The organism is Pseudomonas sp. NFX98, assembly GCF_047784845.1.
GTDB lineage: Bacteria > Pseudomonadota > Gammaproteobacteria > Pseudomonadales > Pseudomonadaceae > Aquipseudomonas.
Map to the genome: position 1 here is coordinate 57672 of NZ_JBLNNF010000001.1, position 57671 is coordinate 115342.

The 57671-nt window shown below is 53.6% G+C and carries 43 protein-coding genes and 4 pseudogenes (2 of these 47 cut by a window edge); 28 read left to right on the plus strand and 19 right to left on the minus strand.

All coding sequences use genetic code 11. The features are described 5' to 3' along the window. From ACM110_RS00260 to ACM110_RS00270, 3 genes are all read right to left on the minus strand, one after another. Positions 1–2063: the 5' portion of an acetate--CoA ligase family protein gene (locus tag ACM110_RS00260; RefSeq protein WP_416126087.1), read on the minus strand. The gene continues 88 nt to the left of window position 1, outside the view; only the first 2063 of its 2151 coding nucleotides appear in the window; its start codon is at positions 2061–2063; the stop codon falls past the left edge of the window. An 88-nt stretch (positions 2064–2151) separates the two neighbouring features. Continuing rightward, positions 2152–3528, minus strand: a complete 1377-nt coding sequence (locus ACM110_RS00265) for a DUF1329 domain-containing protein (protein WP_416126088.1) — start codon at positions 3526–3528, stop codon at positions 2152–2154. Between the two features lie 22 nt (positions 3529–3550). Further along, complete coding sequence (locus ACM110_RS00270; RefSeq protein ID WP_416126089.1) at positions 3551–5182, minus strand: DUF1302 domain-containing protein; 1632 nt, start codon at positions 5180–5182, stop codon at positions 3551–3553. Between the two features lie 428 nt (positions 5183–5610). Here ACM110_RS00270 and ACM110_RS00275 point away from each other — a divergent pair, with 428 nt between their 5' ends. The 10 genes and pseudogenes from ACM110_RS00275 to tnpC (ACM110_RS00320) form a co-directional block, all read left to right on the plus strand. Continuing rightward, on the plus strand, positions 5611–6495 hold the full coding sequence (locus tag ACM110_RS00275; RefSeq protein WP_416126090.1) for a TauD/TfdA dioxygenase family protein: 885 nt from the start codon (positions 5611–5613) through the stop codon (positions 6493–6495). Between the two features lie 128 nt (positions 6496–6623). Further along, on the plus strand, positions 6624–8093 hold the full coding sequence (locus ACM110_RS00280; RefSeq protein ID WP_416126091.1) for an aldehyde dehydrogenase family protein: 1470 nt from the start codon (positions 6624–6626) through the stop codon (positions 8091–8093). Positions 8094–8123: 30 nt separating this feature from the next. Then, complete coding sequence (locus ACM110_RS00285) at positions 8124–9230, plus strand: Zn-dependent alcohol dehydrogenase (protein ID WP_416126092.1); 1107 nt, start codon at positions 8124–8126, stop codon at positions 9228–9230. Then, on the plus strand, positions 9227–10186 hold the full coding sequence (locus tag ACM110_RS00290) for an alpha/beta hydrolase (RefSeq protein ID WP_416126093.1): 960 nt from the start codon (positions 9227–9229) through the stop codon (positions 10184–10186). The genes ACM110_RS00285 and ACM110_RS00290 overlap by 4 nt, the downstream gene beginning before the upstream one ends. 20 nt (positions 10187–10206) lie before the next feature. Then, entirely contained in the window at positions 10207–11916 is a 1710-nt protein-coding gene (locus ACM110_RS00295; RefSeq protein WP_416126094.1) for a flavin-containing monooxygenase, read from the plus strand. After that, complete coding sequence (locus tag ACM110_RS00300; protein WP_416126095.1) at positions 11917–12858, plus strand: NAD(P)-dependent oxidoreductase; 942 nt, start codon at positions 11917–11919, stop codon at positions 12856–12858. Beyond that, on the plus strand, positions 12855–13247 hold the full coding sequence (locus ACM110_RS00305; RefSeq protein WP_416126096.1) for a carboxymuconolactone decarboxylase family protein: 393 nt from the start codon (positions 12855–12857) through the stop codon (positions 13245–13247). The genes ACM110_RS00300 and ACM110_RS00305 overlap by 4 nt, the downstream gene beginning before the upstream one ends. 206 nt (positions 13248–13453) lie before the next feature. Beyond that, a complete protein-coding gene (gene tnpA, locus ACM110_RS00310; RefSeq protein WP_416126097.1) occupies positions 13454–13786 on the plus strand; it encodes an IS66-like element accessory protein TnpA in 333 nt (110 codons plus the stop codon). After that, on the plus strand, positions 13783–13950 hold the full coding sequence (gene tnpB, locus ACM110_RS00315) for an IS66 family insertion sequence element accessory protein TnpB (protein WP_416126098.1): 168 nt from the start codon (positions 13783–13785) through the stop codon (positions 13948–13950). The genes tnpA and tnpB (ACM110_RS00315) overlap by 4 nt, the downstream gene beginning before the upstream one ends. 28 nt (positions 13951–13978) lie before the next feature. Next, a pseudogene (gene tnpC, locus ACM110_RS00320) lies at positions 13979–15165 on the plus strand (IS66 family transposase); the annotation flags it as partial. Between the two features lie 87 nt (positions 15166–15252). Here tnpC (ACM110_RS00320) and ACM110_RS00325 read toward each other — a convergent pair. The 3 genes from ACM110_RS00325 to ACM110_RS00335 all read right to left on the minus strand — a co-directional run bounded on the left by ACM110_RS00325 (position 15253) and on the right by ACM110_RS00335 (position 20045). Then, positions 15253–16881 (minus strand): GMC family oxidoreductase, encoded by a 1629-nt coding sequence (locus ACM110_RS00325; RefSeq protein WP_416126099.1) that lies wholly within the window; start codon positions 16879–16881, stop codon positions 15253–15255. Further along, positions 16878–18365 carry an aldehyde dehydrogenase gene (locus tag ACM110_RS00330; RefSeq protein WP_416126100.1) on the minus strand — a complete coding sequence of 496 codons (1488 nt, stop codon included), beginning with the start codon at positions 18363–18365 and terminating at the stop codon, positions 16878–16880. The genes ACM110_RS00325 and ACM110_RS00330 overlap by 4 nt, the downstream gene beginning before the upstream one ends. 570 nt (positions 18366–18935) lie before the next feature. Next, positions 18936–20045 carry an ABC transporter substrate-binding protein gene (locus ACM110_RS00335; RefSeq protein ID WP_416126101.1) on the minus strand — a complete coding sequence of 370 codons (1110 nt, stop codon included), beginning with the start codon at positions 20043–20045 and terminating at the stop codon, positions 18936–18938. A gap of 405 nt (positions 20046–20450) precedes the next feature. Here ACM110_RS00335 and ACM110_RS00340 point away from each other — a divergent pair, with 405 nt between their 5' ends. Further along, positions 20451–21539: an ABC transporter substrate-binding protein gene (locus tag ACM110_RS00340; protein ID WP_416126102.1), complete on the plus strand. Its 1089-nt coding sequence runs from the start codon at positions 20451–20453 to the stop codon at positions 21537–21539. Between the two features lie 688 nt (positions 21540–22227). Continuing rightward, the gene (locus ACM110_RS00345) at positions 22228–23220 is read left to right on the plus strand and encodes a dihydrolipoamide acetyltransferase family protein (protein WP_416126103.1); all 993 of its coding nucleotides are present in this window, start codon (positions 22228–22230) and stop codon (positions 23218–23220) included. A gap of 396 nt (positions 23221–23616) precedes the next feature. Here the strand turns inward: ACM110_RS00345 and ACM110_RS00350 are convergent, their stop codons facing one another. Continuing rightward, positions 23617–24453, minus strand: a complete 837-nt coding sequence (locus tag ACM110_RS00350; protein ID WP_416126104.1) for a FadR/GntR family transcriptional regulator — start codon at positions 24451–24453, stop codon at positions 23617–23619. A 452-nt stretch (positions 24454–24905) separates the two neighbouring features. On the opposite strand from ACM110_RS00350, the gene ACM110_RS00355 reads away from it, so the two are divergent. Further along, the gene (locus ACM110_RS00355; RefSeq protein WP_416126105.1) at positions 24906–25643 is read left to right on the plus strand and encodes an enoyl-CoA hydratase/isomerase family protein; all 738 of its coding nucleotides are present in this window, start codon (positions 24906–24908) and stop codon (positions 25641–25643) included. Positions 25644–25696: 53 nt separating this feature from the next. Here ACM110_RS00355 and tnpC (ACM110_RS00360) read toward each other — a convergent pair. The 11 genes and pseudogenes from tnpC (ACM110_RS00360) to ACM110_RS00410 all read right to left on the minus strand — a co-directional run. After that, positions 25697–26932, minus strand: a pseudogene (tnpC, locus tag ACM110_RS00360) (IS66 family transposase); the annotation flags it as partial. Next, a pseudogene (gene tnpC / locus ACM110_RS00365) lies at positions 26928–28085 on the minus strand (IS66 family transposase); the annotation flags it as partial. The pseudogenes tnpC (ACM110_RS00360) and tnpC (ACM110_RS00365), both read right to left, overlap by 5 nt. 92 nt (positions 28086–28177) lie before the next feature. Then, positions 28178–28537 carry an IS66 family insertion sequence element accessory protein TnpB gene (tnpB, locus tag ACM110_RS00370; protein ID WP_416126106.1) on the minus strand — a complete coding sequence of 120 codons (360 nt, stop codon included), beginning with the start codon at positions 28535–28537 and terminating at the stop codon, positions 28178–28180. A 106-nt stretch (positions 28538–28643) separates the two neighbouring features. Continuing rightward, on the minus strand, positions 28644–28826 hold the full coding sequence (locus ACM110_RS00375) for a transposase (RefSeq protein ID WP_416126107.1): 183 nt from the start codon (positions 28824–28826) through the stop codon (positions 28644–28646). Positions 28827–29360: 534 nt separating this feature from the next. Further along, entirely contained in the window at positions 29361–30899 is a 1539-nt protein-coding gene (locus ACM110_RS00380; RefSeq protein WP_416126108.1) for a class I adenylate-forming enzyme family protein, read from the minus strand. Continuing rightward, entirely contained in the window at positions 30900–31679 is a 780-nt protein-coding gene (locus ACM110_RS00385) for an enoyl-CoA hydratase/isomerase family protein (RefSeq protein WP_416126109.1), read from the minus strand. A 10-nt stretch (positions 31680–31689) separates the two neighbouring features. Further along, positions 31690–32472, minus strand: a complete 783-nt coding sequence (locus ACM110_RS00390) for an SDR family oxidoreductase (RefSeq protein ID WP_416126110.1) — start codon at positions 32470–32472, stop codon at positions 31690–31692. An 8-nt stretch (positions 32473–32480) separates the two neighbouring features. Next, entirely contained in the window at positions 32481–33548 is a 1068-nt protein-coding gene (locus ACM110_RS00395) for an acyl-CoA dehydrogenase family protein (RefSeq protein WP_416126111.1), read from the minus strand. Continuing rightward, positions 33545–34702, minus strand: coding sequence for an acyl-CoA dehydrogenase family protein (locus tag ACM110_RS00400; RefSeq protein WP_416126112.1), 1158 nt, complete (start codon positions 34700–34702; stop codon positions 33545–33547). The genes ACM110_RS00395 and ACM110_RS00400 overlap by 4 nt, the downstream gene beginning before the upstream one ends. A gap of 14 nt (positions 34703–34716) precedes the next feature. Then, on the minus strand, positions 34717–35613 hold the full coding sequence (locus ACM110_RS00405; RefSeq protein ID WP_416126113.1) for an enoyl-CoA hydratase/isomerase family protein: 897 nt from the start codon (positions 35611–35613) through the stop codon (positions 34717–34719). A 5-nt stretch (positions 35614–35618) separates the two neighbouring features. Next, the gene (locus tag ACM110_RS00410) at positions 35619–36971 is read right to left on the minus strand and encodes an aromatic ring-hydroxylating oxygenase subunit alpha (RefSeq protein WP_416126114.1); all 1353 of its coding nucleotides are present in this window, start codon (positions 36969–36971) and stop codon (positions 35619–35621) included. A 467-nt stretch (positions 36972–37438) separates the two neighbouring features. On the opposite strand from ACM110_RS00410, the gene ACM110_RS00415 reads away from it, so the two are divergent. From ACM110_RS00415 to ACM110_RS00430, 4 genes are all read left to right on the plus strand, one after another. Further along, positions 37439–39460 (plus strand): thiamine pyrophosphate-dependent enzyme, encoded by a 2022-nt coding sequence (locus tag ACM110_RS00415; protein ID WP_416126115.1) that lies wholly within the window; start codon positions 37439–37441, stop codon positions 39458–39460. Continuing rightward, positions 39457–39684 (plus strand): biotin/lipoyl-containing protein, encoded by a 228-nt coding sequence (locus ACM110_RS00420; RefSeq protein WP_416126116.1) that lies wholly within the window; start codon positions 39457–39459, stop codon positions 39682–39684. The genes ACM110_RS00415 and ACM110_RS00420 overlap by 4 nt, the downstream gene beginning before the upstream one ends. 658 nt (positions 39685–40342) lie before the next feature. Beyond that, positions 40343–41050 (plus strand): TetR family transcriptional regulator, encoded by a 708-nt coding sequence (locus tag ACM110_RS00425; protein WP_416126117.1) that lies wholly within the window; start codon positions 40343–40345, stop codon positions 41048–41050. 64 nt (positions 41051–41114) lie between these two features. Beyond that, positions 41115–41900 carry an enoyl-CoA hydratase/isomerase family protein gene (locus ACM110_RS00430; protein WP_416126118.1) on the plus strand — a complete coding sequence of 262 codons (786 nt, stop codon included), beginning with the start codon at positions 41115–41117 and terminating at the stop codon, positions 41898–41900. A gap of 109 nt (positions 41901–42009) precedes the next feature. Here ACM110_RS00430 and ACM110_RS00435 read toward each other — a convergent pair. Beyond that, positions 42010–43116: pseudogene (locus tag ACM110_RS00435) on the minus strand (IS256 family transposase); the annotation flags it as partial. A 438-nt stretch (positions 43117–43554) separates the two neighbouring features. Between ACM110_RS00435 and ACM110_RS00440 the strand changes: the two are divergent. The 11 genes from ACM110_RS00440 to ACM110_RS00490 all read left to right on the plus strand — a co-directional run. Next, complete coding sequence (locus ACM110_RS00440) at positions 43555–44586, plus strand: WD40/YVTN/BNR-like repeat-containing protein (RefSeq protein WP_416126119.1); 1032 nt, start codon at positions 43555–43557, stop codon at positions 44584–44586. 45 nt (positions 44587–44631) lie between these two features. Then, positions 44632–47163 (plus strand): efflux RND transporter permease subunit, encoded by a 2532-nt coding sequence (locus tag ACM110_RS00445; RefSeq protein ID WP_416126120.1) that lies wholly within the window; start codon positions 44632–44634, stop codon positions 47161–47163. Between the two features lie 407 nt (positions 47164–47570). After that, positions 47571–48752 carry an acetyl-CoA C-acyltransferase family protein gene (locus ACM110_RS00450; RefSeq protein WP_416126121.1) on the plus strand — a complete coding sequence of 394 codons (1182 nt, stop codon included), beginning with the start codon at positions 47571–47573 and terminating at the stop codon, positions 48750–48752. Between the two features lie 9 nt (positions 48753–48761). Continuing rightward, positions 48762–49616 carry a 3-hydroxybutyryl-CoA dehydrogenase gene (locus tag ACM110_RS00455; protein ID WP_416126122.1) on the plus strand — a complete coding sequence of 285 codons (855 nt, stop codon included), beginning with the start codon at positions 48762–48764 and terminating at the stop codon, positions 49614–49616. Between the two features lie 839 nt (positions 49617–50455). Continuing rightward, positions 50456–50656, plus strand: a complete 201-nt coding sequence (locus tag ACM110_RS00460) for a helix-turn-helix domain-containing protein (RefSeq protein WP_416126398.1) — start codon at positions 50456–50458, stop codon at positions 50654–50656. Between the two features lie 387 nt (positions 50657–51043). Continuing rightward, on the plus strand, positions 51044–51511 hold the full coding sequence (locus tag ACM110_RS00465; RefSeq protein ID WP_416126123.1) for a MarR family winged helix-turn-helix transcriptional regulator: 468 nt from the start codon (positions 51044–51046) through the stop codon (positions 51509–51511). Next, complete coding sequence (locus tag ACM110_RS00470) at positions 51501–52667, plus strand: HlyD family secretion protein (protein ID WP_416126124.1); 1167 nt, start codon at positions 51501–51503, stop codon at positions 52665–52667. Before ACM110_RS00465 ends, ACM110_RS00470 begins: the two co-directional genes overlap by 11 nt. Continuing rightward, positions 52664–54205, plus strand: coding sequence for an MDR family MFS transporter (locus tag ACM110_RS00475; protein ID WP_416126125.1), 1542 nt, complete (start codon positions 52664–52666; stop codon positions 54203–54205). The genes ACM110_RS00470 and ACM110_RS00475 overlap by 4 nt, the downstream gene beginning before the upstream one ends. 149 nt (positions 54206–54354) lie before the next feature. Next, entirely contained in the window at positions 54355–55260 is a 906-nt protein-coding gene (locus tag ACM110_RS00480; RefSeq protein ID WP_416126126.1) for a LysR substrate-binding domain-containing protein, read from the plus strand. Between the two features lie 113 nt (positions 55261–55373). Then, entirely contained in the window at positions 55374–56555 is a 1182-nt protein-coding gene (locus ACM110_RS00485) for a M20 aminoacylase family protein (RefSeq protein ID WP_416126127.1), read from the plus strand. Positions 56556–56605: 50 nt separating this feature from the next. Continuing rightward, positions 56606–57671, plus strand: the 5' portion of a protein-coding gene (locus ACM110_RS00490; protein WP_416126128.1) for an MFS transporter. It continues 239 nt past the right edge of the window; the window shows 1066 of its 1305 coding nt (coding positions 1–1066); its start codon is at positions 56606–56608; its stop codon lies off the right edge, out of view.

Below are 57671 nucleotides of genomic sequence, written 5' to 3' on the forward strand. Positions count from 1 at the left end.
AGGTCATCGCCCAACGCCATCGCAGCGTCACCAATTTTGGAGATGGCATGAGATAACTTATCCAAGTCAACCGGCTTGGAGCCGCGGTAACCAGTGAGCAACTTGTGGGCTTTCAAACCTGCAAGCATATTTTTGACCTCGGTCGCAGACACCGGCAGTAGTCGTAGCTGGGTGTCCCCCAGCAATTCTACCCAAACCCCCCCCAAGGCCACCGCTAGTACCAAACCCCACACTGGATCTCGTGCCACTCCGACCAACAACTCTGTGCCGCCTTGGCGCATAGGAGACATGATGACGCCCTCGAATCGAGCGTCAGGTTTCGCTGCATGAACATTAGAGATTACGCGATCAAAGCCATCGCCAATAGCCTGCGATCCCTCCAGATTCAGTAGCACACCGCCAACTTCGGTTTTGTGTTGGATGTCTGGGGACAAAATCTTCAAGACAACAGGTCCCTCGAACTTCGCGGCAGCCGCCACAGCTTCCGCCCGAGTGGTAACAATCTGCTGCGGGATCACTGAAACACCTGCCGTCGAAAGGTAGGCCAATGTGTCCCGCTCTGTGGTCGGCTTTGCATTGGTAGCCACCGAAACGCCACGCTCCTTAGTGGCCTCGCGCTTGAGATTTCGCGACCAGTTATATAAATGACTGATAGCCCGGACCGCATGATCCATCCCCCCTGTCACTGCAGGTAGAGCATTAGCTTGAATGACTTCCCGACCATATTCCGTCACGGGCCTTAAAACTTGCTGGATTACAAGACCGCGGACGCTGGAAGTACGTAGGCCAATTGAAATTTGGTCTAAACCACGAGCCGAAATTGAGGACGCGGCATCCTTGGAGACTGGTATGTCCCAAATGACGCCGATCAACCCGATATTAGGATCCTGCGCAATAGCTTCGATCGCTTTGGGGTAGATCTCGGGATTTCTGATAGCGGCGCCGGTAACGTCTAGCGGATTGTGGGCTGCTCCGAAATCAGACAGAACGGAAGACAGGGCTTTAAGGGTAGTGGGTGCAAATTGTGGAAACGGAATGCCATGTTCCTCTCCTCGATCTGCAACGATTTCGCAGGCTCCCCCTGAAATTGAGACAAGCGCGAAGCCCTGCTCAGAATCAATGGGCCCCATAGCCGCGAGCAAGTCAGCAGTGATTACAAGATCCTCCAAAGAAGAAACTCGAACGATGTTGTAGGCATTACAAACGGCTTGAAAAACCCGATCGTCACCCACCAAAGCTCCGGTGTGCGCTTGCGCCACAGCGGCGGTCAGCTCACCCGTGCCAATCTTGAACATGACAATCGGTTTTCGTGCCCTAACCGCAGCACGCGCAGCCGCTTCAAAGCGCAGTGGATCACGGATGGATTCAGCGAAAACCGCGATAGCTTGAGTGGCCTGGTCATCGACCAAGAATTGGATCACGTCAGCCAAATCCACCATGGCTTCGTTACCCATGGCGACAGAATAGCTTAGGCTAATGCCTTGCTGATGAGCAAACGAACAGATCGTCGCCGCGGTCGCCCCGCTCTGACTGACGAGTCCCACGCGAGGCTGCTTTAATACGGGCAGGCGCATTGGAATGGCAGAAAGTGAGACATTATCAACAAAATTAGAGAAGCCCAAACTATTGGGCCCAAGTAACGTCACCCCCAATTCCTTGGCTCTTGCAAAGATCGCCGCCTGTTCGGCTGCGCCCGCCTCACCAGTTTCGGCAAAACCGGAGGTGACCACTGCACCATAGAGAATGCCCCCAGCCGCCATATCCTCAATCGCATCACGCAGGGCGACCGCGGGCACAGCAATGAAAGCCGCATCGACGCCATCAAGCTCAGCACAAGATTGGACCGTCTTGCGACCCAACGCATCGGTGCCTCGACGATTGACCAGATGCACAGGTCCTTGGAAACCTACCGCTTCAAGGCTCTTGATCACCAATGCAGACCATGGATTTTTGTCTGAAGCGCCAATGATCGCAACCGAGCGCGGACGGAAAAGGTTTAATAGATCCATTAACGACGCCTTTTTATTAGCTTTCTGCGTATTGAAGATTTTGGAATCGACCAAGAGCCAATATGCGGATGATCGAGGATATGGAACGAGCCTACATGGCCCATCCTGGTTCTGGTCTGGCAGCTAACATTCTAAGGAATGGTTAACGCACACCCTGCCCAGCGATAGCTTGCGCTGAAAACGTCGATTCTTTGATTTCGTTGACTGGCTTATAGGATGCATTGTCGGCCCCCATTTGTGAGACAAAAGTGTACCCCCCTCTTGCCAAGTCATATGCGATCAGACTAGAAGTGAAGTCAATTGTCCCGGCACCTTGGATATAGTTAGGAATGGCATTGGCCTGAAGGGTGCGAAAAATCTTTCCTGCCTGATCGTAACCATCGTAAAGATGAATTCTCCAAGTATCTTCATCCAAGTAGTATCGGCGTTTAGACGCAGTGTGTCGCAGGCCATTCTTCACCGTAGCCTCGACTACCCAGACTCGGTGTAGTTCCCAGCGCATGGCGTCAGGATTTACATGTTGTTTACCGTTAACCCCAGCTGCAGGAAAGGTGGCCAGCTTAAAAGTATTGTACGGAATATAAATCTCTTGCTTTCCGATCAACTTGTAGTCGAACCGGTCCATGCGCCCCGAAAACATATTGGATTCGTCGTAATAAATCCCTCCACCCAGCGCTGAAATTGGCGTGTCATATGCAAATTCTGGTGCAAGACGGACTCGTCGCTGCCCGGTTGAGTAGCTCCAGGTACGCTGGTCCTGGGTGTCATAACGCATCGGATACCAAATTAAGGTAATGCTACCCGAATCCTTAGCGGGCGACAGCGTCGTACTGATGGCGCGGGTATAAAAATCAGAATCGGATTTGTCCTGCCAGTAGGGATACTCGGCCTGAAGATTTAAAACCTTGGTTGCTGAAGCGTTGCCTGCCGAATCGACAATATAGGTTGAGGTATTCCCAAAGAACGCGCCATTCGTCCCCATCTCACGGGTCAGATGATTCCACATCGCTTCGTTGCCGGTTTTCGGGATTGGAAAGGGAATTCCACCGCGACATTCTTTGGCCAAACCCACCCCGTCAGATTCAGTCCGGCAGTTTGCATCAGTGGCATTGGCGACTGTTTTGGCTGACCGCTGAGCAGACATCGCTGGATAACTTCGGTGAGAGGGATACACGTCGACACGGTAGTCTGGCCAACGCTTAAGTAGCTCCATCGTGCCAGGCGTCAACTTATCTTTATATTGACCAATGTTAGCTGCAGTGATGCTGACGATTGGTTTTTCGTCAGCGAACGGATCCACGAACTTGTTGGAGCCGTCGACATAATTTTTTGGAGGCTTAGTCATTCCGCCTTTGTATTCAGGAATGCTGCCATCTGCATTGCCTTGCTTTTCGGCGCCCCAAGGGGTCAAAGAAGAGCCCAGTTTGGCAGCCTCCGTGGCGGTTACAGCGGCATGACTTGAACTAAACGACAGAACAGACAGCATCGTGACGCACAATGTAGTTTTCTTAATCTTCATAAAATAATGCCTCTGATTATTGTTAGAAGCTGGTCTTAACCGTAAGGCCTATGCGCCCGCGGTCAGTGGTTTGCCAAGGGCCGTTGCCAACATAAGTGGCCCCACTACGCATGATTTTGGCAGTTGAATCTGCATAGACCAGCGAGACCACCCAATTACCGCGGATGTTTAACTCGCCACCTAAAGAGTAAGTTGCAGCCCCTTGATTGGTGCCGCCGAAATCCGCTGTATTGCCTTTGAGCCCAGTTTGGAGGGTTACCGGGATAGTCAAATCCACTCCTGGTAGTACCTGCGTCCATTGGGGAGCAAAGCGAAGTCCCAGACCGAAAGCATTGTCCGTAGCACAGCCGGAGTATTTACCAAGCGGGCAATTGACAGTGTTTTCGCCGTTGTACAGGCTCTCATTTTTAGTCACATCGATGAGATGGTCATAGGTAAGCTCTGCCGAGAGGGTACCTGAGTCCCAAATGGCCGTCTGAGGCAACCCGTAGATCGTGTTCAGGACGACATGGTAGGTATCGCCACGCGCACCTTCATCCGAGAGCGAGAAACCAACGGTGTTCAGCCCCGCGTTCTTGCGATATGCAAACTCGGCACCCACAGCGAACGCCCCGATGGTTGTGTCCACACTGAGCCCATACAATTTGGTTTTTTCGGGAAAGACTGCACGGTATTGCAGAGGATTTTCGGGATTGCGCAAAAGCCAAAGACCGTTCTTCTCGTCGAATTCCCGATAATAGAGGCTCAGCGTAGTTGCATTCCAATTGGCAAAGTTATAGTCCGCTTTAACCCCCCAGTTACCGCTTTTGCTATCCGGCTCCTTCGCGTCGCCTCGAACAAACGGCAACCCCCCTCCGGTGCGGTCCGGGCCGTCAAGAGTGAAGTCCGTCCCCCCCAAGTACGTGCCACCCTCCGGTGAGCGCACATGGTCCCAATCCAAAAAATATTGTGCTGCGAAGGAAAGACTCTCATTAGCCTGCAAAGTGGCGGAGATTTGGTTAAGCGGGAGAAAAAGCTCCCGGACTTCAGTACCTGGGTTTGCCGCGCCTTTTCGGCCATCTACGGGGGACTGGCTATAGGCGATACCCGACTGCGTGAAAATCGAGTTACCCCAGTAAACCACGTGCTGGCCAGCCTTCATGGAAAGGGGCATTGTGCCGATTTCGAAATTGCCATACACAAACGCGTCAAGGATTTCGCCGGAAGGACCTCGATAAAACCGCTTCGTGGTGCCTGAATAAGAGTTGTTGTTGTATGACGAAGGCAGATTGGCCAGGCTCGGATTTCGCTCCACGTCGGTATCGCTATATGCCTGATCAACCCAGCCAGCAGCGGAAACACGAAATCCATGCGTTCTACGCCAACCTACTTCTAGCTCACTCAGGATGTCCAGGCGATTTGAGGTAATGTCTCCCTTATCAAACTTATAGTCACCTTCGTCGTAATTCGGATTGCCGGAAATACGATGGTCCCGACCTTCAACCCGAGTCTGCAAATTATAACGAATCGTGTTGTCGAAGCGAGCTACCCAGTCTGGATCGCCTAGATCTATCTCCACAGCCAACACCGGGCTGGATGCCACAGCGGACACAAACAAGCTAACACCAAGCGAATTAATGTTGTATTTCAACAACTTACGAAGTTTGGTTTTCATAAAGCCCCTATTGTTTTTGTTTTTGTTGTTCATACCGGAGAGCTGAACGAGCTATCTGTTTACGTAGGTAACTAGGCTCACATAGTTATCTATTAAAGAATCGAGCTTGTAAAGCTCTTTTTGGCGATCAGTGCGCGGTCCAGCTATGGACGTACCCACTCGGAGACACGAGTCCAGTTGTACTGCCAACCTGCCTCTTTTTAGTCGCAACAGCCGCTCCGGCCGAGTGTCCTGGGTGGTGCCGCGCGCGAGCCTTTGGTTCCGTCTTCAGACAAAGCCTCGAGTTCGCTCGCATCCCGAGCCGGGTATGGATGCACCTTTGCTGACAGCCGCTGACTGCCGCTTGATTCATTTGACACCTCCAGACAACCATGCCAAATTAGATAACCAAGTTATATAACTATAATTCGTAGCTCGGAGATGATGCAATGAATCAGAAATCGGCCAATGCCTACCCCGGTTCACGCCTTGAGGTTCGTCATACGGCAGGGTTCCTCGGAGCAGAAGTGCGGGGAATTAAGCTTCGCGATGCTTTGAGGCCTGAGGAAATCATCCACCTCCGCAGCTTGTTGTCGGAACGGCTGGTCCTTTTCTTTCCCGAGCAACACCTTTCAATCCCGGAGCTAAAGGCATTTGGTCAGGTATGGGGCGAGCTGGAGCTGGGCGAAGCGGCGGCGCACGTTCGCAGCGCTGAGGATCCCGAAGTGGTCGAGCTCAAGGCATCGGTTGGATACGTGGCTGACATGTGGCACACCGATCTTACCCCGTTGGCCAGCCCACCCTTTGGCTCGATTTTGAGCATGAAAGTGCTGCCAGAGGTCGGCGGTGACACCATGTGGTCAAGCCAGTACGCGGCTTACGAAACGCTGTCGGCCCCTATTCGTGACCTCATCGATAACCTGACCGCGATCCATGAGCATCCCCGGATTGAGGAGCGCACAGAGCATCCGATGGTCCTGGTACACCCTGATACAGGCCGCAGAGCCCTGTTCGTCAACTCCCAGTACACCAAGCGTATTACTCAGCTATCCAGCGCCGAGAGCGACGCGCTACTGCGCGTCCTTTTCGAGCATTCGGTACAACCACCGTTTACCACCCGTCGCCGCTGGTCAGTCGGCGACGTCGCGATCTGGGACAACTTAGCTACGCAGCATTACGTGGTAAGTGATTTTACCGGCGAACGTACGATTCAGCGTGTCACCGTGAAGGGCACTCGAGTACCGTCTTTAAAAAGTCGTTACCCCCACTACAAGCCGCAGTGGAGCACGCTTTCATCGCGTAAGGATGCTGAGAGCATTGGCAAGGCGGAGTGAATCGATGCTCTGTTAGAGCCTTCCCCATGAAAGCAAATTTGATCGAAAGCTTTCCATTTCGGTAAAAAATTCGGGCCGCCGCACTGCACTTTATTTCCGGAGCGGCTTCCGGCAACTGGAGACCAATCATGACCGAGACGAACCCTACATCTGATGTGTTTACCAATGCCGCCCTATTCATCGGCGGAGAATGGATCGACAACAGCGCTCTCGACCGATACACACATCTCGATCCCTCGACTGGGCAACCTTGCGGCTCCTTTCCAAAGGGCGGGATTACCGAAGCGAACGCAGCCGTCGCTGCCGCACACAAGGCGTTTGCTACCTGGCGAGAGGTTAGTCCGGAGCAAAGGCGTGACATTTTACTTAAAGCGGCTGACTTGATTGCCGCCTCGGCGGAAGAATTCGCTGCTATTGCAGCACGTGAAAGCGGACATCCCTTCAATCCTAATCCGGCGAGCGTGCGTAAACTCGTTGAATATTTCCGCTACTACGCCGGCTGGACGGACAAACTCGAGGGTACAACGATCCCGGTGGCGGGTGCCGTGCTCAATTATTCCCAGCATGAGCCTTATGGCGTGGTGCTTGCTATCAGCTCGTGGAATGGGCCGGCCACCAGCGCGGTCATGAAAATTGCAGCTGCACTTGCTGCAGGCAACTGTGTAGTGCTAAAGCCGCCGGAGCTCGGCTCTTTTGGTCCACTTCGCTTGGGCGAAATTCTAACGGAAGCCGGCCTGCCGCCCGGAGTACTCAACATTGTAACCGGGGGTGCCGATCTGGGAGAGGCGCTCGTCAAACACCCTGGTATCGGAAAAATTTCATTTACCGGAGGCATTCAAACGGCGCGCAGCATTTGTCGATCAGCTGCGGAAAACATGACGCCGGTAGTAATGGAACTCGGGGGGAAATCGGCCAACATCATTTTTGATGATGCGGATCTGACTCGGGCTACGACCATGGCCGCCCATATGGGCTGCGTTCAAAATGCGGGCCAAGGATGTTTATTTCCAACGCGCCTGCTGGTCCAGGCGAATGTGTACGACGAAGTCGTTGAAAAAGTCATTGCCTACGTATCGAAGGTCAAAATTGGCCTGCCTTTTACACCCGGTGTGACCATGGGACCGGTAATCAATGAACAAGCCTGCAACCGTATTTTGTCCGTCATCGAAACCGCTCAACGCGAAGGCCACGGTACGTTGTTATATGGTGGAGAGCGCCTCGGCGGGGAATTGGCCGGAGGCTATTATATAAGTCCGGCAGTCTTCGGCAACGTCGACAACAAAAGTGCACTGGCCCAGCATGAGGTTTTTGGACCGGTACTCTCAATTATCCGGTTCGATACAGAAGAGGAAGCCGTAGCCCTCGCCAATGATACGGTTTATGGGTTAGCTGGATATGTGCATACCCAGAACTTGTCCAGGGCACACCGCGTCGCGGCGAAGCTTGAGGCGGGCTATATCGGTGTCAACGGATTTCCACCTATGCCTGTGAACGCGCCATTTGGTGGGTTCAAGCAGAGCGGTTACGGTCGAGAGGGTGGCAAAGTTGGCATTGAGGAGTTCCTACGAACCAAGAACGTCTACGTAGCGCTTAGCTGACCCCTCCCCCATAACTATAAGGAACAATTCATGAAGGCTGCAGTTCTTTACGAGGCTAACAAGCCGCTAGTTATTGAAGAGCTTACTCTGGACAACGTTCGTGATAACGAGGTGCGAGTAAGGGTAGCGGCCAGCGGCCTATGCCATAGTGACTACCACTTCATGGTCGGCGACATGCCGCATCCAACTCCGCTGGTACTCGGACATGAAGCGTCAGGGATTGTCGAGGCGGTCGGTTCGAATGTTACTACCCTCAAGCCCGGCGATCACGTCGTAACATGCATCAGCAGCTTTTGCGGAGGTTGTCCTGAATGCCTAGGCGGCTATAGCTATCGTTGTGATACCAAACCCACCCGCGGCCCTCAACCCGCCAGCTCACCACTGATTCTCAACGGCAAGCCGATCTACCAATTTGGCCAACTGGGAGGATTTGCAGAGGAGATGGTGGTTAACATCAACGCGGTCACTAAAATACCGCGTGAAATGCCGTTGGATTGCGCGGCAACCTTGGGTTGCGCGGTAATTACCGGATTCGGCGCAGCTGTTTATGGTGCAAAAGTCCGCCCCGGCGATACCGTTGCGATAATCGGTTGCGGCGGCGTGGGATTGAACGTGATTCAAGGTGCTCGGGCTGCTGGCGCCTCCCGCATCATCGCTGTTGATATAGCTGATGCAAAGCTTGAATTGGCGCGCAAGTTCGGCGCTACTGATTTCGTAAAAGGGGGCGATGATGCTGTTGGCCAGATCAACGAACTTACCCGCGGGGGCGTCAATCACGCATTCGAAGTTATTGGCATCCCCGCTACCATTCGCCAGGGTTTATTGATGTTAAAAAAAGGCGGTCAGCTTACGATGATTGGTGTGCCTCGATTCGATGCCAAGCTCGATCTCCCTGCGCTTCCCTTCCTTCAGAAGGAGGTCCGTATAGTAGGCTCGACGATGGGTTCGGTGTCTTTCATGCTGGCTATTCCCAAACTTGCCGAAGAATATCTCGCGGGACGGCTCAAACTCGATGAGCTCATTTCTCAGCGGATTGCATTAGAGCAAATCAACCAGGGGTATGAAGCGCTCATGGGTGGCGGTGTAGCACGGAGCATGATTGTATTTAACGACGTGCTAAAGGCGGCATCCCAATGACCCGCTTTATCGATCCTGCTGTTCAGCAATTGCTAAACATCTGGGAGACATCGGGCCGAAAGCCACTAGAGTTGCTGCCGCTTGAACAAGCACGAGCAGAGTCATCTGCGGGAGCAATCCTAATGGGCGCAACTCCGCCTGACGTCGATGCGAAAGACTTTGATATTGATACACCACAAGGCCAGCTCTCCGTGCGTGTATACCGGCCCCGCGGCCACGAGCAAACGGCGGCGTTACCTGCGCTGCTGTTTTTGCACGGAGGGGGCTTCGTAGTAGGTTCCATCGAGACCCACGATGGATATTGCAGGCATCTAACAGCGGCCCTCGACGCCTGTGTTCTCTCTTTGAATTATCGACTAGCACCGGAGCACAAATTTCCGGCAGCTGCCGTGGACGCCAAAGAGGCCGCTAAATGGATGCTTCGGGAAGCCAATGCGCTACGCGTCGATCCTCAGCGCTTCGCCGTTGGCGGCGACAGTGCAGGCGGTTGCTTGGCGGCAGGCCTCGCGCTGCAACAGGGCCAAGACGGGATACCTAATTGGCAATTGCAAGTATTAATTTATCCGTTAGTTGATTGGTCGCAGCAGCGAGACTCCCATATCCGTAACGGCCAAGGCCTGCTTCTGACGGAGACCGCCATTCAATATTTTCGCGATCTGTATCTCCGCTCCTCGGCTGACGAGAAAGACTGGTTAGCCTCACCACTGCTAGCACCTGACCACGCCAACGCGCCGCCGGCCTTTGTATTGATCGCTGAGCTCGATCCGCTTCACGATGAAGGGTTTGCCTATTCGCAATGCCTTCGCAGCGCCGGAGTAACGGTACAACTTCGCGAGGTACCAGGAATGGTGCATGGGTTTATTACCATGACCAAACTCATCCCAGCTGCCCTTGAATGCACGATGGAAATCGCAGCCGCGCTGCGCAAGGCGTGGAATTCGCCACTCGCTTCTTAAGTCATTGCTGAGACCCCGATATGAGCGATTCGACTTCAACTCGTTTTGATGATTCTTTAGACGCCATTGTTATCGGCGCAGGTTTCGCCGGTATGTACATGCTTTATCGGCTTCGAGCTCTGGGCTTTAAGGCTCAAGGTTTTGAAGCTGGCAGCGATGTCGGTGGCGCTTGGTATTGGAACCGATACCCAGGTGCCCGCTGTGACGTACAAAGCCTCGTTTATTCCTATTCCTTCTCTCCCGAGCTGGAAGAAGAATGGCGGTGGTCTGAGCGCTACGCCGCTCAGCCAGAAATCCAGGCTTATCTAAGCTACGCCGCCGATCGTCTAGAGCTGCGTCCATTGATTCAATTCGAAACGCGAGTGATTGGCGCAACATTCGATGAATCCAATGATCGCTGGTTGGTGAAGACGGACAAAGGGCAACAAGTGGCGGCCCGTTACTTGCTTATGGCGACCGGCCCTATCTCACTACCGGTATTGCCGAATATTCCAGGCATCAAAGATTTCCGGGGCACGCTCTTACACACTGCAAGGTGGCCTCAGCAACAACCTGACTTTAGGGGTAAAAAGGTTGGGGTGATCGGTACCGGTTCGTCAGGCACACAGATTATTCCTATTCTGGCTGAGCAGGCCGCGCAGCTCTTGGTTTTTTTACGCACGCCTAACTTCACCGTTCCGGCGCGGAACAATCCAACAGGCGATGACGAGTTTGCGCAGTGGGTTGCTCGCCGCGTGGACATCCGCGCAGCCATGTGGCGTGGTGAGATTGCAGGCGTAGGCGATGTGCTCATGCGTGAAGAACTCATCAAGACCCGTTCGAGCCCAGCGGCTAGCTTCACCCCAGAACAGCGACGTGAAATTTTGGAAGAACGGTGGGCCGTTGGGGGAGCCGCACTTCAGGGCAGTTTCAAGGACGTCATGACGGACGAATCGGTTAATGAAGAAGTTGCCAACTTTGTCCGAGAAAAGATTCGCGAGACAGTGAAGGATCCAAAAAAGGCAGAATTACTCATTCCGAAGGGCTTCGCGCTCGGGACCAAGCGAATCTGCGTAGGCTCCAATTACTATGAGGCCTACAACCGCGAGAACGTCGAGATTGTTGATATCAAGAAGAATGCCATCGAGCGTGTCACTGCCAGCGGTGTCGTGGTGGGTGGAGAAGAGATCCAACTCGACGTGTTGATCGCTGCCACCGGATTCGATGCGGTGACCGGGGCGATCTCTTCCATCGATATTCGGGGGAAAAATGGACAAACGATCCACGATGCATGGCAGCACGGACCCTACACATTCCTGGGCATAGGCATTTGCGGCTTTCCGAATTTGCTCATGATCGGCGGCCCGGGCAGCCCGTCGGTACTAAGCAATGTGGTAATGACCAATGAATACCAAGTTGACTTTGTCGGCAGGATCCTGGAACACATGAAGGCGACGGGCAAAACTCGCCTCGATGTCGTCGCAGAGGCTCAGGAACAATGGACCCAGCACGTCAACGACGTTGTGAAGTTATCGCTGCTGGCCAAGTCTGACAGCTGGTATGTCGGCGCCAACATTCCTGGCAAGGCACGTGCAATCTTAGCCTACACCGGCGGTGTTAGAGCTTATCGCGCAGCCTGCGAAAAAGTCGAAAGCGAAGATTATGCTGGATTCAGGTTCACATCCCAGCGCACGTTCCTCGAAAAAGGGACACGAAATGACCGCGAGCCGGGTACTAGCAAAGAGGTTTGAATGACTAAGCCAACTATAGGATATATAGGTCTGGGTCGTATGGGCGGTCCTATGGCTGATAACCTTATTAAAAAAGGTTTTCGGACAGCTATTTTTGATATCGCGGAAGATGCCGTAACGCCGCGGGTCAGTGAGGGCGCGGCACGATATGACAGCCCCAAGGCTTTGGCGCAAGCGTGCGATATTATCTTCACCTGCTTACCGGGCCCCAAACAAGCCCTCCAGGTGATGACTGCAGACAACGGCATTTTGGCCGGCCTGCGCCAAGGTTCAATTTGCATTGAGTGCACAACTGGTTCGCCTGACTATGTGCAAGAGATCGGTCGGCAAATAGCAGCACGTGGCGCCAGCTTGATAGAAGCTTGTGTGAGCGGCGGTCCACAAAACTCAGCAGCCGGAACCCTTGTCCTGATGCTGGGGGGAGAAGCAAGCGTAATCGAGATAGCTAGACCAGCGCTCGAAGCAATTGGCACTCAACTATTTCATGTTGGGCCATTGGGTCTTGGAACGACGGCCAAACTGATCCACAACATGGTTTATAACGTCTCGGTTCAGGTAGGGATCGAAGGCATGGCGCTTGCGAAAAAAAGTGGCATCGCCACTGAGACCATGCTCCAGATTCTGTCCAATGGCGCCTATGGACAGGGTGCGATCCAACGCTGGGTGCTTCCGCGAATGGTGGACGGAGCAGCTCTAGGTCAGCAACATTTCCCCATTGAGCTTTCTTACAAAGATCTCTCGCTCGCCACTCAACATGCCAGGACCATCGGCGCTGCGACACCTTTTGCTGCACTTGCTGAGCAGAATTTTATTGAGGCCGTGGCTCGCGGCCTTGGCCAAAGCGATAATAGAGAACTTGCGGCGATGATGGCAGCGCGTTCAGGTGTCACCAACGGGATACGTGGAAAAGATAATGCAAAGTCGCCCCAGGAGGAGAAATGAACAGCTATCTCTCGAATGAAGAGACGCTCAAGCGCAGAAAGGAAACACGTGACGCGGTGCTTGGACCTAGCAAGTACTCAGTTGGAACCGACGTCATCTCTGCCCCCCTGCTGGAATGGTCCGATTCAGCAGTATGGGATGTCTGGTCACATGAGGATCTGTCAGTCAAGAATCGCTGCCTTGTGACCATCACAGTACTGGCTATTCAAGGACGTCTCGAGCAGCTTGAGCTTCACATTCGTGGCGCCTTAAATAATGGCTGGACGGTGACTGAGCTCGCGCAGTGGGTAAACCACGTAGCTGTCTATGGGGGCGTCGCAGCGGGAGCTGGCGCGATGGGAATCGCTCAAAAAGTAGCTAAGGAGTTGGAAACCAAATCGCTTTCCTGATCAAAGCAGGCTCCGCGATCAAATACCTCCGACATCCATCCGATAAGAAAAAGCCCGATGCTAAACCCCTTCGTGAGCGCCTGCTCTGAAGGTGAGGGCCAATCGTAACCGTCCGGGCAACACACCTTCCTGATACCATCGCTGAAGGCGATGGTGTCCACCTAATTTAAGTGGACACCATTTTTAGCCTTTTTAAGCGGACGCCCATGCCACAAAAACGTCGTTCCTATTTCAAATCCTTCAAGTCCCAAGTCATTACCGAATGTGCGCAGCCTGACACCTCGATTGCCAATGTCGCCTTGACCCACAACCTCAATGCCAACCTCGTCCACAAATGGATTCGGGTGCATGCTCAGAAGAACCTGGCACTGCAAACTGCCTTTATTTCGGTCAAGACCGCGCCGTCGATAGCGACGCATCAAGCTCTTCCCGCTACGATCCGAATCGAAGTGCCTCATTCAAAAGGCGTAGTTGTGTTGAGTCGGCCGACGGAAAATGCAGCGTCGTGCTCCGCTTTCCTACGAGACCTGCTGCGATGATCCGTGTTGATTCCATCTGGCTCGCCACCGAGCCCATGGACATGCGCGCCGGCACTGAAACCGCGCTGGCGCGAGTTGTCGCGGTGTTTGGTGCGGGGAAGCCGCACTGTGCCTGTCTGTTCGCCAACCGCCGCGCCAATCGCGTGAAAATTCTCGGTGCATAACGGCGTGGGGATTTGGCTTGCCGCCCGGGATGCCAGCGGAAAGCTCGACTACACGGCCGGCGTATTCACCGTCGAGCGCCATATCCATGAAAAATGGGCCTGCGAGTAGTGCGAAACACTAATCCAAGCGCCGGTACCGGTGCACGTTATCGACAAAGGCATCCAGACGGCGGGTCTGCTGGACCACGTCATGGGGCCAAGTTTGCCGACCATCTGCCGCTGTATCGGCAGGAGAAAATCTTCGGCCGCACCGGACTGCCGATTGCTCGCTCGACCTTAGCGCAGTGGGTAGGCAACTGCGGCGTGCAATTACAGCCGCTGATTGATGCGCTGCGCGAAGCCGTGCTGGCGCACGGCGTCGTCCACGCCGACGAGACCCCAGTACAAATGCTGAGGCCTGGCGCGAAGAAAATTCATCGCGCTTATGTCTGGGCCTATGCCACCAGCCAGTTCTCCGATCTGTCCGCGGTCGTTTATGACTTCGCCGAGCCGTGCTGGCGAACATGCCCGAGCCTTCCTTGGCCACTGGAACGGCAAGCTAGTCTGCGACGACTTCGCTGGCTACAAGGCAGGTTTTGAACTGGGCGTCACGGAGATCGGCTGCATGGCTCATGCACACAGCAAATTCTTCGACTTGCACGCGACCAACAAAAGCCAGATCGCCGAAAAAGCGCTGCTACATCGCGGCCTTATACGAAGTTGAATGAGAAGTCCGCGAGCTGGAACCGGGTGTCCGAAAGCGAATACGACAGGAAAAAGCAGCGCCAATCGCCGACGCACTTCATACCTGGATGAACGCCCAAAGACAGCTTGTGTCTGAGGGTTCGACCATTGCCAAGGCCTTGGATCACAGTCTCAAACGCTGGATAGCACTAACGCGCTATCTCGATGACGGTGCTGTGCCCATCGATAATAACTGGTGCGATAATCAAATCCGGCCCTGGGCTCTTGGGCGCTCGAACTGGCTGTTCGAAGGTTCGTTACGCAGCGGTAAACGTGCGGCGGCGATAATGAGTTTGATCCAGTCGGCGCGGCTCAACGCGCATGATCCGTATGCTTACTTGAAGGATGTTCTTACACGCCTGCCAACGCAGCGTGCGAGTGAGATTGCCGAGCTTGCCGCACAGGTGGGTGCCCGTTTTATCACGCAAGGTATATTGGGCGGACGCTCACGGTCAAACTCCAGGATTGGAGGTTTTTCTTAAGTACAGTTGAGTGCGTTCCAGGCAATTACCGACGGCTTGGGTTTAGGCGGTGTAATCCGCAAAAACCTGTCCGCCGTCGGCATCGCTAATCAGAAATTCATACGGACCTTGTTTCGCGTCGAGTTTTGAGCAAAAGCTCCGCGCCCTTCTCGGCAATCATCATGGTTGCCGCGTGGGTATTCGCAGAAACGATTGTCGGCATGATCGAAGAATCGATTACCCTAAGTCGATCGAGGCCATGCACGCGTAATTCATGGTCTACAACCGCATCCACGCTATGGCCCATCCGGCAAGTGCCTGCTAAGTGGTAAGACGAACGACCATTCTTACGTGCATAATCTAACAGCGCATCATCATGAGCAAAGGCCTCATCTGGCCCTGCAGTACCGGCGCGGATTCCATCGAATGCGGGCTGCTCGAGAATTTTTCTGATCAGGCGTAGACCACGTACAGCGACTCGTTGATCGAGTTGCTCGGAAAGGTAATTGTTGACGATCTCCGGTTTTGCCTGCGGATCAGAAGTTTTGATATGCACATGACCGCGGCTAGCTGGCCGATTTTGTGTAAAGCTCAACGAAACACCCGGGGTCGAATCCATCACCAACTTGTTTTCGCCCTTGCCGCCTCGAACAACCCGAACCGATCCAGGCATACCCCATAACTGAATATCCGCAGAATCGGCATCTTCCATGACTCTGCTGTACCCAGTGACTTGAGCCGGCGAGTTTCCGAGGATGCCTCCACCTGTGAACAGATAACGGATACCGTTGAAGATCAGCCGAAAACCACGCATTTGTTCGTTGATACTTCCCACATTTTTTAAGGGTAGCTGAATTCCGATGTTGTAGTGATCCTGAAGGTTTTCCCCGACACCGGGTAGTGCATGCACTACCGGCACCCCCGCCGCTGCAAGCCGGTCGGGCGCCCCAATCCCGGAGAGTTGTAGCAGCTTAGGACTATTGATTGCGCCCGCAGCGAGAATAACTTCCTCGCGAGCCCGAGCTGTTGCCTTGAGTCCCTGATGTAGGTATTCGACACCTACCGCCACGCGGCCTTCCAATACTACTCGGCTGACCTCCGCGCCGGATATCAGCGTGAGATTCGGGCGTTCCATTGCAGGCTTTAGATAGGCGGCTTCACTACTAAAACGTTTGCCGTGCCACTTATTCATTTGCATAAGACCGAGGCCGTTTGGATCCCCGCAGTTGTAGTCTCCGCCGGCAGGCAGCCCTGCTTGCTCAGCGGCCTCGATAATCCGAGCGCTCAGCGGATGCGGATCAATTACGCTGACGTGCATTCGACCTGTTGTAGAGCGATTGTTAGTGAACTCGCCGTGATAGTTTTCTATTTTGCCAAACAGAGGCAATACCTGATCCCATGACCACCCTGTGTTACCCGATCGGTGCCACTGGTCAAAATCGTTCCTGTGACCCCTGACATAGGCCATACCGTTAATGGATGAAGAGCCACCAATGACCTTGCCACGCGGGGTAAACAGTTCCCGCTTATGAATATGCGGTTCAGGGCCCGAGTTATAGCACCAGTCGTAACGGGGATCACCAATAATTTTCCCGTAGCCACTTGGCATTTTGATGAAGAAGGCGTCGGAGCTACCGCCTGCCTCTAATAATAAAACCTTAACCGATGGGTCCTCGGTAAGTCGAAAAGCCAGCACGCAGCCCGCCGAGCCGCTACCAACGATTACATAGTCATAAGTATTGTTCATCGGCTAACACCGACGGGTGCCTCGCGCATATAAACGGTTTTGAGTTCTGCATAGAGATCCATCCCAAACCTGCCACCCTCCCGACCGGTCCCGGAAAGCTTGTATCCACCAAAAGCAAACTTACTATCGTGCTCAAGTCCGTTGTGCGCGAAATTACCTGCCCGAATACGACAGCCGATCGCGTAAGCTTTCTCGATATCACTTGTATAGACAGCACCATTAAGCCCGAATGCACTATCGTTGGCGATAGCGATCGCTTCCTCTTCGTCATCAAAGGCAATCATGCTGATGACTGGGCCGAAAATTTCCTCTTGGGCAATTGCCATATCATTGGTGACGTCGACGAATAGTGTCGGCTCAATAAAATAGCCGCGATCGAGGCCCTGTGGACGTCCCCCGCCAGTCACAATTCGCGCTCCCTCGGAACGTCCCTTCTCTATATACCCCGTGATCCGCTCAAGCTGACGCTTCATTGCGATCGGGCCCATCTGTGTCTGCGGATCGAATGCGTCTCCGATCTTTACTGAACGCAAAGCCGCCGCATAAGCCTCAGCCAGTTCGTCACGACGCTTACGCGAAACCAGTACGCGGGTAAGAAATGCACACCCCTGCCCTGCCATGTGAACGCCGCTGGCCGGGACCAGTGTCTTGATCACATCCTCGATAGAGATGTCGTCAAGCACGATAGCCGCTGACTTGCCTCCCAACTCCATGCTGCTGCGTACCATTCGCGCCGCACACAGTGATGCGATGTGCGCGCCCGTAACCGAGGAGCCCGTGAATGAGACTTTGTCGATACCAGGATGACGAACGAGATGGTCACTCGCTTCACGGTCAGCCGGTACTATGTTGAAAACACCGGGTGGGATTCCTGCCGCTTCAGCACATTCAGCAAAAATAAAGACATCGAGCGGTGATTCTGGTGCCGCCTTGGCAACGACGGTGCACCCCATCGCCAAGGCTGGAGCGACTTTGAGAGACATTAAGTGTGCGGGATGATTCCAGGGCGCAATAGCCGCTACAACACCCACTGGCTCGCGCCTCGTTATTGCAACACCACCATTGTCGCGTCGCGCCGTGTTAGTAAATCCTTCTTCACGACCCAGACCAGCGTAATAGTCGTAAAGCATCCCTGGATCGGCAAGCATATGGGATGCCATGGTGATGGGTACACCTGTCTGCAAACTCCAGCATGCGGCAAGATGCGGGGCTCGCTGTCTGAGTAACGTTGCCATTTTTTCGAGATAGACCGCGCGCTCAGTAAAGGTCATTCGTGGCCAAGACCCGAAGTCAAAAGCGTGTCTGGCGGCTGCGACCGCCCGATTGACATCTTCGATACTTGCACCGGCAACGACGGAATGCTGCTGCTCATCCGACGGCGAGATCAATTTCAAATCACTGCTTGCCGGAACCCACTGTCCGTCGATGTAGAGACATCCAGGGTGAGAAAGCTGTACCCGCGAATCACTATAAAAATCTCTCATTTCGCTTCCTTTTTGTTTTGATTGTGAAGGATTTTGCAGCGGAGCTAACTCTAATGCGGCAGCACAGGCGCATTGCAGACATCAAACCTAGACAACTAGGTTAGCTAAAAGAATATTCCGTCGTTTCTGTCGGGTCAAGCCAGCGCGAGGCAAGAGGCCCGCGCTTGAAAATAATCGCAATGTTTAGAGGCCTTAGAACTGAGGCGCACACGAGCAACCGGAAGGGTGCTAAGTAGCAAACCCATCGCCGCCCGGCACCGAAGTCAGCCGGCGGGGCAAACATTCGTATTCGATGAACCGGTCGCTATTCAACGAGATGCAGATGAAGGGTTACGTGGGATGGAGTGAGCAGCCAAAGCGCGGATCTGTTAAGTCACCTCAAGACGTGGCGCCATCACATATCCGGACAGGTGCTGGCCAATTCATTGATGGAAGAACCGAACCGGCTTGCATTTATGACTCATTCCAAGACATCGAATCAACGACTGTTCATTTCAAACGTCAGGACCGAACAGACGTTGATTCCCGAGCTTCAAGCCTGTGGAAGCTCGGTTTATCTCCATAAGATCGTCAGTCAACCATTAAAGAAGCATGAGGAATGTCATCGACACGCTCCCACTTTCCACCAGGAATGATTTTACGCAGCACAATCGCATCCTTCCCTTTCAATGCACGGTGATCGTGGGTCCCGAAACCCAAGTAGGTGCCATTTCCGCCCATCCCACTTGGAAGCATTCGGACCTTTTCAAGGCCTTCGCAGAGACCGCGACGCGTCATAATTGGCGCCAAGGCCAATCCCTCAAACAGCACTCGGAACGCGTCATGGCAAGAAAGCTGGAAGTCCGTGTGATAGACAGCACCATGCCGTTTTTCATACTCAGCCAAGAAGCGCTGGCCGATGGCATTTCGCTCGTCGTAAACAGTTGTTCCGACCCAGCCATCCATGGATCCTTGGGCTTTAGGGCCACGACCAATACCCAGACTGCTGTTACACACAACCGATGGACGCCAATCTGTTTCGTTGAGAGCTCGACCAATCGCGCACGTCCCCAGCGTTGTTGCAACAGCGAGCGCCTCAGGGCCTGTCGACCTAATATTTGCAACCGCTTCCCTGGCCTGCCGCATCTGCAACTCACCTGGCGTCCCCATTTCCCGGATGCGCATTGAAATACGTTCTTCGGAAGTCACGCGTATGCCGGCGCGTTTGCCAGCGATGCGAAGGAACTCAACAAATTCGCCCGAATGCCACATGGTGTCCCAGACGATGCCCATGCTGGATATGCCTTTAGCTTTTAGCCAGTCCACCATACGGAATGCGTCCTCCGGGCCGCTGCCCCAGGAGACGCTGAAGCACCATTGACTGGATACGTATGAGGTAGCAGTAATGCTAATGGTAGGGACTTGGTAAAGGTCGGCCTGTTCCCTGACAGCCATCGCGTTGTCCGCCGCGGCCGGCCCCACGATGGCGACCACGCCTTGATCCATAAGGTACTTCCATGCATCGGTGACTGACTGAGTCGAGCCCGTCGGCAGCCCTTCGCCAACCGCCTCGATGAACTCAATGTCATAGTCCAGAATCTCACGCCGTTGCGCATCCTCCAAGGCGATCGCTGCGCAGTTGCGCCAAACTTCGGGAGGCAATTGCGGCTCCGTTACCAGAATACCTATCTTAAGCGTCATACAAGCCCTCGTTTTTTATTGTTGAATTACTGGCGAAAACAGCCGACTTAGCCTCAAAGGGGGTGCTCATGGACATAACGTTTTGGCGTAATGGTGCACTCTTGTCGCCGCTTTTCATAACGGCGCCTCCCAACGCGCGCAGGACTGCGGCCTACATGCGGGAGCAGCTTTTTAGGCTACGGCGGCCCAACTGCCGACGACGACCTTGAGTGAGCCGTATGCCTGCCCGCCGGGTTTGCGCCCATACCCCAAGCAGCAGCGACCGACTAAATTGACTAACCTAGATAACTAATTTAACATCATATACATAGTCAGTCAATTGAAGGGGCCTCTAACCTTCATCCCCCAGGTTGCGTGACGAAACTTACTCAGCTAGCTCATCAGCACATTTACGAAGGGTCCTGCATGTCGGCAAAAATCGGAATTTTGATAACGGAACCACAATTGTCGCCTGAAGTGTGGCGCAATTGCGCAGCGATCGCATTGGAGGATGCGCACCGGCGTGAGATTTTGGACTATGACGTTGAGTTCATCGAGGCGCATGGTGAAGGGTTGCCGACCGGTTCCACTCAGTCAGTCACCGACGCATGGAAAGAATTGGCAGATCAAGGAGCCCTAGCCATCATTGGGCCGGCAACCGCTGATAACGCGATGGCCGTGCGGCAGATGGCCGACCAATATCAGGTTCCCACCATCAGCATCACCGCGACCTCATATGTTGCAAGTGAGTGGTGCTTCAGCGTTTCTTGGGGCAGCGGCCCAGAAGATGCATTCCGTATGGTGGACTGGCTTAAGGTTAACGGTATTTCGAGCATGGGCATTGTCTGGGACACCATGTGGCATGCCGGCGAGTTTGTTGAGTTTCTCAAGATTGCTGGCAAGCGTGCCAATATAAACGTGACCTCTACTGAACGCGTATCTGTGTTCGGCGCAAAAGAAGCGTCACGCGACCCAATGGCGCAGGCACGCCAAGCGATAGCAAACATTCGATCGACAGCCCCGCAAGCTCTAGCAGTCGCTTCAACCATTGCGACCATCCCCTTGAGCCTGGCACTCAAAGAGTCCGGCTGGCAGATTCCCGTCGTGTGCAACAACAGTCTAGGCGCCGGGCGCGAGCCTAGAGCTCAGGGAGCGATGGATGGCTGGGTGGGCACATCGGTGTACGACGAGCGAAATGCCATTGCCCAGAGATTCCTTGATAACTACGAAAAGCGCCACGGGGCGGCAATTCGAACCGACTTTCTCCTATCATGCCATGACGCATTCCGCGCGCTCTTCGAAGGCCTCGCTCTAGCGCCTATCAGGACCCGAAGCGGACTCCATGAAGGGCTCGAAAAGGTTCGCATGCTCCCGAGCGGCATGGGATCGCCCGGCACATATCTCGGTTTCGGTACCTTTGATCACCGCGCGTTAAAAGGCAATGGAGCCATTGTGCTGCGTACGATTCTTCCTGGTGGAAAATGGCAACGTCTGGAAGATTTACCCAGCCAATGATCACGACGTCAAATCGCCCTGCGCTAGTTTGCAGACGAGGCCCCTACCGCGCCCATCAGTCGTAACAGCTGCAGATTCTCGTCGAAATTTAATGCGCTGTTTTGAAGGCATTACCATAATTTCCGCTGGGTCACTCACGCGAGCTCAGGGACAGAAATGGGTAGCCACCATTGGCATACGCCTCGCCATGTTCGGCGAGCAGGACTGGCGCAGCGTGGCGAGCCCATGCGCAGCGAGGATTTAAGCTCGAATCTCATGGAGCCTGCACCGCATCAGTCGAATCCGCCTCCGCTCTCAATCACGAGAGTAACCGACCAAATCGCCATCGAAAATCAACTGACGAAACAGCCTGAGCAATCCCATTTTTGGTAGGAGCTACAGCGAGTCCGCCACGATTGGCGAATAGCGACTCGATTCTAGACATAATGAATCAGTGACAGTTTTATCTAAACAGGGCATTGCCAAATAGCTATCATAGTTATATAAGTTATACATACCACGCAGGGATCAAGACTACAGCGACGACGCCTAGGCCCCGACAGCTGGCCCATTGATGCAATACCTGTGCGTAAGAAAACCGTGCGTTGCCGGGTACTGGAAGCCAGGCTCCTCAGTATCCCCCAGCAAAAACACTGTCCTCACCGAATCTCGCTGCGCTACGCAGCACTTTGAGTCAAGGAATCTCCATATGGCTGACATATTATTGCCACAGCTAGGATCAGACATGACAGACGGCACCGTCATTGCTTGGCATAAAAAGGAGGGCGATACGGTCAAACTAGGCGATCCGCTCTGCACAGTGAAGAGATCCGAGAGCAACGCTGTTGTTGAATCTGTAGCAGGCGGGATTCTAAGCAAGATAATTGTTAAAGCTGCTGAGCGGGTGCCAGTCAATACGCTTTTAGCAATTGTCGAAGCAAGTCACCCATCAGTATCGCAGCCGGCAACAGCAACCAATGAATCAGCGGTGGACATAGGTTCTGTCATGGACAATTCCCCAGATGACATCCCGCATAGTATGACGCGTAGAACTATTGCACGTCGCCTGACTGAGTCCAAACAGCAGGTGCCACATTTTTACGTGAAGGGAACCTGCCGCATCGATGATCTTCTGGAGCTACGGAAAAAGATCAACGGCAGTGCCGAGGTTAAAACGTCCCTCAACGACTTCATCGTACGGGCCGTCGCACTCGCGATGACAAAAGTACCTGGCGCCAACGTTTCTTGGGGTGAGAAAACCATGCGACAGCATAACCAGGTAGACGTGGCGGTGGCGGTCGCAACCCCTCGTGGGCTAGTCACCCCAATAGTGCGTGACGTCGCGAATAAAAGGCCAGTTGAAATCGGCAGCGAGATACGAGCCCTGGCAGAACGCGCACGCACGGCGAGGTTAAAACCTGATGAATACCAAGGTGGAACAGTTACGGTCTCCAACCTCGGTATGTATGGGGTTGAGGAATTCAGTGCGATCATCAACCCGCCGCAATCTATGATCTTTGCCATCGGCGCAGGTGTGGAGCGTGTGATAGCTAACGCAGGGGAGATTGAGATCGCGACCATGATGAGCGTCACTATATCGGCTGACCATCGAGCAATTGATGGCGCTGTAGCCGCACAATTGTATGAGGCATTCAAGACGTTGATCGAACAACCACATTCACTATGCGCCACAAGGCCATGAACAAATGGCGGCGCATCTTAAACACGCTTTTTACTTACTCTTTTTATTGAATGGTTGCCGTCAGGCATTCGTTTCAAGAGCATGGACATCTGGCGCTTAGCGAGATGTTCTGCATGACGCCATCCCTTTCCACGAAAAAAGGCGATGGCGTCACCCTACTCCCCCGGCTGACAGTCACTCCGCCCCTTAGCAGAATGCCCCACTATTCAGAACAAGACTGGAACTGCTGCGCTCGCGATCCTTGAAATGTATTCAGCCGAAGCGCGTGGTAACAACCGTGGCGGCGAGCCTCAGAAAATATCACCGCTTGCACTCATAAAGCTCTGAAAGCCCTCCGAGAAAAAGATGATTCCTACAAAGCCACCCACTTCCTTGAAGGAAAGGCAGGTGTGGCCCTTAGGTGGTTACCGTGCCGGCTGAATTTTGAATGAGCTTGCGCTCACCTAACTTAGTTTTATCTAGGAAAGCCAGCGCCCTTTCCATATAAAGCTGCCAAAAGCTAGCCGCCTCGTCGGTTTTCCCCTTTTCAAGCAAGTTACAAAGGGCATCATAGCCAGCAACTGTCTTGGTCATATTCGCTTGCAAAGCTTCGGCAGAGGCCTTACTGCCACCCTCGTTGAGGTTGATGGTGTAAATGCCATCTGAAATCGATTGTAGAATGCTTACCAACATAGCGACGGTCTTGTTGCCGGAGGCGCGAGCCAAAGCCTCATGGAAGCGATTGGTACCCGTTACAACATCGACATATCTTCTGTCAGCTAGTGCTTGCTGTAAATTTTCTACGCACTCACGCAAATGCTCCCTAGCCCCCTCCAGCTCAGGCGTTTTGTTTTTTAATGAGCGGATAATTGCTGGCTCAAAAAACATACGCGCTTCATGCAAGTCACGCATAGTCACGCCTTCGGAAACCAGCATGAAATTGGCGTATTCCGCAGCCTTCTGGATGCTAGGGCCGAGGATTACAGCCCCAGATCGCGTCCCACGCCCGATACTGATCAAATTTTCCGCTTCAAGTATTCGAAGCGCCTCACGCAACGTCGGACGTGAGACACCGAAAACAGTCAGTAACTTGCTTTCCGCTTGCAGCATGCTGCCGGCCTTCAGTTTGCCTGATGCGATCTGATCCCTGAGTCGGCCAGCTACTATGTGTGAAAGCTTAGGGAGCTTAAGATCATCCCCGATCGTCGTCGCAAGTACATTCTCTTCGCCGACTGTACTGTCACCTTTTGCCATCCTAACCTCCAAAATAAGCACAGTCTCCAGAATCTCATTAATTAGTCAACTTAGCTAGCTCTTGATGTGTTGTGTGTGCCGCCACTGAGGTCTTTTGCAGGCACATCCCTCCTAAATCCCCTATTCAAGACTCATTAGCGAATAGATCGCCAAGCTGGGTGCATTATCTCCCGCTCCTCGCGCAGGCTCGAAAAACGCCCAGCAGAAAGAGAGCTGATTTTTTACTTCTAGGCTTGCAGCCAGATGCGATTCGTCATAACATAAATACCTGTATAACTAGGTTATCTTCATTGTTTGGTTACACGAGTGTGATTACCCAAGCGGAGTTCCCGTTATACGTTGATCAGCGTCTAATACCGACGTAGCGCAGCGACTGCAGGCGCTCATTAAATTGTTCTCATTGGCTCCCTGCACATCGGCCAGTGCGCTGCTCCGAGATATAGGACTAAACCATGCCTGCAACTAGTCAACGTCATGCTGACGTGATGGAGATCACGCTTGATTGGCCTGAGGTGCGAAATGCATTGGGTCCGGCGGAGGGGCGCCAACTTCGCGAGTCGTTAGAAGCGGCGATTGAAGATGAAACTATCGCAGCCATAGTAATAAGCGCTAAAGGAAAGTCTTTCTGCGCGGGGGGGAATCTGCCTGAGATTGTACGCTTGGCCGAACAAGGCCCAGAAGCGGTGCAACAAGCCATTTACGGGGAGTTCCAAGGAGTTTTCCGCGCTATCTGTGACAGTCCTATCCCTGTTATTAGCGCCGTCGACGGCGCTGCCGTCGGTTTTGGCTGCGACCTTGCCCTTGCCGGTAGCGCGACATTCATCGGTTCCCAAGGCTGGATTGCGCAGGGCTGGATAAAAGCCGGACTTATCCCTGCCACCGGCGGAACTCACTATGTGGTGAAACGTGCAGGGCAACAGGTGCTGTGGCGGCTATTGGCGGCAGATAAAGTGGACGGTCCAACTGCTGAAGCTTGGGGCTTGGCGATTGCTTGCGATGATGCACGCAAAGCGGCTTTGGACATGGCAAGCAAGCTTGCTTCGTTTCCAAGAGCCCCGTTGAAGGCCGTAACAAAGCTGGCAGGCATTACCGAACTACAGGAACATCTTAGCGCCGCGCTAGCGTTCCAGACTGGCTTCATTACTCACCCTGACTTTCCAGTATATGCACAAAAACTTCTATCAAGATGAAGTTCTTGGCGCTTAAGCGTAGGGTAAGCGTCCGCCCAACACACCTTGTGTGATTAAACGGGCGCCCACCTGTGCGGCAACAGCTCGGTTATCTCACTCGCACGCTGCGTCGGCAGGGGTGTAAGAACATCCTTCAAGTAAGCATACGGATCATGTCCGTTGAGCCGCGCCGACTGGATCAAACTCATGATCGCCGCCGCACGTTTACCGCTGCGTAACGAGCCCGCGAACAGCCAGTTCGAGCGTCCAAGAGCCCACGGCCGGATTTGATTCTCGCACCAGTTATTATCGATGGGCACAGCACCGTCATCGAGATAGCGCGTCAGCGCTATCCAGCGTTTGAGGCTGTAATCCAGGGCCTTGGCGATGGCCGAACCCTCAGGCACAAGCTGTCTTTGGGCGGTCATCCAGGTATGAAGTGCGTCGGCGATTGGCGCTGCTTTTTCCTGCCGTATTCGCTGTCGACCACCCGGTTCCAGCTCGCGGACTTCTCGTTCAACTTCGTACAAGGCCGCGATGTAGTGCAGCGCTTTTTCGGCGATCTGGCTCTTGTTGGTCGCATGTAAGTCGAAGAACTTTCGGCGGGCATGGGCCATGCAGCCGATCTCCGTAACGCCCAGTTCAAAGCCTGCCTTGTAGCCGGCAAAGTCATCGCAGACCAGCTTGCCGTTCCAACTGCCCAGGAAGGCTCGGGCATGTTCGCCAGCGCGGCTTGGGCTGAAGTCGTAAACGACCGCCGCCAGGTCGGAGAACTGACTGGTGGTATAGGCCCAGACATAAGCGCGATGAGTTTTTTTAGCGCCAGGCGTCAGCATTTGTACCGGCGTCTCGTCGGCGTGAACGATGCCGTGCGTCAGCACGGCTTCGCGCAGCGCATCGACTAGTGGTTGGAGTTGCACGCCGCAGTTGCCCACCCACTGCGCCAAGGTCGAACGGGCGATGGGCAGCCCGGCGCGACCGAAGATTTTTTCCTGACGATACAGCGGCAAATGATCAGCGAACTTGGCCACCATGACATGGGCCAGCAGGCCTGCGGTCGGTATGCCTTTGTCGATGACGTGCGCCGGTACCGGCGCCTGGATTAGCGTTTCGCACTGCTCGCAGGCCCATTTCCCACGGATGTGACGCTCGACGGTGAACACGCCGGGCGTGTAGTCGAGTTTTTCACTGGCATCTTCGCCGATGCGCTTGAGAGCACAGCCGCACTGGCAATGGCTGTTGTCCGGTTCGTGATGGATCAGCGTGCGAGGAAATTGCGGCGGCAGCGCTGCGCGCTTAGGTTGCTGGCGCACTTTGGCTTCGAGCCAACATCCACTCGTGCAGTTTTAGCGACGGGCACTGCCGTTTCCTGGCGTAATCGCCAACGATCTTCGTCGCTCATGTCCTTGGCGTGTCGCTCGACGTCATACAGCCCGCCAATCGAGTGAAGCGCCTGCTCCGCCAACTGACTTTTATTGGCGATATGCAAGTCGAAGAACTTGCGGCGCGCATGGGCCATGCAGCCGATTTCGGTGATGCCCATCTCGAAGCTGGCCTTTTAGCCGGCGAAGTCATCACAGACCAGCTTGCCGCTCCAGGTGCCCAGGAAGTTACGCGCATGTTCGCCGGCACGGCTGGGGCTGAAGTCGTAGACCACGGCTTTGAGTGCTGAAAACGGCGTCGTGCTGTAGGACCCGACATAGGCGCGGTGGATTTTCTTCTCGCCGGGCGCCAGCATCTGTACCGGCGTTTCATCGGCGTGAACCACGCGCTGGGCCAGCAGCGATTCGCGAAGCGCATCGTCCAGGGGCTGATGCTGCACTCCGGTTTAACCCACCCACTGCGCGAGTGTCGAACGCGGGGATGGCCAGGCCGGCACGACCGAAGATTTTTTTCCTGTCGATAGAGTGGCAGGTGATCGGCGAACTTCGCCACCATCACGTGGGCCAGCAGGCCCGCCGTGGGGATACCCTTGTCTATTACCTGCGGCGGCACCGGCGCCTGGATCAGTGTCTTGCACCGCCGGCAAGCCAATTTCCCCCGAATGTGCTGCTCGACGGTGAACACGCCCGGCGTAGAGTCCAGCTTCTCGCTGACGTCTTCACCGATGCGCTGAAGCTGGCAGCCGCAAGCGCACTGAGTGGTGTCCGGTTCGTGATGGATTACGGTGCGCGGGAACTGCGGCGGCAAATGGCGCACGCTTGGGTTGCTGGCGTGGCTCTGTCTGCGCAGGTGAAGGATGAAGGGCTTTTAGCTCCGCCTCGATGGCCTCGAGGTCGGTATTGAGCAGGTCATCGAGCAAGCTACGTTGCGCCGGCTGATCTGCTCGCTGCGCTTGGCGAACTTGTGGCGTTTGAGGATGGCGATCTCATGGGTTAGCTGTTCGATGATCGTTTCATCACGATGGATCTTTCTGCACTGGGTGTCGACCTTGGACAACAACTGCGCAGCCAGTATGCGCAGCTGTTAGGGAGTCATTTGGTCGAGATCGGGCAAAGGAGTCCTGGTGCGGATTTTACCAAAACAGCCCGACCGCTACAGTAAAAAGGCAACACCTAAAGCACTGCGATGACGCCACCTGCACCTACTCGCTGCCAAGGCAATCCAAGTACCAGCGCCTGGAGCTGCTCGGGGTCGAGTTCAACCTCCGTCCCACGATAGATGCCCGGCCAATGAAATTTGCCTTGGTTCAAACGCCGCGCCGCGAGCCAGATACCGACACCGTCGTGCACTAGCACCTTCATGCGGTTAGCCCGGCGGTTGGCAAAGAGGTAAGCGCTGTGCGGTTTCGCTGCACCGAACACGGCGACCACTTTTGCCAATGCGGTCTCAGTGCCGGCACGCATATCCATGGGCTCGGTGGCGAGCCAGTTGGCATCGACGCGAATCATTGGGCCAAGCCACGAATAAAACACGCGCAGCCGTCCGGATCCGAGGCTGGCCACTTTACGGTGATGGATTTATCACCCAGAGGCAGCGAGATGATTACCGACTCTCCTGTTGCACGCCTTGGTATCACTTTTACCGGAGCGAAAGCCGGCAAGGTTGCAGGCGATTGTCCCGGTAGGCCGGTAGCCACTTGCGGATTACATTTGCATTGATGCAGTGATGGATGGCTACGCTGGAAATCGTCGCTCCGGGCTGTAGGCATTCCCGGATGATCTGGGCTTTGAATGGTTTGGGGTAAGAGCTTCGTTGGCGCATGAAAATCCTGGCGATAAGGGTGGTGGCTTCCGCTTAAAAATACGCGGACACCATCGTCCTTAATGCTGGAGTTCGCTAGGTGACTTTGCCGGACGGTTACGCTTAAGCACCTAAGCTACTATCACTACCATTACCGACGCTCGGGTGCTTGCTAGAAACTTCATCATAAGGTGCTAAGTGTGCATGGTAGCTATAAGTGTTCATGCGAGGGGCAGTGACAGCGCCTTGACGTTTGGGCCGTTATTTTGAATTCGAATCAGAGCTGTATCCCCTGCCAAGGCCGGCTGCTGATCATCCTGTGTGCCGTCCGGTCACTCAGGTGTAATTTGCTGGCGACTAATTAAACCCGTGGTAGTTCTTAATACCCAGGCCGGGATAACTTTTTCCAAGGGGAGTGTCGGGTTTGAGAGTTCTCAATCACAAAATTCATTGCTACTGCGGGCGCGATAGCAACCGCCGATCTTGAACAGTTTTCAGTGAGCGCGTCTGGGCTTTTCTGACTTGCCGCCTAGACGCCTCACATTAAGCGTTCCGCTACTGAGAACGAAGCGATTTTGCCATACATTGTTCGTCAGCCAGACTTTCCAGAAACTTTCGAACTTCTGGGCGACTAATTTTATCGGACACCGTTCGCGGTAAACGCTCAATCTGATGAAAGCGGACTGGAACCTCGTAAGGGGTCAGCTTTTCCTTTGAAAAGCTTTTGATGGCTGACTCGTCTAACCTGACTCCAGGATAGGTTTCAATCACCGCCACAGGAACCTCTCCCAGCCGCTCGTCCTGCACTCCTAGAACGATAGCTTCGTAGACACCAGGATAAAGTTTGAGTACATCAGCGACTTTACCCGCCATGACTTTGAACCCTCCGCGAATGATCGCATCATCAGCTCGTCCGATAATGTAAAGGAAGCCGTCATCGTCCAGACGAGCTAGATCGGTCGTACGGATCCACTCCTTCGAGTCGTCAATTCTTTGAAGCTTGGCCTCTAAAATACCCTGCTCACCGGATGGCACAGGCTTACCGGTAATAGTGTCCACAATGCGAATTTGTGCCCCCTTGGTAGCACGCCCAACGCTCCCGCGCTTTCTATCCGAGAACAGACCATGGTCTTCAAGACTCCAACTTGTCACTACTCCCATGAATTCGGTTGCACCGTAAGTCGTGAGCACTGCTACTCCAAACTTTTCTTCAAAGGCCAATTGCAGTTCGACAGAAAGTGGGGCGGTTCCCGCACGCACGGCTTTGACGCTTGAAAAATCGTCACGTGTGGCATCGCTGTCGACCATCATCTTAATGGCAGTAGGTGGCAATGCCGCGAATTTTGGACGATATTTAACCAACGCCTGACGGTAAAGCTCAGCATCGAATTTCTCGAAGAGAACAATCGGCCTCACCTCAAAGACGGACATCAAAGTGTTGAATGTACCCGCCGTATGCACTAAGGGACCAAACATCAAGGTAGGAGAGGTTTGTGGTTTTAGCTCGAAATGGTCCACAGTCCCCTTGGCGCTTCGTACTCCATCCCGCAAGGAAGACTGAAGGGTACGTTCAGCGATCGGAATGCGTTTCGGAACACCAGTCGTACCACTAGTTTGTATTTCGATGAGCACACCTGGCTTGCGAGTGCGGAAAACCTTGCACGACCTTTTCAAGATCGTTTCAAACGACACCGTTCCTCGAGAGACCGTGACGGCAACCACCATACAACCTACCGCTTTCGCAGCGGCAACTACTTCCGGTGACAGGTCGGCATGGCTACCGAGCAGGCACCCCAGATCTAGGGACACCACTTCTTCGGCAATCATATTTACAGGGCGGATGGCGTTTATCAGCAAGCACCCCCGAGCGGCCCCAAGAATTGAAATGAAGCCAGTAAGCTGCTCTGGTCGATTACGGCCAAGTAGGCCAATGATGCTTTCGTCACCGAGCCCCGATTGACCCAGTAAACTACTCAGCCCAGCGATTGCATCAGACAAGGCCGACCAACTCAGCGCCTGCCCCTCGAAGTTAATGGCGGCTAGGTCGCCGCCAGCAATGGTTGCAAGGACGATGTGTTCGGCGATTCCAGACATTTAACGAATCTCGTAGGGTTTTCGTTTGCCGTTTTGCAGCATGTTTTCTACTTGGGCTATGCCTAAAGGATTTCCTAACTGGGTATAGTGCAAGCCTCGAGCCATCGCTTGGGAACGCCCAGTATCTAACGATTCCCAGATTGACCTTACAGTACCCTGTGTTGCCACAGATGGTTTGGACGCAACGACTGCAGCGATTTGATGAGCCCGGGCGAATAACTCCTCGTGTTGGACTACCTCAGTTACCAACCCAATTTGGTATGCCCGTTCGGCTCCCAATCGTTCTTCAACACCCATTAGGGAAACTCGGAGGATCTCACCAAGAGGCATACGCCGGGACATGCTTATCGGTTCGAGCGCGGCAACCAGACCGAAGTCCACATGAGGGTCAAAAAATGTCGCTTCATTCGAAGCAATGACGATATCCGAACCGCCTACCACATAAAACGCGCCCCCTGCGCACATACCGTTAATTGCGCATATAACAGGTTTCCATAATTTGTGGTGTTTAGGATCAAGGCTTTCGCCAGGATCAGGCTTGTTCCAAATATTGTCAGGATATTTGAAACCCTGAACGCGATCCAAACCTGTCGAAAAGGCACGACGGCCTTGTGCTCGAAAAACCACGCTGTGGACATGATCATCATCGCGCACGACTTGCCATAGACGCTTTATCTCCGCCATCATTTCAGCATTTATAGCGTTCAACTTGTCGTCGCGATTCAGGGTAATAGTGGCTACATGATCGTCGCCCACTTCGAATGTAACCATTTCGGTCATGACAGTGTCCTCAGCGTTTCGGAAGTGTGATGAAATCACCACTTGCATCACCCAATTTCATTCCACCATCGCAATCAAGAATGGTTCCCGTAATGTAGCCGCCCATCTCTGAAGATAGGAATATAGCGGCATTGGCGATGTCACTGGCATTGCCAAACCGGCGGAGCGCGGTGTGCGCACTCCATTTGATCTTGTCTTCTTCTGTTGGCGCCATGCGCTCGACCCCCTCGGTACCGCGAATTGGGCCGGGTGAGATAGCATTTACTCGAATGCCCGCTTGGCCCCATTCCATTGCCAATACCTTAACAATCATGTTCACTCCGGCTTTAGCAGCACAGACGTGAACCTGCTGCGGCAATGGCTGTACCGCTTGTGGCGCCGTGATAGCGATGAGTGAAGCTCCAGGCGTAATGATAAAATCGTAGGCGGCACGGAACACGTTGTAGGTGCCCAAGAGATCAATGTCGACAACGGTTTTGAAGCCGTTGGCGGAAATGCCTACTGCAGGGGACATAAAGTTACCAGCAGCGCCTGCAATCACTACATTGGGCTTGCCTAGCTCCTTGCTGGCTTTATCGAACAGCGCTCTGATGGCCTCGATATCGCGTACATCGGCACTACCTGCCAATGCGACCCCCCCTGTCTGCTCTCGTATATTCAGCGCCGCAGCCTCGGCTTTTTCAGCATTGCGCCCAAAGACTAGAACCTTATCTCCTTGAGCCGCGAAAGCTTTCGCAATACCCAAATTGATGCCGCTGGTACCGCCAGAGATGAATACTGTTTTACCTGTCATGGAGACTCCTACCAACCTGATAGCGTGGCAACGCGAGCGCGGTGCGCCGACGGCATTCCCAAGTAGGCTTGATCGAACAAAGCACGCTTTAGCCAAATATGGGCACCGTACTCCCAGGTGTAGCCAATGCCACCGTGCGCTTCAATCATACGGCGGGTGATCTCAGGGTATATTTCGGTGATATGAGCTTTAGCCAACGCTGCCGCTTCATGAGCAGCAGGCGGATGGGTATCGAACATATGAGCCGCAAACCAATAGAGTCCCATTGCAGGCTCAACCAAAAGAGCCATGTCGGCAAGTTGGTGCTTTAGTGCCTGGAATGCTCCAATAACTTGGCCGAACTGCTCGCGCTCTTTACAGTAGTCAACAGCCATTTGAACTGATCGGGACGCGCCGCCAAAAGCATCCGCGGCAAGAAGGATCAGGCCGGCATCAACCACGCGCGGGCCTGCGGGGTGAATCATCCGTTCAAATGGCGTACTGTTGAACTGAATGTGGGCTAACTGCCGACCTGCATCGGTAGATGACACCTGCGTAAAGAACAAACCAGATGCACCTTTTTGGACAACTCCCAATTGGCCCCCGCTTAGGCCCACCACGATCAAGTCTGCGCCATCAGCGTGTAAAACGTAATTTTTGGCCCCTGTCAGCTGATCCACTCCATCGAGCGTCCAAGAGTCAGCTGTCCACTGCCCCTTCGCTTCTGCCAAGGCCACTGTGGCACGGAGCTCGCCGGAAACCAGCCCAGGCAACCATTTGGTTTTTTGATCATCGCTGCCCGCTAAGGTAATCGCTAGCGTAGCGAGCGCGTGCTCAAAAAAAGGCCCTGGCATCGCGAAACGGCCTACCGGTTCAGCAACTACCGCCAAGTCGAGCAAACCAAGACCCAATCCACCGTATTGTTCAGGAACCAGCATCCCCCCAATCCCCAGATCCATGAGCCCGCGCCACAAGTCGAAGTCAGGACCAGCCGTTTCATGGGATGCCAAGGCTCGATTGATAGGGCATTCTTTTTGGAGGTAATTGGCAACCACATCCTGAAATGCGCGTTGCTGCTCATCTAGATCAAACCTCATTCTTGATGACCCTCACGCGGTAGACCGAGACCACGCTCGGCGATGATGTTTCGCTGTATGTTTGACGTACCGCCTGCGATAGCCGCAGCCAACGAATTCATGTACTGGTTAACCCAGCGCTCGTTACCCGGCCTGGGATTACCAATGGGGGAGATGAGATTCTCGTCCTCCAAAATGGCATTAGCCACCTTGGCGACAGCTGCTGCATAGTTGGACTGAACAAGCTTGTTCATCATTTGCAATAGCCCACCACCCTGCCCCGACAGTTCACGGCTCATTTGGAGATAACTGCTGCAGCGTTGTGCCTCGAGCTCAGCCTTCAGAGCGGCCAGTCGGTCTCGTACCCAAGGATCAAGAATCGCCGTCATACCGCCCTTTTCTGTGCGCCGTGCAAGACCTAACAAGCTCTCAAACAGGGCTTCCGACCGGTCGATGCCGCCGAGCATATTCCGCTCGTGCTTAAGCAAGGATTTGGACACACTCCAGCCCTCTCCTCGAGCCCCGACGATCCAGTCCTCAGGCGTCACCGCATCGGTGAAAAAGACTTCGTTGAAATCATCTCCGCCGTTGATCTGTTTCATCGGCCTGATATCGATACCCGGCTGATTAAGATCCAGCAACAGATAGGAAATCCCATGATGTTTAGGCGCCTGCGCTTCCGTGCGAATCAACGCAAACATGTATTGGCAGTCTCGAGCATATGATGTCCAAACTTTCTGACCATTGATGACCCATTGGCCCTCTCGTAACTCACCGCGTGTACGCAAACTTGCCAAATCGCTGCCGGATCCTGGCTCACTGAAACCCTGAGCCCATCTGTATTCTCCGCTCAGTGTCTTCGCGATAAAACGCTCTTTCTGCCACTCAGCTCCACGTTCAAGAAGTGTAGGAACCAACATTTGGACACCATTGCCCCTGATCTCTGCTGGCGCTTTGGCGGCGGCGAATTCCTCGGCGATAATGCGTGCTTTGATGGGGTCCGAAGGCTGTTCCGAACCACCATATTGCTTAGGGATCCCTCGATACAAATAGCCTTGAGCAATTGCTTTCTGGCGAAACAGGGTAGTATCGCTGCCGTGTTTCCAATGAGTGCACACGAAATCTCGTACTTGTGCTCGAAAGGCGTCGTGCTCAGCCCCGTAATTTAATTCCATGATATCCGCCGTGTTCAGTCAAAGCCTAAGTCATCCCAGACTTTGTTGATGTTATTCATTGCTTCTCGACCGCCGACCCGGTCACGCTCGCGCAAGAAGTTGACCTCATCTTCACGCCAAACCACATTAGAGAAAAGAGGATGTCCCACCGTCGCAAAATTAATAAAGGCCCCCACCCCCAGACCATGGAAGTACTGCTGCAAGGCTCGCTTGCCCAGCATTAAATTATCGGTACTGTGCGCAGCTACAGCCCGGGCATAACGCAGCGCCTCATCTTCTAGCTTTTCACGGGGAACGACCGAGTTGGCGACGCCCCATTCCTTAAGTTCCTGTGCACTCATCTTTCTTCCGGTGAGCAAAACCTCCATGCCACGGTTCAGGCCAAGGCGCAGCATCGTCATGGGCAGCTGCGTCTCAAAGCCCGCAAAGCCGATGCGACTTTGACGCCGAGCGACATAGGCATCCTCGCTCAAAATCAAAATGTCGGCGGTCATTGCGAATGAAAACCCTTGCCCAAGCACCGCGCCCTGAGCTGCAAGAATCACCACCTTGTCGCCCCAGATCGTTCCGTTGAGAGTGCTGTCCAATAACTTGCGTATACCGCGCATCCGTTTGGACTGTCCCAGACGTCCGCCTTTCTTCAGACCGAACGCCTCTACCGGCATTTTCTTCGTGTCTTCGCCAGAACAAAAGTCACTGCCCGCCCCGGCCAGGATCACCACTTTTATCTCATCGTCATCCTGCGCGCGAGTGAGCGCCGCGGACAACATGTCGTTCATGTCTGGAGTTAAGATAGCGTTCTTGCGATGCGGACGATTCAATGTTATCCGGGCAATATGCCCATCGATTACTTCATACAAAATACACTGGGAGAGATCCTCGTCGGTGCCGCTATCGGGTACGTTTGCCATTGACTTTATTTCCCTTCAGCGTTGATGAAGTCGTCTATGCGACTGTGATAGTGACGGATTCGAGATTCCTGGTATTTGCCTAGAATCAAACCCTTTTCAACCGTGGAGTGGAGGCCTTTCCAGACACCGACGATGTTTTCGTAATCCTGATCAAAAATCGGCCCAAGCCTGCCTAGGCCTGGGTGTTCGGCAAAAGGGCGGTCATCGGGCAACCATTCAATTTTTGCGGCTGCTGGCGTTGGGATGGAGAGATCGCGAGGCGCCAACAAGTAAATCTCCATGATTGAGCTGTCGTGGCGATCACCGTTCGGCCGGAAGCGATACACGATCGGCAGACCAAAGCCATACCACGGTAGAAAATTTGGAAACAGGAAGTATTCGATAGCGTCGAGCATTTCGACGTCGGTCAGATGATCAACTGACTTACCAAGAATCTTCTCAACTTCACCGCGCCTCTGCTCGGCCAAAGAACTCCGATAGGTCTCACCTTCACGCAATTTGATGGGCTCGCGACCGGTGCCTTTGGAGACATAGTCTGCGAAGTCCTGGGGAGTCATCTGGCGCATCGCAGGCGTCGCAGGGGCTACTGATACAGTGGCAAGACGACTCAAATTATCCCCATAAACGTCATATTGGGTTTCAGCATATTCAGAGACCGTGACAGACTGGGGATGCGTCGGCGAGACATGATAGGACTCCAAAAAAGCCTCCATCGCCACTTTCCAGTTAGCGGGCATCACCCGCGCAACGTGAACGGCAATTCGGCGATCTTCGAGCGGCGCAGATCTAAAATGCTCTGGCAACTCGCCGATGAATTCATCGAACGGTTGAGCGTCAGGGTCGAAGTTAATGAATACAAACCCTCCCCAAATTGCCAACCCGATCGACTTCAAGCACATCTTTCGTTGCTCAGTCTGTGGAAAATCCCAGCGCTCAGGAATGCGCCGTATAGAGCCGTCGAGATTCCAAGACCAACCATGAAAACGACAGGTAAAAGCAGGGGATCGTCCTTGGCCATCTACCAACTGCATACCCCGATGCAGACAGGCGTTGGGATACGCTTTCAAAACACCATCAGCAACGTGGACGACAACCACTGAGCGACTACCGATCTCGTACGTGATGTAGTCTCCGACCTCTGGAATATCGCTGGTATGGCAAGCCATTTGCCAAACCTTACTCCACATAGCGCCCATTTCACGGGCATGAAAAGATGCTGAGGTGTACCGTTCAATCGGAAGATCCGCTGTTCCAAAATCCCCATCCGAGCGCCGCGAAAACGCGTCGGACGCGATTCGACGGTCACGAGCCAGCCATTTGCTTATTGATGGCTCTTTAGCCTTTTCTTTGCTGGACATGCCCTCTCCTTACTGCGCCCCACCATCGCCTGAGGCGGGACCACAAACCGTGCCGTGCAGAATGCGCAACAGTCGACCTAACTAATATAGTTAACTAGGTTCACACATACAAGCCATTTTCAGCGCGTTAAAACGTCGCGGTCGCGGAGCGCCTCGGCCATGGCCAACTGCAGGAATGTAATAATCGGGAACCTGCCGCGCCTGGGGGCAATTTCGGCGCTCGTTGTCTGGGGTATGGCCGTGGCGACCGAGCCAGAAACGGAAATGAAGAGTGCTGACGCAACGCCTAGCTCGGCCATCCCGCCGGCGGTGCCGAGCGCTACAAACTCCGAACAAGGAAAACTTCGCCACATCGACAAATAGGTATACAAGTTAAATTGGTATGGTATTTTGTCTGCACTCGCTCTGGCGCATTTGCATCCGAGCGCTAACTGCAGTTGAAAATAAGATCCAGGGGAGACGACCGCGTGACGACATCCGTAAGCAATGATCAAGCTCTTCTTACCAGCGCTGCGTTGAAAGCGGTGTATCGCCGCGTAGCCCTGATTCGTGCAGCAGAGCAAGGCATTTCCAAACAGCTTCGCGCCGGCAAGATGTCATTTTCTTTCTATCCGGTGACAGGCCAGGAGCTCGCACCAGCGGTATTGGCCGAATGCTTGAGCTCGGATGACCAGATGGTGACGATTTATCGCGGATTGGCCGACATCCTAGCGCGCGGCATGCCACTACGTGAGTTGCTTGCTGAGAGCATCGGCCATTCGTCTGGCGCATGCGGTGGAAAAGGGGGCGGAATGGGGTTAGCACGCCCTGACTTGGGGCTGATGATGACTACTGGAATCGTTGGCTCCAGCGCGCCTGTTGGTGTAGGTCTTGCTCTAGCATCGCAGCTGCAGAAAACGGGCAAAGTTGTCACTGTAAGCTTTGGCGACGGGGCCACAAGCATTGGCGCCGTCCATGAAGCTATGCTGTTTGCTTCCCTATGGAAGCTGCCAATAATATTCATCTGCCATAACAATGGCTGGGCTGAATCGACGCCACTATCCGAATACTCGGTACTAGAAAAACTCTCCGAACGAGCACAAAGCTATCGGATGCCCGGGCTTACTGTTAGTGGTAGGGACCCTCAGGCTCTAGCTGACGCCTTCAATGATGCTATCGCGCGAGCTCGTCGAGGAGACGGCCCTACCTTCGTTGAATCGACGACTTACAGGCTCGGCGGTCACTACTTCGCTGACGCCGGCGCGTATATGGATCAGGAGGAGCTTGCAGCCGAGCGGGCACGCGATCCGGTATTGACAGTACGCGCGCAATTAATTGCACAGGGCCACGCCACCGATGAGGAAATTGCCGTTATCGATGCAGACGTCGCAGAAGACGTGTCGCGAGACATAGCGATGGTTCTGGAGACTCCTGTAGCGCCATTCACCGAGGCGGACCTACTCAGCGACGTCTACGCCGACGCGACATTCACCCCAATGAGTCGCAAACGACCCGCCGCTCAAGCTCTACCACTTGGTCCCATGCGCAAAGCGACGATGCGCGACGCCTTCAATGAAGCGCTTATGATTGCAATGGAGCAGGATGACAAAGTAATCATGCTGGGTGAGGACATTGCTGACCCGGCCAGCGGCGTGGTGGGCATCAGCCGCGGACTGTCGACAAAATTCGGTGATCGCGTTCGATCTACCCCTATTGCGGAGCAAGGAATCTTCGGCGCATGTGTCGGTGCAGGGTTGGCTGGTATGAAACCGGTCGGTGAACTACTGATGATGGATTTCTTGCCGGTAGCTATGGACCAGATGGTCAATCACGCTGCCAAGGCACGATACATGACAGGGGGTCAGATGTCGGTGCCCATGACTATGATGACCTTGGTGGGCTCGGGTAACGGAGCACAGCACTCCCAATCGACTGAAGCGTGGTTGATGCACACTCCAGGGTTGAAAGTTTGTTACCCAAACAACCCTACTGACGCAAAGGGCATGCTTCTCTCCGCTATTTTCGATCCTGATCCGGTGATTGTCATCCATTCAATGCTGAACCTGTTCGGCACATCCGAGATGCCTGAGGGAGAATATCGAATTCCACTGGGGCTTGCAGCAGTGCGCCGAGAAGGCTCCGACGTCACCATTATTTCATATGGGCCCGCCGTCGGTGACGCAATAAAAGCTGCCGACATGCTCGCCGCTGAAGGTATCAGCGCCGAAGTGATCGATCTACGTAGCCTTGTGCCACTTGATGCAGAAACTCTTCTTGAGTCTGTTGCTAAAACCGGTCGTGCTGTTATCGCCCATCGCGCCACAGACTTCATGGGGCCTGCAGCCGAGATCTCTTCGTTGCTCTACAGCGAACTGTTCGGCAAATTAAAAGCTCCAATTCAACGAGTTGCCGGATCCTACGCGCCGGTTCCCAAACACGCAGGCTTACTTGGATTGCATTACAAAGGCGCAGCCGCCATAGCTAAAAAAGCTCAGGAAATCATGAAATGATTGAACTTAGAATTCCCGCCGCAGGTGACGCGGTATCAGAAGTACAACTGGTGGAATGGATTGCCGAGGATGGCGCAAATATCGCGGAAAGCGACGTGATTTACTCGATAGAAAGCGATAAGTCCGTTCTTGATGTTGAATCTCCAGCCACTGGCAGACTTACCATTCTTGCTCAAGCGGGGGAAATCTATCCCATCGGTCATTTGGTAGGACGGATTGAGTGAGTTAATGATGTTTACGGGATATGGCAACGCACATTGGCTTGAGCGAATACAGCTCAGTTGTTGCGAGTCTTAAGATACGCAAAAGCAGAGCATCGTCATAATAGGCTGCAGTTCGAGCTAAGGTGAGTTGGGATTGAAGCACGGAATTTGGGGGCACAGCTCGCGATTCTAATTATGAGGGAAAGTTCTATGCCCCCCCCCAACCGAAGCCCGGTGCTTTGACGAGCCTGGGTAATGCTAATGTGGCAGCGCAAGATTGTTACGTTATTTAAAGCAGCAAGCAGAGGGGGGGGGAGCGGGGTTGAAAAATGAAGTTCTCGGAAGCTCGAATTACGGATAACCATGCTTTTTAATATCTTTAAAAGTTTACGAGTGGTGCGTACTTCCGCTTGATTTGAATAAAAACAATGATCGAGATGTAAAGTGATTTTAGTTAATTAGCTGCCATCACCGAGAACCAAGCGATCAGCCCCATCTGATGGCCAGTTTCGACAAAGGTGCTGTGAACTGTTGATGTAGAAAGGGATAACTGAAATCACAATAGACCCTAATAAATAGATTCGACTCATCCCCATGACCACATTCCAACCGCATCTCTAGCCTTGCCGCTACGTTCTCGTCACTGTATTTCAAGCACCGCGTGCTCGTGGAGTTCGATATGTACAAAGCGTCAACTGCACCTGCCCATAACTCAGCCATGGCACCTAGTTCGGCGAGTAGTAATGAGTGTCGCAGCTTGGTTCCTGATTCACGCTATGAAATGACGCGCAAAGCCGCAGTAGAGCTCTTCGCTAGGCGCGGTTTTAGTAATGTCAGCATGCGCGATCTGGCGGTACAGATTGGCATCAGCCCGGGTTCGATCTACAACCATACCGAAAGCAAAGAAGCGCTGCTTTTTGAGTTGATCGAGTCCATCTATCTAGATCTGCTTTCCTTAGTTCCCAAGCAGCGCAAAAACCAATCCGAGCCCGGCAGTGCACTGATCAATCTGATCAAGAAACACGTCCATTTGCACGAAAAAAAGAGCTGGTATTTTTGGTTAGCGGAACATGAGGCAGGGTGTTTGAGTCCAGCCAATCACGAGAAAACTCTGAAGCTGCGCCAACGCTATGAAACACATTTTGCGCGGCTACTAAGCCATCTGCTTAGAGAGGAAAGCGAAGCAGTGCAGCTTGCGATTCCCCCGGTTCTGGTGGGAATTCTTAATAATCTGCCCGCGTGGCTTAAGCTTTGTCCCTTGAGCCGTGATCAACGAAGCCAACTAATCGTCGATATGGCATTGGGAGCGGTCTACGCCACGTTGAGCAAGCAGGGCGCGAGCCGTTTTTCTCAGTTAATCCCCAAGTCCGCCGACAGCGCGAAATAGTCGTTTAAAAAACTGTCTATCGTCATTTCTTTTAGCCCAGCTTTTAAAAGGCGTAAAAAACGCAATGAACACTCCATCCCCTACTGTATTACTCGATATCACCGATGCAGTTGCGCGCATTACGCTCAACCGGCCAAATGCCCTAAATGCGATCACCGTAGAGCTTGCAGAGGAATTTTTACAAGCGGTGAAAGTAGTGTCGAGAACACCCTCGGTTAGGGTTGCGATCATCAGCGGGAAAGGCAAGGCATTTTGTGCCGGAGGCGATCTGGCGTATCTGCAAGACGCTACCCCCAGGAAAGCGCGGGTCTTGATCGACCCGCTTCATGAAGCAGTCGAACTGCTAACTCGACTTGATATTCCAGTTATCGCCTGCATTCATGGCGTTGTTGCCGGAGCCGGTGTCAGCTTGGCAGTCGCGTGCGATTTTGTGCTCGCAGCTGAGGGCACTCGATTCAACCTCGCCTACACAGGAATAGGTACAAGTCCAGATGCATCGGCATCGTGGCATATTCCTCGTTTGATCGGCACACATAAATCTATGGAACTGCTGTTGCTTAGCACCCCGTTCGACGCTATTGAAGCATTGCATATCGGCCTGATCACTCAAGTCCACCCAGTCGAGCAGTTAGAAGCTGCGTGCTCGCAAATGGCACGCCGCTTGGCAACCGCTGCGACGAGAGCACTGGCTCAAACAAAACGGCTGATAAGAAGCTCAACGCAACACACGCTCAAGGAACATCTTGAGGCCGAGCGGGCAGCCTTCTGTGCCTGCGTGGAAACCCGTGACTTTTCGGAAGGAGTCAACGCTTTCATAAGTAAGAGAATCCCCAGCTTTCGTGGCGAGTAGTGGGTGCCCGGCGCCTTACCTTTCGCATTTGCCGAAGACCGTTTATGAAGCTGATCGTGTCCGGGGAAGTGGTGTAACTCATCATGGCTCTAGCCATTGAATTTGCCGTTTAGTTGATTACGGCCGACAGCTTGGTTTGTGGATAATCGCTAACCGTCTCGAAAGCCTCCAACTGCATGTAACGTCGTTGTAGGCACAACTCGTCGTTCTACTCCAGCAGCATCGCCCCCACCAGCCGCGTGATAGCCGGATCGTTGGGAAAAATTTCATCACACCGGTGCGGCGTTTGATTTCCGCGTTCAACAGCTCGAGTGGATTGGTGCTGTGCAACTGCTGCCGGTGCGCCTTGGGAAACGCTATGTGGGCCAGCGCTTCATCCTCGCAGCCGTCCATAAGCACCGCGATCTTGGGGTACTTCTCACACAGTTGATCAGGGACCAAGCGTCATTGCTGATGGCACTCGGTACGGCTGTCCTGGGCGAAAACCGTACGTAGTAACGCCTCGACCATGGTGCGCTGACCTTTGCCGATATGGGCCATGGCGTCTGAAGTGCGCACGACAGCGCTGCCAGGTCGCATGGAAGACCTTGGAAACAGCGGCCTTCAGGCCTTCGTGGGCGTCGGAAACGGTCAGCTTCACGCCCTCAAACCTCGACGCATCAGGCCGCGCAGGAAGTCTGTCCAGAACGGCTCGGCTTCTGAGAGCCGACCCGCATGCCCAGCACTTCCCGACCCCCGTCAGTATTAATGGCCACTGCGATTATTACGGCAGCCGAGACGATGCGCCCGGCCTCCCGCATCTTGACGTAGGTGGCATCAATCCAGAGATAGGGCCAGTCACCTTCAAGCGTGCGATCAAGGAAAGCGTGAACGCGCTCATCGATCTCACCGGCCAGCCGTAACACTTGGCTATTGAAACTCCCAGTCATGCCCATGACCTTGACCGGTTCACCGCGCGCGTCGAAACGCCTTGGATATAGGCTTCTTTAATCACCGCTGCCAAGGCATTCTCAGCGGTGCGCCGTGGCTCCAGGAAGCCGGGGAAATAGCTGCCTTGGCGCAGCTTGCGGATCTTCAGATCAACGTCACCGACGCGTGTTTGCAAAAGGAGATCACGTTAGCCGTTGCGGCCGTTTGTCCGGTCAGGGCGTTTGACATCGAAGCCGGCGCCGCACAGGCCCTCGACATCGAAATCCATCAAGCGCTGGGCAACGAACTCCCTTTCGCCCGTAGGTGCGCCTTTGGCTGGTTCGGTTACACCACTTCCTGAGCCACGATCATGAAGCTCAAATCTAAGCGCATCGTTGCGCAGATTTTGCGTGGAAACTCATTCGCAAAATTGGGTCCGCGATGGCTCACGGACATGAGCCGTGCTGTAGCTGTCCAGCAAAAAAACGTTTACAGACCTGAGAAATTGATGAACTATGTAACTAGGTTATCCATGTAGAAAAAGAATAAAATCATGACTTATTCCTCGGCTAGAGTCAGGCGAATGCCAGCGGTTACGTCGCCTATTTACCACGACTGGCACCATAATCGTTCATTGACGGACGGTTTTTCGAATCAGCCAATCTCCATCCGAAGTAGCGGATTATCCCCGCGCCTCAGTCAATGGAGTCACCGTCTGCGCAAGGCAATCCTAGCGAGCGCACTCATGATGGCGACCTCATTCTGCCCCGCCTACGCTGAGTACAGAGATCCGCTGGATAGCCCATCAACGATTTCGCCACTCGCAGCGCGCACTCAGCTGCTGGCGGTGACTCGTGCGGGTGCTCGACTTGTTGCCGTCGGCTGGCGTGGGCATATTGTAACGTCCGACGACAGCGGCAAGACTTGGCAACAGGTCCAGAGTCCTGTGGACGCCGATCTTACCGCTGTAAGTTTTCCGACAGCCAAAAAAGGATGGATTGTAGGTCACGGTGGGGTGGTGCTTAAAACCGAGGACGGGGGCTCAACTTGGACTAAGCAATTGGATGGCCGAAGCGCGGGTGAGGTAATGATCCGATATTATCAACGGCAAATCCAAAACGGAAATAGCGAAGCTGAGCAGTGCCTTGAAGCCGTTAAGCTCAACACTCAAAACGGCCCCGAACACCCTTGGCTGGATGTGATTTTCAGTGACGAAAAGCATGGTTATATCGTCGGTACGTTTAACCAAATCATGCAGACTGAAGATGGGGGCGCCACTTGGGTACCGATCATGGAAATGATAGACAACCCGCAGGCCTTGCATTTAAACGCGATAACACGACAAGGCGATGATTATTTTATCGCTTCTGAACAAGGTACAGTCTTTCACAAAGGTAAAAACGGTGCCCGTTTCACAGCTCTTACCACAGGCTACAGTGGCACGTTCTTTGGTGTCGTCGCTGATGACAAATCAATTTTCGCTTATGGTCTCCGTGGCACAGTGTACCGCAGTGATGATCGGGGCGGATCTTGGCAAACTGTGCGAACCACTATAGACACAGCCATCACTGGAGGACTTATTCTGGATAATGGAAAGGTTCTACTAGTCAGCCAAGGAGCGCAACTGCTACAAGCCAAAGATCACCAGGCACCTTTCGAGTCCATTGCGGTAAAAAAACCGGCGTTATTCACTGGCATCACTTCCGTAGATGACAACACAATCGTGATTGTTGGCACTGCGGGCGCGAACCTGGAAACGATTATCCAAAAGCCTTGAACCTTACGAACACCTGAAGGTGTATAACAAGAATGAGGTATTCCTGTGGCCATTGATACTCAAAAGAACAAGCTCCCGGTAATCCAAAATCTGAAAGATTTTGATAAGAACTCTGGTGATCGACTGGAGCGAATGGTCTTTAATAATCGTCTCTGGGTCGTAGTGCTTTGCGCGTTAGCCACACTCTTTTTTGGGTATCGCGCAACGATGCTCAGCGTAAACGCAAGCTTTGATGAGATGGTTCCACAAAACCATCCGTTCATCAAAAATTACTTTCAAAATAAAGACTCATTGAAAGGATTAGGAAACTCAGTTCGAGTAGTGGTGGAAACGTCAGACGGTGACATATTTAATCCCGAATATCTTGAGGTGCTAAGACAAATCAATGACAAGATTTTCCTGACCTCCGGCGTCGACCGCGCGTTGATGCGATCAGTGTGGACACCGATTGTTCGCTGGACGGAAATCACGGAAGAGGGATTTAAGGGCGGTCCCGTCATGCCTTTCAACTACGACGCAAGCGAGGCGACGATCAAAACCTTCAAGCTCAACGCTATTCGCGCCAATCTGCGGGGAAGTATGATCGGCACAGATTATAAATCGTCAATGATTGTGGTGCCATTACTGGACAAAATCGCTGAGACTGGAGAAAACATTGATTATAAAGTTCTTTCCGACAAACTTGAGAAGGAAATTCGCTTACCTTTTGAACACCCTGAACTAGTCCAAGGGGAAACGCGCTTCAAAGGCGACTACAAAGTACACATTATAGGCTTTGCCAAGTTAACAGGCGACCTGATCAACGGCCTCATGAAGGTATTCCTATTCTTCGGACTCTCAGCATCAATTGCAGCAGCCATTATTTATTTTTACACCAGAGATATACGCAGCACTGCCCTCCTTGTATTTACGGCGTTGAGCGGTGTGATTTGGCTGTTGGGTTTAATGCAATTGCTGGGTTATCAATTAAACCCGTACTCTATCCTCGTGCCCTTCTTGATCTTTGCCATTGGCATCTCCCATGGCGCTCAAAAGATGAACGGGGTGATGCAGGATATAGGGCGTGGAACTCATAAATACGTTGCTGCCCGATATACATTTCGTCGGTTGTTTATGGCTGGCCTGACGGCGCTTTTGACCAACGTTGTGGGTTTTGCCGTGTTGATGATTATCGACATACCTATTATCAAGACACTCGCCTTGACAACCAGCCTGGGTGTCCTCGTTCTTGTCTTTACCAAACTGTTCTTCATACCTGTAGCGCTGTCGTACATTGGTGTAAGTGAAAGCGCAGCGAAACGGAGCGTGGAACCCAAGGCAGACATTAAACTGAATAGCAGCAAAGTATGGGCCCTCTTAATCCGCTGCACGGAGCGACAAGTTGCGGTGCGTATAGTAGGCGTATCATTAGTAGTGGGCGTGGCTGCGGCGGCGACCAGCTTTTCGTACCTAAAGATCGGTGATCTTGATCAAGGCGCGCCGGAGCTTCGTGCGGACTCACGATATAACACAGACAGTGCTTATATTAATAAATTTTACGGGCTTTCAGGCGATCAATTTGCAGTAATCGTGAAAGCAGACGAACCTGATGGCGTGGCTAAGTATGAAACCCTCGTCCAGCAGGATCGACTAGCCTGGCAGTTGAAGCAATTGCCGTCGGTACTAGCGACTAGCTCGCTTCCAGACAGCTTAAGACAGACTGCTTTCGGGCAATTCGAAGGCAACCCAAAATGGCTGACCATTCCTCGTGGTGTAGTAAATATTAGCCAGGCTGTGTCCCAGGCGATTGTTGATAGTCCTGGAGCTATCAATGGTAACGGAACGGTCGCACCGTTGATTGCATACCTGAAGGACCACAAAGCTGACACCCTGACGGAGGTGACGAACTCAGTCGAACAGTTCTCCGCAGCCCATCAAACTTCCGGCGTTCAGTTTCTCTTAGCAGCTGGCTCGTCAGGAATCGAAGCGGCAACCAATATCGTGGTGAAGCAAGCCAACTACCGAATGTTGGGTTTGTTATACGCGGCAGTGGCCATCCTTTGCTTCATCACCTTTAGAAGCTGGCGGGCGGTAGTTGTTGCGATGGTCCCTTTACTAATTACATCGTTCCTGTGCGAAGCTCTCATGGTGGCACTGGGAATCGGAATAAAAGTGGCTACTCTTCCGGTAATCGCCCTCGGCGTCGGCGTTGGCGTCGACTACGCATTGTACCTATTGAGCGTGCAGCTAAAGGCTCAGCGATTGGGTGCTACCCTCACGGAAGCTTATACGCTAGCGCTGAGTTTTACTGGGAAAGTAGTCGCGTTGATCGGAATCACGATGGCCGCCGGCGTTATCACGTGGGCCTGGTCACCCATCAAGTTTCAGGCCGATATGGGGATACTCCTTACATTTATGTTCCTTTGGAACATGTTGGGTGCTCTGGTGTTGATCCCAGCGTTGTCGAATCTGCTACTCAAGGATCAAAGAATTATCCAAATTGAAAACCCTCAGGTTTCACCATCTTCACCTGACGTTGAAAAGGCTGTAATAGACAAAACACAAAGATTGCAAAGTGCCAGACCCACTCCTATCTAATTAAAAAGGCCCGGTACCCGATGGTGCCGGGATCTCGCAGCAACCTGCTACGGACGAGTCTGTATGACGTTACCGTGTGAGCCAAAGGCCTGAAATAATTGACTACCGCTGCACGATACGATTTACGCCAGCGTACACCCAAACTTATTGAGTAATAATCGAAGTGTCGCCCTATGTGATAGCGGAAAGTACTCCGCTAGACCCATACATTATATTTTGATTCGCCGTAGGAACTACGTCACCTTCGAAGTAACCATCGAATCGTGGCGGCTGGCAACGCGAGAGCATACTACTATAACCAACGTCCATCGATTTTCACCCCGGCAAAACTGAACGGCCAGCAATCCAGATGCAGTTGATGCAACGCCCTACAGCTGAGCTCAATTACCCATAAAAAGGAGTTCATCATGAAAACTCGCGATATTTTTATTGTCAGTGCTATGCGCACAGCAATAGGTGCTTTTGGGGGCACGCTAAAAGATGTATCTCTTGCTGAATTAGCAACGATATCAGTCAAGTCGGCCATGGAGCGCGGCAAAGTAGACCCAGCATTGATCGGAAGCATAGTGATGGGCAACGTAATACCCACAGAACCGCAAGATGCTTACCTCTCACGGGTTGCGGCGATAAACGCCGGCATTCCTAAAGAGACGCCTGCGTTCAATGTTAACCGGCTCTGCGGCTCAGGCTTGCAAGCTATAATATCAGCCGCGCAAACGCTACTGTTGGGTGATGCTGAGATCGCTATCGGGGCAGGCGCCGAATCAATGAGTCGTGGACCTTATCTGCTGCCATCGGTGAGATGGGGCGCACGCATGGGCAACACTCACGCGATCGATTACATGCTGGGTATTCTGCATGATCCTTTACTAGGCATCCACATGGGTGTCACCGCTGAAAACATCGCAAAGCGAAACGGGATTACTCGAGAAATGCAAGATGCGCTTGCAATGGAAGAACAAAGTCGCGCTTCGCGCGCGATCGCTGAAGGTCGCTTCGTAGAACAGATTGCTGGAGTAGAAATCGTTAATCGCAGGGGCACACAACAATTCCTTGTTGACGAACATCCCCGTTTTACGTCACTGGAACAACTTGCTCAGATGAAGCCAGCGTTTAAGGAATTGGGTTCTGTCACTGCCGGAAACGCGTCCGGCCTCAATGACGGCGCCGCCGCATTGGTACTCGCTACGGATGCTGCTGTGTTCACTCATAGTTTGCACCCCCTCGCCAGATTGGTAGCTTACGCACACGCAGGTGTCGAACCGGAGCTGATGGGACTCGGCCCTATACCTGCCTCGCGCCTTGCTTTAAAACGAGCAGGTTTAACCGTCGCGGATATGGACGTAATCGAAGCCAACGTTGCTTTCGCTGCCCAGGCCTGTGCGGTCACCCAAGAGCTAGATCTTGATCCAAACAAAGTGAATCCCAACGGTTCTGGGATTTCACTTGGTCACCCGGTAGGGGCAACCGGCGCGATCATCGCTACCAAGGCAATCCATGAACTACATCGAATTAGTGGGCGATATGCATTGGCAACTATGTGCATTGGCGGCGGCCAAGGCATCGCCGTCATTTTTGAACGGGTCTGAGAGCGCAAAATGAATATTCACCATATCGCGGTAGTCGGCGCAGGCATCATGGGCAACGGCATTGCGCAAGTCTGCGCATTGGCGGGGATTGAAGTATCACTGATTGACATATCTGAAGAGGCGCTAGAAAAAGGATTAGCAACAATCACGGGCAACCTGGAGCGTCAATTACGCAAAGACTCGATATCTCTTTCAGACAAGCTAGCTGCCTTGGGGCGTATCACGTTAAGTACCCATTACGCCTCAATGAACCAAGCAAACTTCGTCATCGAGGCCGCGAGCGAAAACCTTGAGTTAAAAAAACGCATACTTCAGCAAATCGATGTGGCAGTAGGTGATCACTGTATAATTGCCACCAATACTTCTTCACTATCTATCACTGAACTGGCAGCAACTGTCTCACACCCCGAACAGTTTATTGGTCTGCATTTCTTTAACCCTGTCCCGGTCATGAGTCTGATTGAGGTGATACGCGGATTGCAGACTAGCGAGGCGACGCATAAAGCTGCTCTCGCGCTCTCGGATATGATAGGTAAAAGTTCAGTAACAGTCCGCAATCGCCCAGGTTTTGTGGTTAATCGCATTCTCTGCCCTATGATCAATGAAGCTATTTTCGTGCTGCAGGAGAACCTAGCCAGTGCAAAGGAGATCGACATGGGAATGCAACTGGGTTGTAATCATCCCATCGGCCCCTTAGCGTTGGCCGATCTAGTAGGCCTTGATACCTTGCTAGCGGCATTAAGAAGCCTGCATGAAGGCTTTGATGATCCTAAATACCGCCCGGCGCAGCTTCTTAAAGAGATGGTTGCGGCGGGAAATCTGGGCCGTAAAAGCGGTCGTGGCTTTTTTAATTACGATGATTGATCGCTCCGATTGTCACACGAACTTTTCGATGTCCGATTGATTTTGGGAATCTGTAAAATTCGGCGCGAGTCCAAATTCCGCAGAGCAGAGCGACAGCGGAGCGAATCGAGGAAGCAATGAGCAACCTAAAGTACAAGATCGACAACGACGAAACGCGCTTGAGCTGCATTCAGGTGATTGCGCGTGCCTGTGCCGTGATGCGCTCTTTGGGCCGAAATCCCTAGGGCTTGAGCCTGGCTGCCTTCGCACAGGAAATTTGGCTCGCGCGCTCCACCGCGCAGCGCATCGTGGCGACGCTGGAGACCGAGCAACTGGCGGTAGCCATGCGCCCCGGCAGCGGCCTTCGCCTGGTCTTGGCGCTGGCTCATCTGATGCCAAGCTGGGAGGCAGAAACTGAAATCAGGCGCGCCAAGGTACTGCGGAGAAACCGGTATGGCCAGGCAGTGCAAAGGACAGCCTATGTTTTGTATCCATGGCCTCAATCCTCTCGCTACGGTGAGGTTCTCCAACATACCTTTTGCAGCGGAGTGTAAACGCTCAATCGGCTCACCTCGTTTGAGGGGCTCCACAGACTGGCGGCTAACAGCCGATTATGTTGAAGAAGTAGCTCGCATATGGCGCCTGCGGCAAAATCAGTTCATTAGCCGGCGGTGATCACACAGCATGATGGGTGACCATGCTGAAACAGGCCATAGAGACGCCTGTCGAAAATGGATGAATTCGTTCTCATGCAGGCACCTGGGAGGGAAATTCGCGGAACGGCCAAAATCCGGACTATAAGTCCGTGGCTCATTCATCCGCAAATGCAAGATACCGCCTCAGTGGAGACCGAGGCGGATATGCATCCGCTTGCAAAGGCATTGGGCGAAATAATACGGACACAACGGAAAGCCAAAGGATTTTCCCAAGATGCCTTGGCACACTCCTGCACTGTCGATCGTAGCTATATGGGGCGTATTGAGCGCGGCGAAGTGAATATCACCGTAGAAAAGCTATATCGCATAGCCAGCGTTCTGGAATGCGAACCCCAGGACCTCTAGCCTGAAGCGCTTTCTTTCCATGAGTCGGATTCTGACCTGGGAGCAAGCGACTGAACCCAAAATAGCCGGCACTACTTGACCAGAACTTACACATTACCGATTCAAATGCGCAGCCTCTCTTGGCAAGGGCCGGCATAGCACCTACCCGGCACGCTTACCCCGCCATGAGTTTTCACTTGGATTAGAATTCGTTTCATTAAGAATGGGATCCCCGCTTGCAGGAATCACGTCAACCTCCAATAGCTTCGCCGAAGCAGACCACCTATAAATGGCCCGCATAGCTATCGCGGTAGCGACAGACATCGCCAAAGATCCAATAAAAATAAAATCATCTATCCGATTAGTTGAATTATAGTAAGCTTGCTTACGTATTTTTCGGTGATCTTGATGACGACCCAACAGACGATCGGTTTTGTCCTGCACGATGTGGCGCGGTTGATGCGCAAGCGTTTTGAGCAGCGTGCGCGCCAGACAGGCCTCACACGCTCGCAATGGCAAGTGCTGTCCATGCTGGCGCGCCATGAAGGCATTCATCAGAAAGGCCTCGCTGATCTTTTGGATATCGAGTCCATTACCCTGACGCGGCTGCTCGACAAGATGCAGGAGCGTGGCTTGATCGAACGTCGACCGCATCCAACGGATCGACGCATGACCCTGTTGTTTCTCACACAAGCGGCCCACCTGCCGTTGCAGCAGTTGCGTCAACTGGGCGAACAGACGCGCCGTGAAACCATGGTCGACTTTTCCGAGCAAGAGCATCAGCTATTGCAGCAGTTTTTGGGGCGCATGCGCGAGAACCTGCTAGAGGCCTGTGCAAGACCGGTAGAACCTGAGGAGCTCGCCAATGAACAGTAATGCCTTTCGTGAGCAGGTCGCTCAGGCTGAACTGTCACCTATTACCCCGGCTAAATCCGGACAGGCGCAACCGACTAGCCCTGCGCAAATCGTCGAGGACAATACGGTCCCACCCTCACGCCGTAAAATCCGCACAGGATTGTTTCTGCTGTTGCCCCTTGCCCTGCTGGGCTGCGCCTGGCTGTATGTGACTGGAGGCCAGGTCATCAGTACCGACAACGCCTACATTCAAGCCGACCGCGTGGGTGTTTCCACTGACGTTGCCGGTATCGTCGAGTCGGTGAAGGTCGTCGATAACCAGAGCGTCAGCAAAGGTCAGGTGCTGTTTCGCTTGCGCCCCGAGCCCTTCGAGATTGCGCTGCAAAGTGCCCAGGCCCAGTTGGCCGATGTGCGTAACCAGATCATGAATCTGAAGGCCAGTTATGCCCAGGCTCAGGCCGAGATTGCCCAGGCGCAGTCGGAAATTCCTTATTACCAGAAGAACTTGGCGCGCCTAGAGCAATTGGTCAGCGTTTCCGCAGTGTCAAAGACCCTCTACGATGATGCCCGCCACAATCTCGACACCTCCGAGCAAAAAGTTGCGGTGGCCAAGACTCAGGCGCAGACCATCCTTGCTCAGCTCGGCGGGCATATCGATTCGCCCCTGCAGTCGCAACCCGCTTACCTGCAGGCCCAGTCACGGATCGACGAAGCGGCACGCAACCTGAAAAACGCGACGGTTGTCGCGCCGTTCGATGGCATCGTCACCAATGTCGACTCCCTGGCCCCCGGTGCCTACCTGCAACCACCACAATCGGGCTTCAACCTGGTGGCCAAGGATCGTCTGTGGGTCTCGGCATCGCCCAAGGAGACCGAGTTGACCCACATGCGCGAAGGCCAGCCGGTGGAGATCAGGGTAGACAGTTATCCGGGCGTTATCTGGCATGGCCGGGTCGAGAGCATCAGCCCGGCCTCCGGATCAAGCTTCGCCTTGCTACCTGCGCAGAACACAACAGGTAACTGGGTGAAAGTGGTACAGCGCATTCCCGTGCGTATTCGTATCGACGACACTGCGGGTAAACCAGTTCTGCGTCACGGCATGAGCGTCGAAGCCGAAATCGATACCGGCCTGGCCCGTGGTTTGCCGAACTTCCTGGCCGGCAAGTCAACTCCATGAGTGACAGCGGCACGGCGATGGAGCCCTCCAACCACCGGACGATGATTACCGTCTGCGTGGTCCTGGCGGTCATGATGCAGGCGCTGGACACCACCATCGCCAACGTTGCGCTGCCTTACATGCAAGGCAGCGTCTCGGCCAGCTCCGACCAGATCAACTGGGTGCTGACTTCCTATATTGTCGCCGCTGCGATCATGACTCCGCCCTCAGCCTTTCTCGCCCGACGTTTTGGACGCAAGACCGTGTTGCTGTGCGCCATCGTTGGCTTCGTGCTGGCATCGATATTGTGCGGTATCGCCCAGTCGCTGGGGGAAATCGTCGCCTTTCGCCTGCTGCAAGGGCTCGCCGGAGCCGCATTGGTGCCGTTGTCCCAAGGCATCCTGCTGGATATCTACACACTCAAGGAGCGCGGTTCGGCCATGGCCCTGTTTGGTGTCTCGATTATGGTCGGGCCGGTGCTGGGGCCGATGCTGGGCGGCTGGCTGACTGAAAACCTGAGCTGGCGCTGGGTATTTTTCATCAACTTGCCCATCGGCCTGCTGGCCTTGGCAGGGATTGTCCGCTACGTCGCCGAAACGCCCGCAGACAAGAACTCGCGCCTGGACTGGCTGGGCTTCGGTTCGCTCAGCGTGGCGATCATGGCCACGCAATTGTTCCTCGACCGGGGCGAACAACTGGGATGGTTTTCATCTCTGGAGATTACCATCGAAGCCGTGATTGCACTCTCGTCCGCGTACGTGTTTCTGGTGCACACTTTCACTGCCAAATCACCGTTCATCAGCCTTGCGCTGTTCAAGGATCGCAACTTCAGCCTGAGCGTGGTGTTCATTTTTATCATCGGTATTACCTACCTGGCGTCGCTGGCGTTGATGACACCCTATTTGCAGCACCTGATGGGCTATCCGGTACTAACGGCCGGATTGGCCATGGGGCCGCGCGGCTTGGGCACGATGGTCACAATGTACTTCGCGGGCAACCTGATCGGTAAAGTCGACACTCGCTGGCTACTGTTGTGGGGGCTGCTGTTGTCCGCCGGTTCAATGTGGCTCATGTCCGGCTGGACGCCCCAGGTATCGATGCAGACCATCATCTATGTTGGCTTCATCCAGGGCGCTAGCCTGGGGCTGATGTTCGTGCCGCTGTCTACCCTTGCCTTCGCCACTCTGCCCACTTCGTTGCGTGCTGACGGTACCGGGCTGTACAGCCTTTCACGTAATGTCGGTTCGAGCGTAGGGATCTCTATTGTCACTGTGCTGCTGGTGCAAAACACCCAGATCAACCATGCCCAGATCGGCGCCCATATCACCGGCTTCAATCGCCTGCTGCACAATGGGCCATTCAAAGGCCTGCTGGATCCCATGACGGCGAGCGGCCGTGCGATGCTCGATGGCATGATCACCACGCAAGCGACGTGGATTGCCTACCTGGATGATTTCAAATTGCTCATGCTGCTGTCCCTCGCGGTAGTACCCCTGCTATTGATGATCAAGCCACCGGCAATAACCAGTCAAGATGATCACGGGCCTGTGCTGGAATAATGCAATCAGCAAACAATGCGAATCAGTGACTGAGACCCATAGCCCACGCTAATCCGCTGAGCGCTGCGGTGTGGCAACCTGTCCTGCTAACTGTCTGGATCGGCGAATACCCTGCGAAGGCGCATTTGAAGAAATGTATTGGAGTCCCCATGAAACTTCACCAACTCCGCGCCCTGCTTGCCATCTGCGAAAGCGGCAGCATCCAGGAGGCGTCGAGAACACTCCATATCTCTCAGCCCTCCTTGTCTCGAAGCATCAAGGAACTGGAAACCGAGCTCGGCGTGAAGCTTCTGGTGCGTTCCAACCGAGGTATTACCTTGACGGTTTTTGGAGAGCATTTACTGATCCGCGCACGATTGATTCTCGAAGAGGTACGCAGGGCCAAGGCAGAAATCGAGACACTCAAAGGATGCACCGGGGGTCATATCACGATTGGCGTATCTCCCGTCACCCCGAGTTCTCGCTTCGTCCAATGCCTAGCCCGATTTAATGCGCGCAACCCAAAAGTCACGATACGTGTTGAAGAGTTACGTCCAACCAAGCTCATCGAAGGATTACGCGAAGGTCGTTTGGATCTGGTACTGACCTCTCATGGTGGCGCAGGTCAACTGGAAGGATTTCGTGCGGTAGAGTTGTACTTGCAACCGGGTGCATTGGCAGTACGTAAAGGTCATCCTCAACGCCATTTGAACTCCCTCGCAGAGTTACGCGAGTTGCCATGGGTGCTCCCGGACGTATTCGAGGATTCACCGGTTAACACGCTGTTCCGTCAGATCGGAATCGCTCCACCTGACAACGTCATGGTCTGCTCTTCGCTCGTCATGTATCTGGAACTGGCTGCAAGCACCGACGCTGTCAGCTTCTGGTCAATGCGCCACCTGGCATCAAGCCACCTCGCTGAAAAACTTGACGTAATCAACGTTTTAGAACCGGTGCCCGCCTTCGCTTTTTCTCTGATCAGCCGGGAAGCGGAATCGCTGACTAGGGAGACCAACAGTCTGGCCGAAGACATTATTTACGAATTCCACGGCAGTCGCTCCGTCGTCTCGCTTTAGCCTTGGCGCTACATGACTACTAAAAAAGCTATGGGTATACGCAGAGACGATTACTCCTAAGGTAAATGCTTTGTCATGCTCGAAGTCATCGAATAGTCCACAAGGATAAACCAATGACTTCCCTCCCCAATCTTGTCCCCGAAATTGAAGCCCTCCAGGCAGAATTTACGCAGATTCGTCAGCACATCCATCAGCACCCGGAACTGGGCTTCGAAGAAGTCGGCACCAGTGAACTGGTGGCAGGCTACCTGCGTCAATGGGGCTACGACGTCCATGAAGGCATTGGTGGAACAGGTGTGGTTGGCGTGCTCAAACTGGGCGATGGGGCGCGCGCTATTGGATTGCGGGCGGACATGGACGCCCTACCAATCGAGGAAAACAACAACCTTCAGCACCAGAGCAAACATACTGGAAAGATGCATGCTTGCGGTCATGATGGCCACACTGCAATCTTGCTCTGCGCCGCCCGGTATTTAGCAGAAAGCAAATGCTTCAACGGCACCCTGAATCTTATTTTCCAGCCAGCCGAGGAGACGCTGGGGGGCGCGTTAAGCATGATGAATGATGGGCTGTTCGAACGCTTTCCGTGCGACGCCGTATACGCCTTGCACAATGCGCCCGGATTACCTCTAGGATTTTTTTCAGCAGCTGCCGGCACCATGGCTGCATCTGCCGATGAAGTGACTATTCGATTGGTAGGTCAGGGAGGTCATGGCGCGATGCCTCAGCTCACCAAGGATCCAGTAGTCGCGGCCGCTGAAACCATCCTGGCCTTGCAAACCATTGTCGCGCGAAACGTCCCCCCCAATGAAACGGCGGTCGTCTCTGTCGGTATGGTCTCAGCCGGCGAAGCTGCGAATGTCATTCCTGCCAATGCGACCTTGAAATTAAGTGTGCGTGCAACAACGCCTGAGGTTCGTGTGCTGCTCAAAAAACGCATAGGAGAAGTCGTTCATGGCGTCGCCATGGTCCACGACATGCAGGTGGAGTACAACTTCCGCCCTCTGGTTTCAACCATCTTCAACAGCGAGGCGGAAACCGCCCTTGCCAAGCAGGTCATCAGTGAATTGGTCGGGCCGCAAAACATCATTGCACCCGGACGCAAAGGCGGTTTGGGGAGTGAGGACTTCGCATGGATGCTTGAACGACGCCCCGGTTGTTATGTCGGGCTCGGCAATGGCACCAGTGGCCCAACCGGTTGCTCCCTGCACAATCCAGGGTATGACTTCAACGATTTGGCCATTCCTTACGGCGCCAGCTACTGGGCCAGGTTAGTGCAAGCCTACCTCGTTTAAACCTGTGCCATTTGCGATGTCCTCCGCCAACCTGACAATGAGAGAAAAACATGCCTGAAATCACCAAGGGGCGAAATGCGGTTATCGCTTTGCTGTTGGTCGTCATCATCATCAGTACATTAGATAAAACCATTTTTGCATTCGCGGGCGTGCAGGTCATCGAGGAGTTAAAGCTAACGCCGGAACAATTCGGTTTTGTCGGTAGCTCGTTTTTCTTTTTTTATTCCTTATCAGGTGTGCTGGTCGGCTTCCTCGCCAACCGTGTGGCAACACGCTGGATCCTGGTGGGTATGTCACTTGTGTGGATAGCGGCTCAACTACTGATAACCTTCAGCCACAGCCTGTTGGCGTTGGTAAGTGGCCGGGTAATGCTGGGGATAGGTACAGGACCTGCGACTGCAGTGACTCAGCACGCCTGTTTCAAGTGGTTTGCCCCTAAGGAGCGGATGCTGCCTTCTTCGTTGATTTACAGCTCCATCATGTTCGGTGGATTGGTCGGCGCGGTTACCCTCCCCTACGCTATCGAGCGTTTTGGTTGGCGCATGTCCTCCCTGAGCCTGGCTATCATTGGGTTTGTCTGGGTCATCTTATGGTTGAAATTCGGGCGCGAAGGCAATCAGCAAACTCGAAGTGAGAGTGCCCCCATTGAGGTCGAACGCAAGATTCCCTACAAAGCGCTTTTGCTCAACCGCACATTCGTTTGCATTACGTTATTGGCTTTTTTTTGTTATGTTCCCAGCGCTCTCGGGTTCAGTTGGACAGTGGTCTACCTGAAGAAAGGGCTGAATCTGGATACCCTGCAAGCAGGCTATTTCATGTTAGCTGTGACGATTCTGGCCATGGTGATGGGATTGACTATTTCTAGCCTTGCTCAACGAGCGTTAAAGCGCGGTGGCAGCCTCTTTTGGACCATGGTCGTCCCACCCCTGGCGTGCTGCGCCCTTGGCGGGGTTCTGTTTGCGCTGATCAGTATTTCTACGGGACAGCACCTGTTGATACTGTCATTGATGTTTGTCGGCACAGCGTTAGTCAACGTACTTCCCAGCTTCAGCATGACCATCACCTCGCACTTCACACCGGTACAACAGCGTGGCTCGGTATTGGCCATCCACAACG

Bases quoted from the DNA above. Each gene is read 5' to 3' on its own strand.
- ACM110_RS00265 (WP_416126088.1), bottom strand. From the start codon at position 3,528: ATGAAGATTAAGAAAACTACATTGTGCGTCACGATGCTGTCTGTTCTG.
- ACM110_RS00270 (WP_416126089.1), bottom strand. From the start codon at position 5,182: ATGAAAACCAAACTTCGTAAGTTGTTGAAATACAACATTAATTCGCTT.
- ACM110_RS00275 (WP_416126090.1), top strand. From the start codon at position 5,611: ATGAATCAGAAATCGGCCAATGCCTACCCCGGTTCACGCCTTGAGGTT.
- ACM110_RS00280 (WP_416126091.1), top strand. From the start codon at position 6,624: ATGACCGAGACGAACCCTACATCTGATGTGTTTACCAATGCCGCCCTA.
- ACM110_RS00285 (WP_416126092.1), top strand. From the start codon at position 8,124: ATGAAGGCTGCAGTTCTTTACGAGGCTAACAAGCCGCTAGTTATTGAA.
- ACM110_RS00290 (WP_416126093.1), top strand. From the start codon at position 9,227: ATGACCCGCTTTATCGATCCTGCTGTTCAGCAATTGCTAAACATCTGG.
- ACM110_RS00295 (WP_416126094.1), top strand. From the start codon at position 10,207: ATGAGCGATTCGACTTCAACTCGTTTTGATGATTCTTTAGACGCCATT.
- ACM110_RS00300 (WP_416126095.1), top strand. From the start codon at position 11,917: ATGACTAAGCCAACTATAGGATATATAGGTCTGGGTCGTATGGGCGGT.
- ACM110_RS00305 (WP_416126096.1), top strand. From the start codon at position 12,855: ATGAACAGCTATCTCTCGAATGAAGAGACGCTCAAGCGCAGAAAGGAA.
- tnpA (WP_416126097.1), top strand. From the start codon at position 13,454: ATGCCACAAAAACGTCGTTCCTATTTCAAATCCTTCAAGTCCCAAGTC.
- tnpB (WP_416126098.1), top strand. From the start codon at position 13,783: ATGATCCGTGTTGATTCCATCTGGCTCGCCACCGAGCCCATGGACATG.
- ACM110_RS00325 (WP_416126099.1), bottom strand. From the start codon at position 16,881: ATGAACAATACTTATGACTATGTAATCGTTGGTAGCGGCTCGGCGGGC.
- ACM110_RS00330 (WP_416126100.1), bottom strand. From the start codon at position 18,365: ATGAGAGATTTTTATAGTGATTCGCGGGTACAGCTTTCTCACCCTGGA.
- ACM110_RS00335 (WP_416126101.1), bottom strand. From the start codon at position 20,045: ATGACGCTTAAGATAGGTATTCTGGTAACGGAGCCGCAATTGCCTCCC.
- ACM110_RS00340 (WP_416126102.1), top strand. From the start codon at position 20,451: ATGTCGGCAAAAATCGGAATTTTGATAACGGAACCACAATTGTCGCCT.
- ACM110_RS00345 (WP_416126103.1), top strand. From the start codon at position 22,228: ATGGCTGACATATTATTGCCACAGCTAGGATCAGACATGACAGACGGC.
- ACM110_RS00350 (WP_416126104.1), bottom strand. From the start codon at position 24,453: ATGGCAAAAGGTGACAGTACAGTCGGCGAAGAGAATGTACTTGCGACG.
- ACM110_RS00355 (WP_416126105.1), top strand. From the start codon at position 24,906: ATGCCTGCAACTAGTCAACGTCATGCTGACGTGATGGAGATCACGCTT.
- ACM110_RS00375 (WP_416126107.1), bottom strand. From the start codon at position 28,826: ATGCGCCAACGAAGCTCTTACCCCAAACCATTCAAAGCCCAGATCATC.
- ACM110_RS00380 (WP_416126108.1), bottom strand. From the start codon at position 30,899: ATGTCTGGAATCGCCGAACACATCGTCCTTGCAACCATTGCTGGCGGC.
- ACM110_RS00385 (WP_416126109.1), bottom strand. From the start codon at position 31,679: ATGACCGAAATGGTTACATTCGAAGTGGGCGACGATCATGTAGCCACT.
- ACM110_RS00390 (WP_416126110.1), bottom strand. From the start codon at position 32,472: ATGACAGGTAAAACAGTATTCATCTCTGGCGGTACCAGCGGCATCAAT.
- ACM110_RS00395 (WP_416126111.1), bottom strand. From the start codon at position 33,548: ATGAGGTTTGATCTAGATGAGCAGCAACGCGCATTTCAGGATGTGGTT.
- ACM110_RS00400 (WP_416126112.1), bottom strand. From the start codon at position 34,702: ATGGAATTAAATTACGGGGCTGAGCACGACGCCTTTCGAGCACAAGTA.
- ACM110_RS00405 (WP_416126113.1), bottom strand. From the start codon at position 35,613: ATGGCAAACGTACCCGATAGCGGCACCGACGAGGATCTCTCCCAGTGT.
- ACM110_RS00410 (WP_416126114.1), bottom strand. From the start codon at position 36,971: ATGTCCAGCAAAGAAAAGGCTAAAGAGCCATCAATAAGCAAATGGCTG.
- ACM110_RS00420 (WP_416126116.1), top strand. From the start codon at position 39,457: ATGATTGAACTTAGAATTCCCGCCGCAGGTGACGCGGTATCAGAAGTA.
- ACM110_RS00425 (WP_416126117.1), top strand. From the start codon at position 40,343: ATGTACAAAGCGTCAACTGCACCTGCCCATAACTCAGCCATGGCACCT.
- ACM110_RS00430 (WP_416126118.1), top strand. From the start codon at position 41,115: ATGAACACTCCATCCCCTACTGTATTACTCGATATCACCGATGCAGTT.
- ACM110_RS00440 (WP_416126119.1), top strand. From the start codon at position 43,555: ATGATGGCGACCTCATTCTGCCCCGCCTACGCTGAGTACAGAGATCCG.
- ACM110_RS00450 (WP_416126121.1), top strand. From the start codon at position 47,571: ATGAAAACTCGCGATATTTTTATTGTCAGTGCTATGCGCACAGCAATA.
- ACM110_RS00455 (WP_416126122.1), top strand. From the start codon at position 48,762: ATGAATATTCACCATATCGCGGTAGTCGGCGCAGGCATCATGGGCAAC.
- ACM110_RS00460 (WP_416126398.1), top strand. From the start codon at position 50,456: ATGCATCCGCTTGCAAAGGCATTGGGCGAAATAATACGGACACAACGG.
- ACM110_RS00465 (WP_416126123.1), top strand. From the start codon at position 51,044: ATGACGACCCAACAGACGATCGGTTTTGTCCTGCACGATGTGGCGCGG.
- ACM110_RS00470 (WP_416126124.1), top strand. From the start codon at position 51,501: ATGAACAGTAATGCCTTTCGTGAGCAGGTCGCTCAGGCTGAACTGTCA.
- ACM110_RS00475 (WP_416126125.1), top strand. From the start codon at position 52,664: ATGAGTGACAGCGGCACGGCGATGGAGCCCTCCAACCACCGGACGATG.
- ACM110_RS00480 (WP_416126126.1), top strand. From the start codon at position 54,355: ATGAAACTTCACCAACTCCGCGCCCTGCTTGCCATCTGCGAAAGCGGC.
- ACM110_RS00485 (WP_416126127.1), top strand. From the start codon at position 55,374: ATGACTTCCCTCCCCAATCTTGTCCCCGAAATTGAAGCCCTCCAGGCA.